Source organism: Amycolatopsis sp. lyj-346 (assembly GCF_046548975.1).
Classification (GTDB): domain Bacteria; phylum Actinomycetota; class Actinomycetes; order Mycobacteriales; family Pseudonocardiaceae; genus Amycolatopsis.
Genome location: NZ_JAJPWT010000013.1, coordinates 168,485 through 225,981 on the forward strand (window position 1 = coordinate 168,485; position 57,497 = coordinate 225,981).

51 protein-coding genes and 2 pseudogenes (1 of these 53 cut by a window edge) are annotated in these 57,497 nt (G+C 70.2%); 26 read left to right on the forward strand and 27 right to left on the reverse strand.

The window, feature by feature from the left end; all coding sequences use genetic code 11:
* The 4 genes from ACLJQE_RS32305 to ACLJQE_RS32320 all read right to left on the reverse strand — a co-directional run.
* On the reverse strand, positions 1-36 hold the 5' end (the start) of the coding sequence (locus ACLJQE_RS32305; RefSeq protein ID WP_410643309.1) for an ATP-binding protein. The gene continues 402 nt to the left of window position 1, outside the view; the window shows 36 of its 438 coding nt (coding positions 1-36); it begins with the start codon at positions 34-36; the stop codon falls past the left edge of the window.
* A 93-nt stretch (positions 37-129) separates the two neighbouring features.
* Positions 130-1,068 carry an anti-sigma factor RsbA family regulatory protein gene (locus tag ACLJQE_RS32310; protein WP_410643310.1) on the reverse strand — a complete coding sequence of 313 codons (939 nt, stop codon included), beginning with the start codon at positions 1,066-1,068 and terminating at the stop codon, positions 130-132.
* A complete protein-coding gene (locus ACLJQE_RS32315; RefSeq protein ID WP_410643311.1) occupies positions 1,065-1,400 on the reverse strand; it encodes an STAS domain-containing protein in 336 nt (111 codons plus the stop codon). The genes ACLJQE_RS32310 and ACLJQE_RS32315 overlap by 4 nt, the downstream gene beginning before the upstream one ends.
* A gap of 118 nt (positions 1,401-1,518) precedes the next feature.
* Positions 1,519-2,205, reverse strand: a complete 687-nt coding sequence (locus tag ACLJQE_RS32320) for an alpha/beta fold hydrolase (RefSeq protein ID WP_410643312.1) — start codon at positions 2,203-2,205, stop codon at positions 1,519-1,521.
* Positions 2,206-2,302: 97 nt separating this feature from the next.
* Between ACLJQE_RS32320 and ACLJQE_RS32325 the strand changes: the two genes are divergently transcribed.
* A complete protein-coding gene (locus ACLJQE_RS32325) occupies positions 2,303-3,268 on the forward strand; it encodes a helix-turn-helix transcriptional regulator (protein WP_410643313.1) in 966 nt (321 codons plus the stop codon).
* Between the two features lie 196 nt (positions 3,269-3,464).
* Here the strand turns inward: ACLJQE_RS32325 and ACLJQE_RS32330 are convergent, their stop codons facing one another.
* Both ACLJQE_RS32330 and ACLJQE_RS32335 read right to left on the reverse strand, forming a co-directional pair.
* Positions 3,465-3,653, reverse strand: coding sequence for a hypothetical protein (locus tag ACLJQE_RS32330; RefSeq protein WP_410643314.1), 189 nt, complete (start codon positions 3,651-3,653; stop codon positions 3,465-3,467).
* Positions 3,650-4,411, reverse strand: coding sequence for a TetR/AcrR family transcriptional regulator (locus ACLJQE_RS32335; RefSeq protein ID WP_410643315.1), 762 nt, complete (start codon positions 4,409-4,411; stop codon positions 3,650-3,652). Before ACLJQE_RS32335 ends, ACLJQE_RS32330 begins: the two co-directional genes overlap by 4 nt.
* Before the next feature lie 109 nt (positions 4,412-4,520).
* On the opposite strand from ACLJQE_RS32335, the gene ACLJQE_RS32340 reads away from it, so the two are divergent.
* Together ACLJQE_RS32340 and ACLJQE_RS32345 are read left to right on the forward strand one after the other, a co-directional pair.
* Positions 4,521-5,486 carry an ATP-binding cassette domain-containing protein gene (locus tag ACLJQE_RS32340; RefSeq protein WP_410643316.1) on the forward strand — a complete coding sequence of 322 codons (966 nt, stop codon included), beginning with the start codon at positions 4,521-4,523 and terminating at the stop codon, positions 5,484-5,486.
* Complete coding sequence (locus ACLJQE_RS32345) at positions 5,479-6,261, forward strand: ABC transporter permease (protein ID WP_410643317.1); 783 nt, start codon at positions 5,479-5,481, stop codon at positions 6,259-6,261. Before ACLJQE_RS32340 ends, ACLJQE_RS32345 begins: the two co-directional genes overlap by 8 nt.
* Positions 6,262-7,141: 880 nt before the next feature.
* Here the strand turns inward: ACLJQE_RS32345 and ACLJQE_RS32350 are convergent.
* Positions 7,142-7,369 (reverse strand): isoamylase, encoded by a 228-nt coding sequence (locus ACLJQE_RS32350; RefSeq protein ID WP_410643318.1) that lies wholly within the window; start codon positions 7,367-7,369, stop codon positions 7,142-7,144.
* 322 nt (positions 7,370-7,691) lie between these two features.
* On the opposite strand from ACLJQE_RS32350, the gene ACLJQE_RS32355 reads away from it, so the two are divergent.
* From ACLJQE_RS32355 to ACLJQE_RS32365, 3 genes are all read left to right on the forward strand, one after another.
* On the forward strand, positions 7,692-8,513 hold the full coding sequence (locus tag ACLJQE_RS32355; RefSeq protein ID WP_410643319.1) for a SigB/SigF/SigG family RNA polymerase sigma factor: 822 nt from the start codon (positions 7,692-7,694) through the stop codon (positions 8,511-8,513).
* Positions 8,514-8,693: 180 nt separating this feature from the next.
* Positions 8,694-10,022 carry a PepSY-associated TM helix domain-containing protein gene (locus tag ACLJQE_RS32360; RefSeq protein ID WP_410643320.1) on the forward strand — a complete coding sequence of 443 codons (1,329 nt, stop codon included), beginning with the start codon at positions 8,694-8,696 and terminating at the stop codon, positions 10,020-10,022.
* Positions 10,019-10,627 (forward strand): DUF5134 domain-containing protein, encoded by a 609-nt coding sequence (locus ACLJQE_RS32365; protein WP_410643321.1) that lies wholly within the window; start codon positions 10,019-10,021, stop codon positions 10,625-10,627. Before ACLJQE_RS32360 ends, ACLJQE_RS32365 begins: the two co-directional genes overlap by 4 nt.
* A 2-nt stretch (positions 10,628-10,629) precedes the next feature.
* Here the strand turns inward: ACLJQE_RS32365 and ACLJQE_RS32370 are convergent, their stop codons facing one another.
* From ACLJQE_RS32370 to ACLJQE_RS32380, 3 genes are all read right to left on the reverse strand, one after another.
* Entirely contained in the window at positions 10,630-10,848 is a 219-nt protein-coding gene (locus ACLJQE_RS32370) for a hypothetical protein (protein WP_410643322.1), read from the reverse strand.
* A 475-nt stretch (positions 10,849-11,323) separates the two neighbouring features.
* Positions 11,324-12,058, reverse strand: a complete 735-nt coding sequence (locus ACLJQE_RS32375) for a zf-HC2 domain-containing protein (protein WP_410643323.1) — start codon at positions 12,056-12,058, stop codon at positions 11,324-11,326.
* A 160-nt stretch (positions 12,059-12,218) separates the two neighbouring features.
* Positions 12,219-12,815, reverse strand: coding sequence for a sigma-70 family RNA polymerase sigma factor (locus tag ACLJQE_RS32380; protein WP_410643324.1), 597 nt, complete (start codon positions 12,813-12,815; stop codon positions 12,219-12,221).
* Between the two features lie 124 nt (positions 12,816-12,939).
* Here ACLJQE_RS32380 and ACLJQE_RS32385 point away from each other — a divergent pair, with 124 nt between their 5' ends.
* Genes ACLJQE_RS32385 through ACLJQE_RS32395 form a run of 3 tightly spaced genes read left to right on the forward strand, consistent with a single transcriptional unit; the run spans position 12,940 to position 15,572 of the window.
* Complete coding sequence (locus tag ACLJQE_RS32385) at positions 12,940-13,146, forward strand: heavy-metal-associated domain-containing protein (RefSeq protein ID WP_410643325.1); 207 nt, start codon at positions 12,940-12,942, stop codon at positions 13,144-13,146.
* Between the two features lie 15 nt (positions 13,147-13,161).
* Positions 13,162-13,314 carry a hypothetical protein gene (locus ACLJQE_RS32390; RefSeq protein WP_410643383.1) on the forward strand — a complete coding sequence of 51 codons (153 nt, stop codon included), beginning with the start codon at positions 13,162-13,164 and terminating at the stop codon, positions 13,312-13,314.
* Between the two features lie 20 nt (positions 13,315-13,334).
* Positions 13,335-15,572 (forward strand): heavy metal translocating P-type ATPase, encoded by a 2,238-nt coding sequence (locus ACLJQE_RS32395; RefSeq protein WP_410643382.1) that lies wholly within the window; start codon positions 13,335-13,337, stop codon positions 15,570-15,572.
* Between the two features lie 230 nt (positions 15,573-15,802).
* Here ACLJQE_RS32395 and ACLJQE_RS32400 read toward each other — a convergent pair whose 3' ends face one another.
* Entirely contained in the window at positions 15,803-15,970 is a 168-nt protein-coding gene (locus tag ACLJQE_RS32400; protein ID WP_410643326.1) for a VOC family protein, read from the reverse strand.
* Positions 15,971-16,201: 231 nt separating this feature from the next.
* On the opposite strand from ACLJQE_RS32400, the gene ACLJQE_RS32405 reads away from it, so the two are divergent.
* From ACLJQE_RS32405 to ACLJQE_RS32420, 4 genes are read left to right on the forward strand one after another with little or no spacing between them, the layout of a single operon-like run.
* Complete coding sequence (locus ACLJQE_RS32405) at positions 16,202-17,380, forward strand: acetyl-CoA carboxylase biotin carboxylase subunit family protein (RefSeq protein ID WP_410643327.1); 1,179 nt, start codon at positions 16,202-16,204, stop codon at positions 17,378-17,380.
* Entirely contained in the window at positions 17,377-18,540 is a 1,164-nt protein-coding gene (locus ACLJQE_RS32410; protein WP_410643328.1) for an MFS transporter, read from the forward strand. Before ACLJQE_RS32405 ends, ACLJQE_RS32410 begins: the two co-directional genes overlap by 4 nt.
* Entirely contained in the window at positions 18,533-19,705 is a 1,173-nt protein-coding gene (locus ACLJQE_RS32415) for an ATP-grasp domain-containing protein (RefSeq protein ID WP_410643329.1), read from the forward strand. The genes ACLJQE_RS32410 and ACLJQE_RS32415 overlap by 8 nt, the downstream gene beginning before the upstream one ends.
* Positions 19,706-19,731: 26 nt before the next feature.
* Entirely contained in the window at positions 19,732-20,739 is a 1,008-nt protein-coding gene (locus ACLJQE_RS32420; RefSeq protein ID WP_410643330.1) for a RimK family alpha-L-glutamate ligase, read from the forward strand.
* 42 nt (positions 20,740-20,781) lie between these two features.
* Here ACLJQE_RS32420 and ACLJQE_RS32425 read toward each other — a convergent pair whose 3' ends face one another.
* Both ACLJQE_RS32425 and ACLJQE_RS32430 read right to left on the reverse strand, forming a co-directional pair.
* Positions 20,782-21,825, reverse strand: coding sequence for a pyridoxal-phosphate dependent enzyme (locus tag ACLJQE_RS32425; protein ID WP_410643331.1), 1,044 nt, complete (start codon positions 21,823-21,825; stop codon positions 20,782-20,784).
* A gap of 318 nt (positions 21,826-22,143) precedes the next feature.
* Positions 22,144-23,661: a non-reducing end alpha-L-arabinofuranosidase family hydrolase gene (locus tag ACLJQE_RS32430; RefSeq protein WP_410643332.1), complete on the reverse strand. Its 1,518-nt coding sequence runs from the start codon at positions 23,659-23,661 to the stop codon at positions 22,144-22,146.
* 598 nt (positions 23,662-24,259) lie between these two features.
* Between ACLJQE_RS32430 and ACLJQE_RS32435 the strand changes: the two genes are divergently transcribed.
* The 7 genes from ACLJQE_RS32435 to ACLJQE_RS32465 all read left to right on the forward strand — a co-directional run bounded on the left by ACLJQE_RS32435 (position 24,260) and on the right by ACLJQE_RS32465 (position 31,291).
* Positions 24,260-24,637, forward strand: coding sequence for a hypothetical protein (locus tag ACLJQE_RS32435; protein ID WP_410643333.1), 378 nt, complete (start codon positions 24,260-24,262; stop codon positions 24,635-24,637).
* On the forward strand, positions 24,619-24,780 hold the full coding sequence (locus ACLJQE_RS32440) for a hypothetical protein (RefSeq protein WP_410643334.1): 162 nt from the start codon (positions 24,619-24,621) through the stop codon (positions 24,778-24,780). Before ACLJQE_RS32435 ends, ACLJQE_RS32440 begins: the two co-directional genes overlap by 19 nt.
* A gap of 309 nt (positions 24,781-25,089) precedes the next feature.
* Entirely contained in the window at positions 25,090-27,360 is a 2,271-nt protein-coding gene (locus ACLJQE_RS32445) for a YcaO-like family protein (protein ID WP_410643335.1), read from the forward strand.
* 10 nt (positions 27,361-27,370) lie between these two features.
* The gene (locus tag ACLJQE_RS32450) at positions 27,371-28,588 is read left to right on the forward strand and encodes an MFS transporter (RefSeq protein WP_410643336.1); all 1,218 of its coding nucleotides are present in this window, start codon (positions 27,371-27,373) and stop codon (positions 28,586-28,588) included.
* Positions 28,585-29,760: an insulinase family protein gene (locus ACLJQE_RS32455; protein WP_410643337.1), complete on the forward strand. Its 1,176-nt coding sequence runs from the start codon at positions 28,585-28,587 to the stop codon at positions 29,758-29,760. The genes ACLJQE_RS32450 and ACLJQE_RS32455 overlap by 4 nt, the downstream gene beginning before the upstream one ends.
* Positions 29,757-30,803, forward strand: coding sequence for an insulinase family protein (locus ACLJQE_RS32460; RefSeq protein WP_410643338.1), 1,047 nt, complete (start codon positions 29,757-29,759; stop codon positions 30,801-30,803). Before ACLJQE_RS32455 ends, ACLJQE_RS32460 begins: the two co-directional genes overlap by 4 nt.
* Positions 30,804-30,814: 11 nt before the next feature.
* Positions 30,815-31,291: a GNAT family N-acetyltransferase gene (locus ACLJQE_RS32465; protein ID WP_410643339.1), complete on the forward strand. Its 477-nt coding sequence runs from the start codon at positions 30,815-30,817 to the stop codon at positions 31,289-31,291.
* An 86-nt stretch (positions 31,292-31,377) separates the two neighbouring features.
* Here the strand turns inward: ACLJQE_RS32465 and ACLJQE_RS32470 are convergent, their stop codons facing one another.
* The 3 genes and pseudogenes from ACLJQE_RS32470 to ACLJQE_RS32480 form a co-directional block, all read right to left on the reverse strand.
* A complete protein-coding gene (locus ACLJQE_RS32470) occupies positions 31,378-31,764 on the reverse strand; it encodes an HPF/RaiA family ribosome-associated protein (RefSeq protein WP_410643340.1) in 387 nt (128 codons plus the stop codon).
* A gap of 157 nt (positions 31,765-31,921) precedes the next feature.
* Positions 31,922-32,296: pseudogene (locus ACLJQE_RS32475) on the reverse strand (hypothetical protein); the annotation flags it as partial.
* A pseudogene (locus ACLJQE_RS32480) lies at positions 32,259-32,732 on the reverse strand (helix-turn-helix domain-containing protein); the annotation flags it as partial. The pseudogenes ACLJQE_RS32475 and ACLJQE_RS32480, both read right to left, overlap by 38 nt.
* A gap of 416 nt (positions 32,733-33,148) precedes the next feature.
* Between ACLJQE_RS32480 and ACLJQE_RS32485 the strand changes: the two are divergent.
* Positions 33,149-33,334, forward strand: a complete 186-nt coding sequence (locus ACLJQE_RS32485) for a hypothetical protein (protein ID WP_410643341.1) — start codon at positions 33,149-33,151, stop codon at positions 33,332-33,334.
* Between the two features lie 682 nt (positions 33,335-34,016).
* On the opposite strand, the gene ACLJQE_RS32490 is transcribed toward ACLJQE_RS32485, so the two are convergent.
* The 9 genes from ACLJQE_RS32490 to ACLJQE_RS32530 form a co-directional block, all read right to left on the reverse strand.
* Entirely contained in the window at positions 34,017-34,247 is a 231-nt protein-coding gene (locus ACLJQE_RS32490; RefSeq protein WP_410643342.1) for a histone-like nucleoid-structuring protein Lsr2, read from the reverse strand.
* Between the two features lie 45 nt (positions 34,248-34,292).
* A complete protein-coding gene (gene hisC, locus ACLJQE_RS32495) occupies positions 34,293-35,420 on the reverse strand; it encodes a histidinol-phosphate transaminase (RefSeq protein ID WP_410643343.1) in 1,128 nt (375 codons plus the stop codon).
* Between the two features lie 69 nt (positions 35,421-35,489).
* Positions 35,490-37,298: an ABC transporter ATP-binding protein gene (locus tag ACLJQE_RS32500; RefSeq protein ID WP_410643344.1), complete on the reverse strand. Its 1,809-nt coding sequence runs from the start codon at positions 37,296-37,298 to the stop codon at positions 35,490-35,492.
* Complete coding sequence (locus tag ACLJQE_RS32505; protein WP_410643345.1) at positions 37,295-39,199, reverse strand: ABC transporter ATP-binding protein; 1,905 nt, start codon at positions 39,197-39,199, stop codon at positions 37,295-37,297. Before ACLJQE_RS32505 ends, ACLJQE_RS32500 begins: the two co-directional genes overlap by 4 nt.
* Positions 39,199-42,678, reverse strand: coding sequence for an AMP-binding protein (locus ACLJQE_RS32510; protein WP_410643346.1), 3,480 nt, complete (start codon positions 42,676-42,678; stop codon positions 39,199-39,201). Before ACLJQE_RS32510 ends, ACLJQE_RS32505 begins: the two co-directional genes overlap by 1 nt.
* Before the next feature lie 54 nt (positions 42,679-42,732).
* Entirely contained in the window at positions 42,733-44,421 is a 1,689-nt protein-coding gene (locus ACLJQE_RS32515; protein ID WP_410643347.1) for a SidA/IucD/PvdA family monooxygenase, read from the reverse strand.
* Positions 44,405-46,060: a class I tRNA ligase family protein gene (locus tag ACLJQE_RS32520; RefSeq protein ID WP_410643348.1), complete on the reverse strand. Its 1,656-nt coding sequence runs from the start codon at positions 46,058-46,060 to the stop codon at positions 44,405-44,407. Before ACLJQE_RS32520 ends, ACLJQE_RS32515 begins: the two co-directional genes overlap by 17 nt.
* A complete protein-coding gene (locus tag ACLJQE_RS32525; RefSeq protein WP_410643349.1) occupies positions 46,057-47,034 on the reverse strand; it encodes a hypothetical protein in 978 nt (325 codons plus the stop codon). The genes ACLJQE_RS32520 and ACLJQE_RS32525 overlap by 4 nt, the downstream gene beginning before the upstream one ends.
* 53 nt (positions 47,035-47,087) lie before the next feature.
* Complete coding sequence (locus ACLJQE_RS32530; RefSeq protein WP_410643350.1) at positions 47,088-48,152, reverse strand: NAD(P)/FAD-dependent oxidoreductase; 1,065 nt, start codon at positions 48,150-48,152, stop codon at positions 47,088-47,090.
* 513 nt (positions 48,153-48,665) lie between these two features.
* Here ACLJQE_RS32530 and cysC point away from each other — a divergent pair.
* The 4 genes from cysC to ACLJQE_RS32550 all read left to right on the forward strand — a co-directional run bounded on the left by cysC (position 48,666) and on the right by ACLJQE_RS32550 (position 54,374).
* Complete coding sequence (gene cysC, locus ACLJQE_RS32535; protein WP_410643351.1) at positions 48,666-49,253, forward strand: adenylyl-sulfate kinase; 588 nt, start codon at positions 48,666-48,668, stop codon at positions 49,251-49,253.
* 914 nt (positions 49,254-50,167) lie between these two features.
* Positions 50,168-51,937 carry a non-ribosomal peptide synthetase gene (locus ACLJQE_RS32540; RefSeq protein ID WP_410643352.1) on the forward strand — a complete coding sequence of 590 codons (1,770 nt, stop codon included), beginning with the start codon at positions 50,168-50,170 and terminating at the stop codon, positions 51,935-51,937.
* Positions 51,934-53,670, forward strand: a complete 1,737-nt coding sequence (locus ACLJQE_RS32545) for an NAD(P)/FAD-dependent oxidoreductase (protein WP_410643353.1) — start codon at positions 51,934-51,936, stop codon at positions 53,668-53,670. The genes ACLJQE_RS32540 and ACLJQE_RS32545 overlap by 4 nt, the downstream gene beginning before the upstream one ends.
* 44 nt (positions 53,671-53,714) lie before the next feature.
* On the forward strand, positions 53,715-54,374 hold the full coding sequence (locus ACLJQE_RS32550) for a phenylalanine--tRNA ligase beta subunit-related protein (RefSeq protein WP_410643354.1): 660 nt from the start codon (positions 53,715-53,717) through the stop codon (positions 54,372-54,374).
* A gap of 5 nt (positions 54,375-54,379) precedes the next feature.
* Here ACLJQE_RS32550 and ACLJQE_RS32555 read toward each other — a convergent pair whose 3' ends face one another.
* The gene (locus tag ACLJQE_RS32555; RefSeq protein WP_410643355.1) at positions 54,380-55,312 is read right to left on the reverse strand and encodes a DMT family transporter; all 933 of its coding nucleotides are present in this window, start codon (positions 55,310-55,312) and stop codon (positions 54,380-54,382) included.
* 119 nt (positions 55,313-55,431) lie between these two features.
* Between ACLJQE_RS32555 and ACLJQE_RS32560 the strand changes: the two genes are divergently transcribed.
* The gene (locus ACLJQE_RS32560; protein WP_410643356.1) at positions 55,432-56,157 is read left to right on the forward strand and encodes a thioesterase II family protein; all 726 of its coding nucleotides are present in this window, start codon (positions 55,432-55,434) and stop codon (positions 56,155-56,157) included.
* 47 nt (positions 56,158-56,204) lie between these two features.
* On the opposite strand, the gene ACLJQE_RS32565 is transcribed toward ACLJQE_RS32560, so the two are convergent.
* Positions 56,205-57,440, reverse strand: a complete 1,236-nt coding sequence (locus ACLJQE_RS32565; RefSeq protein ID WP_410643357.1) for a cation:proton antiporter — start codon at positions 57,438-57,440, stop codon at positions 56,205-56,207.
* Positions 57,441-57,497: the final 57 nt, after the last annotated feature.

Sequence of the window (57,497 nt, forward strand, 5' to 3'; positions counted from 1 at the left end):
CCAGGGCGCGGCACCGCCGACGTGGTCACCGCGCACCGGGCGGGTTCTCCGTGACCGTGCTCATCGATCCGGCGCATCCCGCGAGCCACCGCACGAGCGGCTCGCCCGCCGTGGCGCCTTTGCCGGCGGTCATTGCCGGAAGTGGACGCGGATGGTGGTCTCGCCGGTGCCGGTGTGGAGGCGGACCAGATCGGCCATGTGGTTGACCAGCAGCAAGCCGCGGTTGCGGTGTTCCTCCGGTGCGATCGGGTGCCGGCCGGCCAGCGGGTCGGTCAAGGTGCCGCGGTCGCGGACCTGGCACACGAGGTGCCCGTCGGCTGTCCAGATCCGCAGCGTGCCGGTGCCGCCGCCGTGGTCGATGCTGTTGGTGACCAGCTCGGTGACGACCAGCTCCACGTCGGCGGCCTGGTCCGGTGACAAGCCTGCCTGGTGGGCGTGGGTGCGGGCGAGGTGCCGGGCCTGGGCGAGATTGGTGGCGTCGACGACGAGGTCGGTGGCGTCGGCGGGTTCGGGCAGCGGCTGGTTGTAGCCGGCGATGATCGCTTCGGGGTCGTACGCGGTGCTGGAGTGCCGGCCGGTGTCGTCGATGAGCAGCGGGTGGGTGACTTCGGCGTCGGCCAGTACGGCCGGTGTCAGGTTCTGGGTGTCGTACGGGCAGAGGATGGTGACGTCCCGGCCGGTGAAGGCCAGGTTGATCAGGGCTTCGTGCTGGACGCAGGCGGGGTATTCGTGGGCGCTGCGGCTCGGCCAGATGGGTTCGCCGATGATGCGGACGTGCCGGTCGGGGTGGGTGTCGGCGAAGGCGCGCAGCACGCCGGGGATGATCCGGCCCGGGTTGCGTCCGGCGATGCCCATGTCCATCAGGGTGACCTGGTCGGCGTCGGCGCCGAGTTCGGCGCGCAGCAGGGCGAGGTTGGCTTCGGGGACCGACACGGCGACCGGTTCGCCCGCGGCGAGTCCGGACCGGATGAACGGGACGGTGCCGGCGAGGTACTCGTCGGCGTCCCGGTAGAAGAGGGCCGGATGGACGAACGGCTCGTGACCGCGTGTCTCGACGGGCGTGCTCATGACAGTTCCAGTTCTTCGATCACGATGTTCATCGGCTCTGCCGGGTACAGCAGGGTCAGCATCCGGCGCAGGATCGCCGGTGGGCGGCTGAGGGTGAGCGGTGCCGGGCCGGGCCGGTGACGTGCGGCCTCGACCAGCATGGCCGTGCCACGGGCATCGATGAACGCCAGCCGGGACAACTCCAGCAGGGCGGGCGCCGCGTTGGCCGTCGCCGACTCCAGAGCACGCTGCCAGATGTCGCGGGTGCTCAGGTCGACGTCGCCGATGACCTGCACCCCACGCCGTCCTGGGAGCTGGAGCAGCTGCAACTGGCTGCGATGGGAATCAGTCACGCCCGCAGTTTACGGCGGGGTGGCCGGCAACAGCAGCCGAACGTGAGATGCGGTGCCTTCCTTCCCGCCGCGGTCGCGCTTGCGGCGCGGTAGGCGGGCGTGCCGGTCGAACGTGCGGTCAGGCCGGACCAGCCGCCGCCGCGAGCAGCCGGGCGAGCTCGGCCGGCCTGGTGTGGGTGGGCCAGTGGCCGGAGTCGATGTCGACGAGGTCGAGGTGCTCGACCTGCGCGAGTTCGGGGAGGTCGCCGGCGCTGATCCACTCCTTGACCTGCGCGGGGGTGAACTCGGGGCACACGACCACGACCGGCACGTCGAAGCGTCGGTTGTCGGTCAGCCGCACGGTGCCGGTGGCCACGCCCTGCGGAACGGGGATCGCGGCGGCGGCGAAGGCGCGCCTGGCCTGCTCGTCGAGGTCGACCGAGTCGGGCCCTTCGAACGGGTCCCAGCCGGGGAACGGCATGACGCCGTCCCGCAGCTCGAAGAAGTCGGCGTAAGGCCTCCCGTCGGCAGCCGGGAAGCCGCCGATGAGGACCACCTTGGAGATCTTGTCCGGCCGCGCGTCCGCGGCCAGCCAGGCCAGGGTGGCCGCGGCCGAGTGCCCGACCACCACGGGCCTGCCGGAGGCTGCGTCCACGGCGGCGAGCACGGCCGCCACCTGGTCGTCGAGGGTGGCGGAGGTGGACCCGTCACCCTGGCCGGGCAGGTTCAGCGGCACGGGGCGATGGCCGCGCGATCGGAGCGCGGCCGCTACGCCGGCCCAGGCGGATCCGTCGAGCCACAGCCCGGCGATGAGCAGGATGTCCATGATCAGCTCTCTTTCTCCCGTGCGGTGGGGTATCACGCTAGAACCAATTCCGGACAATCTGCTTCCGGCTCGTGGTGCGATCGCCTAGCCTGCCCGGGTGCCGAGTGATCTCAGCCCCACCGCCCGGGCACTGCGCGCCCTGGAGATCCTCCAGGCGCGCCCCGGTGCGACGGCCGGCCAGCTCGCCGAAAAACTGGGTGTCACGGAGCGCGCCGCCCGCCGCTACGTCGGGATCCTCCGGGAGGCAGGCATCCAGGTGGAGTCGGCCCGGGGCCCGCACGGCGGGTACCGGCTCCGGCGCGGAACGAGGCTGCCGCCGATCGTGTTCACCCAGGCCGAGGCGTTGGGCCTGGTCATGGCGGTGCTCGACGGCCAGCCGGCCGCCACCGAGGCCGACGACCCGGTCGGCGCTGCCCTCGGCAAGGTCGTCCAGGCGCTGCCCGAGAACGTCGGCCGGCAGGCAGCCGTCCTGCGCGAGCACGCCAAGGCCGCACCCGACCGGCACTCGGCCCGCCCGGATCCCGCCACCACCAGCGCACTCGTCGCCGCCGTCGCGGCCAGGCGCCGGGTGCTGATCACCTACCGCAGCGAGACCGGCAACGAGTGGGAGGCCGAGGTGGACCCGTGGGCGGTCGTGGTTCGCCACGGGCGCTGGTACTTGCTGTGCCATTCCCATCGCTCGAACGCGATCCGCACCTACCGGGTCGACCGGGTTCGCGCGGCCGGGCAGACCGCGCACGAGTTCGAGCCGCCCGAGGACCTCGACCCGGTCGCGGCGCTGGAGGAGAACCTGGGCACGGGATGGGCGTTCCCCACCCGCGTCGTGTTCGACGCCCCGCTGACCGAGGTGGCGCCCTGGATCCGGCCGCCCATGGGACGGCTTCAACCGTCGGAGGACGGATGCGTGCTCGTCGGCAGCACCAGCAATCCGGCGATGTACGCGCAGGAGTGGTTGGCGACCGTGCCGTTCGCCTTCCGTGTCCAGGGCGGAGACGAGCTGCGTGCGGCGGTCGCGGCGGTCGCGACGCGCTTCGCCGCAGCGTTGGTGCCGCAGGACGGATAGCGGCACGGCAGGATGCGGACAGGCGCCGTCGCGGCCGGGACCGGCTGCCACCCATGGTGCATGCGCTGCAAACTCCCCGCCCTCGCCGTGGTTTTCCTGTGCGTGACCGGGTGTGGCAGTGCCTCGGTGGCCCAGGCGCCGCCCGCGACCACTACCGCGGTCTCGCCCACGCCCACGCTCACGCCGACAACGACGGCTACGCCCACGCCACCGCACCGGCCCGGCCGGCCAACCTGAGACGGGCTTTCGTGGTCTGGATGGTGATCGGCGTGCTGACGGCTCCGGCGATCATCGGCATCATCATCGTGCCGACGGCCTTCAACCTCCGCAAGGGCTTCCCCGGCTCCTTCGCGCCGGGGCTCCGATCGCCGTCATCCGTGGTCACGCCTGGCGATCGACGAGTGTTTCGATGCCGTCGAGGACCCGCTCGAGCCCGAACCGGAAGTCGTAGTCGAGGCCGTCGAACTCCTCGTCGTCGTCGAACGTGCCCGCGTCGACCACCGCGTGCAACGCGGGGAATTCCGCGCGCGTGGTCAGCTTCTTGATCAACTCGCCGTACTGCGGCATGACGCGCGCCGTCGTCGGGTCTCCCGACTCGAACGCCGCCGTGATGTCGCTGCTGAGCATGGCGAAGCTGCGGGTGAAGCTGGTGACGAGCAGGACGGCCGACAGCTTGTCCTGCTCCGCCAGTCCGGTGCCGCCGAGCGTCTGCAGCCCCCACTCGACGAACCGCAGCTGGTTGGGCATGATCGGCGCGCCGGTGATCGGGATGCGCAGAACCCACGGGAACCGGCGGTAGGCGGCGAGCTCGATCTCGGCCCACCGCTCGAGCCGCGCGCGCCAGGTGCCTTCGGTGGGCTGGGCGATGTCGAGCCGGCCGAACGCGCCGTCGATCATGAGTGCGAGCAGCTCGTCCTTGGCGGCGACGTAGCGGTAGAGCGACATGGCCGAGGCGCCGAGCTCTCTCGCGACCCGGCCCATGGAGACCCCGCCGATGCCCTCGGCGTCGGCGACGTCGATCGCCGCCTCGACGATCTGTTCGAGCGACAACCCGCGCTTGGGGCCCTTGGCCGGCCGGTCGCGCACGCCCCAGACCATCTCGAAGCTCGCCGGGAGCCCGGTCTCCGTGTCTTCGCCGCTCATCATCCCGACCTCGTCTCAGGGACATCCCTGATTCACTGTTTACGTCTTACGCAGTAGAGTTTATCTTGTACGCAATAAGCCCGCCGTCCGCGAACTCCCAGGGGGAACCATGCCCGGCGAACCAGCGATCGAGGCTACCGGCCTCACGAAGTCCTACGGATCGGTGCCGGTGCTCACCGGTATCGACCTGCGCGTGCCGCCGGGCAGCGTGTTCTCGCTCCTCGGCCCGAACGGCGCCGGCAAGACCACGACCGTGCGCATCCTGACCACTTTGACCAGCCCCGACGCCGGCTCGGCCCGGGTCGCGGGCCACGATGTCGTGCGTGACCGCGGGCTGGTGCGCCGCAGCATCAGTCTCACCGGCCAGGACACCGCGCTCGACGAGCTGCAGACCGGTGCGGAGAACCTGGTGATGATGGGCAGGTTGGGCGGCCTTTCCCGGCGTTCGGCCACCCTCCGGGCCGCCGAACTGCTGGAGCGGTTCGACCTCGGCGAGGCGGGTGCGCGCCGCATCGGCACCTACTCCGGTGGTATGCGCAGGCGCCTCGACCTGGCCGCGAGCCTGATCGTGCGGCCGGCGGTGCTCTTCCTCGACGAGCCGACCACCGGCCTCGACCCGCGCAGCCGGGCGGCGATGTGGACGGTGATCACCGACCTCGCCCGCTCCGGCGTGACGGTCTTCCTCACGACGCAGTACCTGGAGGAGGCCGACAAACTGGCCGACCGGATCGCGCTCGTCGACGGCGGCCGGATCGTCGCGGAGGGCACCACGACACAGCTCAAGCAACAGGTGTCGGGCCACCGGCTCGACCTGACGCTCACCGACCGGGCCGCGTTCGACGCGCTCGCTGCCCACCTGCGCGACCGGGCGGTGCTGCGCGACCCCGCCCGGCTCTCGCTGTCGGTCGCCACCGACGGCACCGCCGGCCACATCCGCGCGCTGCTCGACACGCTCGATCCGGCTCGTACCGCGGTGACGCGGTTCGCCGTGCACTCCGCGACCCTCGACGACGTGTTCCTGGCGTTGACCGGGCACGCGACCACCACCCACGACAAGGAGCGAGCCGGTGTCTGATACTTCCTTCGCCGCTCGTCCCGCGTCGCCGCTGGGCGACCTCGGCGTGATGGTCCGCCGCGCGACCACGTTGACGATCCGCAACGGTGACGCGCTGATCACGTCGCTCGCCCTGCCGATCATGCTGATGCTGCTGTTCGTCTACCTGTTCGGTGGCGCGATCCAGACCGGCACCGCGTACGTGACGTATGTCGTGCCCGGCGTGATCATGCTGTGCGCGTCGTTCGGAGCCTCGCTCACCGCGGTGGCCGTCACGAACGACATGACCAACGGGATCATGGACCGGTTCCGGTCGATGGACGTGCGTGGCGCGTCCGTGCTCGGCGGGCACGTCGCCGCGAGCACCGTGCGCAACCTGGTGTCGACCGTGCTGGTGCTCGGGGTCGCGTTCCTGATCGGCTTCCGGCCATCGGCGTCCTTCGTGGACTGGCTGGCGGCCGCCGGTCTGCTGGTGGCCGCGATCCTGGCGTTGTCGTGGGCGTCCGCGGCGGTCGGCCTGCTGGCGAAGACCCCGGAGGCGGCGAGCGGGTTCACGTTCTTCGTGATGTTCCTGCCGTACCCGAGCAGCGCGTTCGTGCCGGTGGAAACGATGCCGGCGTGGATCCACGGGTTCGCGGACAACCAGCCGTTCACGCCGCTGATCGAGGCACTGCGCGGCTTCCTGCTCGGCACCCCGGTCGGCACCAGCGCATGGGTCGCGCTTGCGTGGTGCGCCGGCCTCCTCGCGCTGTCGGTCGCGGCGACGGGCCGCCTGTTCAAACGCCGGACGGCATGAGGCGAAGCTGCCGGGGCAGGGGCCGCCGGGTGGGCGGCAGGAACCGGACAGGCCCCGCTGCTACCGGGGGAACGGCTGCTACCAATGGTGCATGCGCCGAAACCGCACCGCTCTCGCCGTGCTTTCCCTTGTCCTGACCGGGTGCGGCGACGGGACGCAGCGACTACGCCGCCTGTGCCGACGGAACGTGCGAAGTACTCGTGAGCGGCCCGGTGGACATTCCGCTGACCGGCCAAGGCGGCCTGCGCCGGATCTCCATCTCGGCAGTGACCGCGGAGGGGATCGGCTTCGCCACCGACGGCGGCGGCACCGGCAACCTGACACCCGGTTGTGTCACGACCCTCTACGAAAACGGCAGCGGGTCCCGCTGCAGCAGTGGTGAACCGGAGAAGCCCGGCCGGTGGACGGGGTGCTCGCCGTGCAGGTCGCCGATCTGCGGGCCGGCACCGCAGTCCTCCGGCTCGTGTCGGGGAAGGCCGGCCCGCCGCCCGCCAACAGAGCCAGCAGCTGGAAGCCCGGAATGAACGCTACAAAAAACAAGAGAAAGAATTCCTCGCCGAGGGCAAGGACCTCTTCGGGAACACGATCCCGGCTGGAATCAGTGCCCGTAACCTCCGGCAGAACTCCCGGTACTCGCCGTTCACCCCTGATGGGCGGTTGACCAAATCAGCTGTCAGGGACGCGTTCCCCGTCCGGGAAGGCAACGTGCTCGGCACTCCTCACCTGCGGGAGGTGTTCGCGCGGTCGGGTGGGATTTCGCCGTGGGACAAGTACTCGACGCGGACTACGACCAGGACTACAAGGTCGTCATGAACCGGAGGATCCAGGATTAGCGGGCCCCGGCTCCTCGCCACAGCACTGCTCGACCTGGCGCCGGCGTCTACGCCGGTGTGTCGTTGACGCGGTCGAGCGCGTCCGGGTTGTCGGGGTCGTCGAACCAGTGGCCGTTCTCGCCGAGGTAGCGGAACCGGACGGCGACTCCGGCGGCGACCTCGACGGTGGCGGAGCGGCGTCCGGTCGTGCGGGGATGGAGGTGATGCCGGCCGGGAGTCCAGTTGTTGAACGAGCCCACCACGCTGACCCGGCCGGGCGGTTCGTCGGCAGGCAAGCTGAAGATGATGCGTTTCGCGCCGTTTCCGTCACGGCCCTGGCAAATCTTGATCACTCGGCGGTAGCCTCTCGGTGTGTCCATGGGAGACCGGGCGCTCGGCGCTGAGCGCGTCCATGATGCCATTCACGCGTCCCGAATCGCGCCCTTGTCGACGCGGTGATCACCCGATTGATAATCCGTGGTACCAGCGGTCACCGACCCCTCGGCGAGTCCGCTGTCGATCTCGGTAAACGTGTTCTCGGCACCCTCCGGAGCCGTAATCCTCGGCGCGAGACCAGCCGATCGTGTGGTTTCGGCAGAAGTTGGGTACCAACGCCGCATGGCTGTCAGAGCGCCCGACCGAAACCCGTCCGCCGAGACGTCTGCTGTCCCGTCCCCGCACCGGTCGAACGACTACGCCCACTGCCTCCCGCTGTTCGCCGAACAGAGCCGGCTGGCCGATGAGGACTTCCGGCGCAGTGAACTCCGACGGCAGCTGATCACCGAGCACCTGCCGCTGGCCGAAAACATCGCGCGGCGCTTCAGCGGCCGCGGCGAGCCCTTCGACGACCTGCTGCAGATCGCGCGGACCGGCCTGATCCACGCCGTGGACCGCTACGATCCCGAGCGGGGTGCCGACTTCCTCTCGTTCGCCGTGCCGACCATCATGGGCGAAGTTCGCCGCTACTTCCGCGACACCGGCTGGTCGATGCGGGTGCCCCGCGCCTTGAAGGAGCTGAAGCTGAAGCTCGGGCAGGCCGGCGACACCCTGGCCCACGATCTCGGGCGCGCGCCCACTCCGAGCGAACTCGCCACCCACCTGGACATGGACGTCGAACTCGTCCGCGAGGGGCTGCTCGCCGCACAGGCCTACCGCGCGACCTCGATCGACGCCCCCGCCCGCGGCGCCGAAGGCACGGCCACGATCGCCGACCGGCTCGTCGTCGACGACTCCGGGTTCGCCAGTTTCGACAACCGCATCGCGCTGCAGGCCGCGATGGCCAAGGTGCCGCCCCGCGAGCGGGCCATCATCAAGATGCGGTTCTTCGACGACCTCTCCCAAAGCCAGATCGCCGAACGGATCGGGGTGTCCCAGATGCAGATTTCCCGGCTGCTGGCCAGGACCCTCGAACAGCTCCGCGGGCACATCACCGCCGAGTGATCCGATCCGCTGATCGGCGGAAGATCACGTTCGCCGGCACTCCGTCACGTGGAGCCGGGCATGGCGCCGTACCGGAAGGCGACCGCGGGTCGCGCCGGGTGAGCTGCGTCACCGCAGTTGCCGGGAACTGGAGGTGGCCGGTGCCCGACTGTTGCTGGCGAGGCAGGCGAAAGGAGCTCGATGTCCGTCGACCAGAGCGAAGAGCACCCGGCCGAGGCGCCGGCGCAGCCCCGGGTCACCTGGGCCGCGGTGCGCCCGTTGTTGGTACGCCTGCATTTCTACGCCGGGGTGTTCGTCGGCCCCTTCCTCCTCGTCGCCGCCGTGACCGGGCTGGCCTACGTCTGGACCCCGCAGCTCGAGCAGGCGGCCCACGACCGCGAACTGCACGTCCCGGCCGCGCCGGGCTTCGTCTCGCTGGACCAGCAGACCGCGATCGCGAAGGCCGCGGTCCCGGACGGAACCGTCACGGGCGTCCGCCCGGGGCCGGCGCCGACCGACACGACCCAGGTCATCTTCGACCGGCCCGGCCTCGAACCCAGCTACCACCACACCGTGTTCGTCGATCCGCACACCGGCGAGATCCGCGGACAGCTGGAGACCTACGGCTCGAGCCAGGCGATGCCGGTGCGCGGGTGGATCGACACCCTGCACGGCAACCTGCAGCTCGGCGATTTCGGCCGCTTGTACAGCGAACTCGCGGCGAGCTGGTTGTGGGTGGTCGTGCTGGCCGGGATCGCGCTGTGGATCGGCGGCCGGAAGCGGCAAGCGTCGCGCAGTGCGCGTGGCCGGCTGCTGTCGTGGCATCGCACGACCGGCCTGGTGATCGCGGCGGGACTGCTGTTCCTGTCCGCGACCGGGCTCACGTGGTCCGAGCACGCGGGCGCGAGCGTCGGTGAGCTGCGGGCGGAGCTGGACTGGACGACGCCGTCGGTGTCGTCCGCGTTGCCGGCCGCGGCACCTCAGGGCGACGTCGGGCTCGACGCGGTCCGGGCGGCGACGTTGCAGGCCGGTCTGCCGGGCCCGGTGGAGATCCGCCCGCCCGCCGAGCCCGGCAAGGCCTACGTGGTGGCGCAGGTCGGCCGGAGCTGGCCGACGAAGGCGGACTCGATGGCCGTCGACCCGGCCACGGCGCAGATCACCGACACGCTCCGGTTCGCCGACTACTCCCTGGCGGCGAAGCTGAGCCGGTGGGGCATCGACGCGCACATGGGCCTGTTGTTCGGCCTCGCCAACCAGATCGTGCTCACCGCGCTGGCGGTCGCGCTGGTGTGCGTGATCGTCTGGGGCTACCGGATGTGGTGGCTGCGCCGGCCGACCCGCGGCGAAGGCCGTGTCGGACGGCCACCCGCGCGTGGAGCGTGGCGGCGGGTTCCCGGCCGGGTGCTCGCTCCGGTCCTGGTGGTCACGGCCGTGGTGGGCTACTACCTGCCGGTGTTCGGGTTGTCTCTGCTGGCCTTCCTGGTCGTGGACCTGATCGTCGGCGTCCGTCGGCAGGAGGTCCAGGCGTGATCGAGGCGACCGGGTTGCGCTGGATCCTCACGGCCGTGTTCGCGGCGGCCGGCGCGTTCTGCCTCTACCGCTGTGTCCGGCGGGGACCGGTGACCAGCCGGATCGCCGACGTGCTGCACGCGGTGATGTGCGCGGCGATGGCCGCCATGGCCTGGCCGGCGACGATGAGCGTCGCCCGGGTGCCGCAGCTGGTGCTGTTCGGACTCGCCGCGGGGTGGTTCGCCGTCGTCGCGGTGCGGGGTGGCGCGGTGCACGACGGGCACGAGGGCCGGTGGCAGTCCGGCTACCACGCCGTGATGATGGCCGCGATGGCGTGGATGGTGTTCGCCATGCCCCGAGCCATGGTGGGCGGCTCGGGGACGACGGACGTGTCCGGGCACCACGGCGGTTCCGCGGCCATGACGTCGACGGCCGGCAGCGCGCCGGTCGACGTGCTGATCGTCGCACTGGTGCTCGCGGCGGTGTTCTGCCTGGCCGGGATCGCGTTCCTGGCCAGGGCGATCGACGGCGCGCGCGTCGCCCGGCCGTCCGTGCGGACGACCGGGTGGGGTGCCGACGGCCTGATGGGCCTCGGCACCACCCTGATGCTGCTGGCGATGCTGTGAGCTCAGGCCGTCGTGAGGAGCTGGTCGAGCACGCCGGTCTTGATGTCGGCGACCAGGACTTCCAGCTGCTCGACGCTCATTTCGATCTTCTGACCGAAGTCGTCGGTGATGACGATCCGGCGCTCCGCCGGAGCGTCCTCGGCCACGTACAGCTCGGGACAGCCGCAGTTGCACTGCCCGCAGAACGTCGCGACGTGACGCAAGGAGGGGTTCGCGGTCATGGTTGTTCTCCTCGGCTCGTGAGGGCACTTCGGTCACTGCCACCGGCCCAGTAGTCGGACGCGGGTCCGGGCTGGTTCCCGCGTCCCTCGAAATGGTGACGGCGGCCCGCGTGCAGGGCCGGGGGACGGGCGTGCGTGTTCTCGGCCGCGGTCACGCGCTGTCGCTGCGGTTCCCGTCCTGGGAGCTGCTGTGTCTCGTGCTGGCGACACCGGTCGTGTTCTGGGCGGCGGCGCCGTTCCACCGGACGGCGTGGCGCAACCTGCGGCACGGATCGTCCAGTATGGACAGTCTGGTTTCGCTCGGGGTGTTCGCCGGCTACGGCTGGTCGGCGTGCCGCTCATCGCGGGTGCAGCGATGTCGCTGTCCTCCGTGCTGGTCGTCTCCAACAGCCTGCGACTGCGCGGCTTCGCCAGTATCGATCCCGCCGTCGGCGAGGAAGCCGATCCCGGGCGCTGACCCGGTTGCCGTGGTGGATCAGGCTGCGCGGCGGCTCGCCGGGAGGTGCGGGAACCGGCGCCGCCGGCCGCGTTCGCCTCGGACCGGGGCCGGGCCGGGCAGCTGGACGTCGTCGTGGGTGGTGGTTTCTCCGCGTGCGCCCGTACTCGGCACGGGTGTCCGGCGGTGCCGGCGCCGGACGGCGTACAGCAGCCCGACCCCGGCCACGACCAGCCCGTGCGAGAGCACCCGGGCCACGGTCACCCGGCCGTCGGCGAGGTCGATGCCCGACGTCACGCCGAGGACCACGACGAAGCCGGTCAGCGCCGGCAGCAGCCCGGCGGCGGTCGCGGGCCGCACCGCCGCCCACAGCAGGCCGAGCCCGACCGCGAGGTTCCAGGCCGCGCTCTCGTTGCCCAGGTGCACGGCCACGGTCACCATGCCGCCGTGCCCGGCGTGGCCCAAGCCGGTGCCCAGCAGCTCGGCGAGCCCGAGCCCGCACTGGACGAGCGCGACCAGCGCGAGGGCGATCCGCAGTCCCCGGCGCTGCCCCGACGGCGGTGCCGGGACCTCGGTGAGGATGCGCTCGGTCAGGTCCGGCACCGCGGGTGCTTCGCGCACCATCATCAGGCGCCGGAGCCGAACCACGTGGTCCTGCCAGGCCTGGCAGTCCGGGCAGCCGGTCAGGTGCCGATCGACGACCGGATCCGGCAGCGGACCCGTTTCACCGTCGATCCTCGCCGAGAGCGCTTCACGGAAGTCGGAGCAGTTCACCCCTACATAGTCGCGCGGTTGCCGGGCCGGGTTCCCGGCGGTGTGGGTTACGGTGCCGTCTGCCCGGCCGGCACCGTGCGCTCACGCGTCGCCGCGCCCGCGATCAGCGCGGCAACGCGATCCGAAATGGTCCACACCGGACATCGACGGGGCCGGATGGTCAGCCGACGGCCGGATACCCGGGCCGGGCACCGGCCATCGCCGTCAGGAGGTCCTCCCGCGCGCGGGAGACCCGGGAGCGGATCGTGCCGACCGGACAGCCGCAGACCTGCGCGGCATCCACATAGGACAGTCCGAGCGTCTGGGTGAGCACGAACGCGTCGCGCCGGTCCGGTTCGAGGGCGCGGACCAGCTGGTCGAGGACGACCTGCTCGTCGATCCGCTCCGCACCGGCGGGCTCGGCCCGTTCGGCCGCGGCTTCCCAGTCGGTCACCGAGGCCCGTCGCGGGCGGACCTGCAGGGCACGGATGTGGTCGGCGACCGTGCGCCGGGCGATCGACAGCAACCAGGTCCGGGCCGACGAGTCGCCCTTGAACTTCGGCAGGCTGCGCAGCGCCCGCAGGTAGGTCTCCTGGCTCAGGTCGTCCGCGGACTGCGGGTCGCTGAGCCCGGCGACGAACCGCCAGACGTGGGGCTGGGTGGCACGGAGGAACCGCTCGAGGGCAGCGCGATCACCGCGGCCGGCGAGCAGCGCCCATCGGGTGATCTCGGCATCGTCCGCGCGTTCGGGGCTCACACTCGCTACTACGTCGCTCACGCCGATCCGGTTGAAAACGATCTTGGAAAGCCGGCGGGAACCAGCCGGGCCGCGCAGCCGACCTTGTCACCGCAAGGCCACTGCTTCGGCACGACACGGCCCCAGGCCGGGAAGGTGGACGACGATGACCCAGACGACCTACGCGGTGACCGGGATGACCTGCGGGCACTGCGCCAGTTCGGTCCGCGAGGAGCTCGGCGAGCTGCCCGGCGTCCGCCAGGTCGAGGTCGACCTCGGCACCGGCAACGTCCTGGTCACCAGCGAGACCGCCCTCGAATTCGGCCGGGTCGAGCAGGCGATCCGGGTCGCCGGCTACCAGCTCGTCCGATGACCACCGGAGGTCGTCATGCCGGCTCCACGCAGGGTCACCGCGTTCGCGGCGGTGCTGGGACTGGTGTTCGGCCTGGCGTGGCTGGTCGGCAGCTTCGCCGGCCCGACCCCGTCACCGCCCCGATCCGGGCCGTCGATCCCGGCCGGCTCGACGGCCGGGATGCGGTAGCCGCGCCGGCCGGTCCGGGGATCGAGCTGGCGATCGGCGGCATGACCTGCGGGTCGTGCGCGGCCCGCATCGAGCGCAAGCTCAACCGGCTCGACGGGGTCGAGGCCAGCGTCAACTACGCGACGGAGAAGGCGCTGGTGCACGTGCCGGCGACGATGACCGTCGACGACGTCATCGGCGCCATCGAGGCGGCCGGCTACACCGCCGCGCCACCCGCCCCGCTCGAGCCCGAAGAAAGCGTTTCCGCGTCGCCGCCGGCCGATGCCCTGCGCCGCCGCCTGCAGCTGTCGGCGCTGCTCGGGGCACCGGTGATCCTGCTGGCGATGGTGCCGGTGCTGCAGTTCCCCGCCTGGCAGTGGGTCTCCCTCGCCCTGGCCACCCCGGTGGTGGCTTGGGGTGCGTGGCCGCTGCACCGCGCTGCCTGGACCAACCTCCGCCACGCCACCGCAACCATGGACACCCTGGTTTCGATGGGCGTGGCCGCGGCCTACCTCTGGTCGCTCTACGCCCTGTTCCTCGGCGGGGCCGGCGTCATCGGCGTCCGGCACGAATTCGAGCTCACCCTCTACGCCGACCACGACGTCGACGGCATCTACTTCGAGGTCGCCACCGGCGTCACGCTCTTCATCCTGGCCGGCCGGTACTTCGAGTCCCGGTCCCGCCGCCGCGCCGGCGCGGCGTTGCGGGCACTGCTCGACCTCGGCGCCAAGTCCGTCGCCGTCCTGCGCGACGGCCGCGAAGAGCGCGTCCCGATCGAGCGGCTGCGGGTCGGCGAGGAGTTCGTGGTCCGGCCGGGCGAGAAGATCGCCACCGACGGCGTGGTCGTCGACGGCACTTCCGCGGTCGACCTCAGCCTGGTCACCGGGGAAGCCGTCCCGGTCGAGGTCGCCGCCGGCGCCGAGGTCGTCGGCGCGACCGTCAGCATGAGCGGACGGCTCGTCGTGCGGGCGGCCCGCGTCGGCGCCGAGACGCGGCTCGCCCGCATCGCCGCCATGGTCGAACGCGCCCAGAGCGGCAAGGCCGACGTCCAGCGGCTCGCCGACCGGGTGTCCGCCGTGTTCGTGCCCATCGTGATCGGCCTTTCGCTGGCGACCCTGCTGTTCTGGCTCGTCACCGGGGCCGGGACCGGGGTGGCGTTCACCGCCGCGGTGGCCGTGCTGATCATCGCCTGCCCGTGCGCGCTCGGCCTGGCCACGCCCACCGCCCTGCTCGTCGGCACCGGCCGCGGCGCCCAGCTCGGCGTGCTGGTCAAGGGACCGGAGATGCTCGAGTCGACGCGGCGCGTCGACACCGTCGTGCTCGACAAGACCGGCACCGTGACCACCGGGAAAATGACCCTCGCCGGGGTCAAGACCGTCGACGGCGTCCCGGCCGGCCTGGCGCTGCAGCTGGCGGGCGCTCTGGAGAGTGCGTCCGAACACCCGATCGCCGCCGCGGTCACCGACGCGGCGGTCCGCCGGTTCGGCGAAGTCGGGCAGGTCCGCGAATTCCGGGCCGTCGCCGGGTACGGCGTGCTCGGCCGGGTCGACGGCCACCGCGTCGTCGTCGGCCGCCCCGAACTCCTGCACCGGCTCTCGGTCGCGGTCCCGCCGACCCTCCTCAAGGTCAAGCAGCAGGCCGAACGGGCCGGCAACACCGCGGTGCTCCTCGCCTGGGACGGGTACGCCCACGCCGTCCTCGTGGTCGCCGACACCGTCAAGCCGACCTCGGCACCCGCCGTGTTCCAGCTGCGCCGGCTCGGTCTCACCCCGGTTCTGCTCACCGGGGACAACGAAGCCGTCGCCCAGGCGATCGCGCGGGAAGCCGGGATCACCGAGGTGATCGCCGGCGTCTCACCGGAACAGAAGGTCGAGGTGATCGCCGATCTGAAGGCGCAAGGCCGGGTGGTCGCGATGATCGGGGACGGCGTCAACGATGCCGCCGCCCTCGCCACCGCCGATCTCGGCCTGGCCATCGGCACCGGCACCGACGCGGCCATCGAAGCCGCGGACCTCACCCTGGTCCGCGGGGACCTGATGGCCGCCGTCGACGCGATCCGGCTCTCCCGCCGGACCTTGTCGACGATCAAGGCCAACCTGTTCTGGGCGCTGGCCTACAACGTGGCCGCGTTGCCGCTGGCGGCCGCCGGCCTGCTCAACCCGATGATCGCGGGCGCCGCCATGGCCGCGTCCAGCTGCCTCGTCGTCTCCAACAGCCTGCGGCTGACCCGCTTCCGCGGCACCACCGCACAACCGCTCCAGCTCGAACCACGCCCGTGACACCGGCGGCGGGCGCGGCTGTTCGCCGCCGCAAGCCACGGTCAGTGCCATTTCAGCTGCTGCACAGGCAAGTGACCGTCCTGCGGGCCGGCCGCCACGCTGACCGAAGGTCGATCGGGCGCCGACAGCACGCCTCCGACCGTTGCCACGCGTGCAGCGGATGTCGCTGCGGCACGGGTGAGCTGGACCGGTGGCTGACGCTCCGGTCTATTCGCGGCTCATCCAGGTGGCTATGTCGACTTCGTTGCCTTCGGCGTCGGCGAGGGTCGGGGGCGTTCCGGTCGCTCACGAGGCGCCCCGCCGGCGGCGATGGCCGCCGCGACCCGTGCCTCGGCCTGGTCGTGCGGTACGGCGATGTCGACGTGGATCCGGTTGCGTTGCGGACGCGGAGCATCCATCTGCGGTGCTCGTCGCGCTGTGTTGGCCGACGAGCCGCTCAAGGAACGCAGCGACCGGTTTGAGCCGTGCGACCAGCCGGATCCACCCGATCGGCGCAACTAGCCGATCTTCGGGATTCGTGCATGTCTTCTCGTGCCCTGATGCCGCCTCCTGGGAGATGAGTCAGGTGCTGCCCCCTTCCTAGCATCCCTGTGACGGCAGCGGGTACTAGCGGCGAGAGGCAGGTTGCGGTGGTCAACGTCGCGGTCATCAACTACGGGCAGCTCAACGACTACGCGGCCATGCTGCCCGAGCACGTCAGCGGCCTCTACGTCTTCAGCCACAACCCCCTCGACGCCACCGCCGGGTTCGCGCACTACGAACACGTGCCCGACTGCGAGTTCGTCCCCTACGCCGAACTCCGGCTGCGGGAACTCGCCCGCGATCACCTCTTCGACTACGTCGTCACGGACAACGAGTACGACCTCGAACGCGTGGCCCGGCTTCGCGCCCACCTCGGGGTGCCCGGGCAAACCCCGGACAGTGCACTGTCCTTTCGCGACAAGGTCGTCATGAAGGAAGTGGCGGGCAAGCGGGTCCGCACGCCACGCTTCGCCGGGCTCGGCACCTTTGCCGACCTGCTCGACTTCGTCGACGATGTCGGCTATCCGGTTGTGGTCAAGCCGCGGAAGCAGGGGGGCTCCCGGGACATCACCGTGCTGCGGGACGCCGGCGAGCTGACCACGTTCAGCCGCCGCCACTGGCGGGACGATCTGATGGCCGAGGAGTTCGTCGACGGGGAGGTCCACCACGTCGACGCCGTGCTCGCCGATGGCTTCCGGTTCGTCTCCTGCTCGCGGTACCTGCGCAGCTGCCTGAGCGTTTTTTCCGGGCAGAACAACGGATCGCTGCAGCTGCACCCGGAGGATCCGGTCGCGGTCGAGCTGACCGCCTTCCTCGACGAGTGCCTCGCCGCCTTCGACACGCCCGCCGTGTCCGCCTACCACCTCGAGGTCTTCCGCACCGCGCGCGGGGAGCTGCTGCTGTGCGAGATCGCGTCGCGGGTGGGAGGGGCCCGGATCCCCGCGCTCACCCGCGCCACCTACGGCCTCGACCTGCTGCCCACCTGGCTGCGGCTGTCCACCGGGTTGCCGGTGGCCGACCCGCCCCGGGGGGCACCCGACCGGCTGCACGGCGCCGTCGCGATCGTCCCCCCGGGCCGCGCGGTGCGCGCCCCCGGACGGCCGCCCTTCGCCTGGGTCACCGAGTACGAGGTCAACACCGCCCTCGCCGCCGGGGCCGTCGCGCAGAACAGCACCTCCCACCTCTGCTGGGCCATGGTCGAAGGCCGGGACACCGCCGAGGTCGAGGCCCGGCTGTGGGAAACCGAGGCGTGGCTGACGGCGAACCTCGTGGCGGACACGCCGTGACAGCGTGGCGCGAAACGTCCCCGGACGGGCGGGCCCTGCTGGTCACGGTGCTGCTGACCGGGCTCACCACGTTCATGTTCCTGCCGCTGCTGGTGGTCGAGCTCACCGGCCGCGGCGTGGCGGCGGCCGAGGCCGGGTTCCTCGTCGGCCTGCTCGCCTTCTCCAGTCAGGCCTTCTCGCTGCTCACCGGGTTCCTGGTCGACCGGCTGGGCACGCGGGCCGTGCTGGCTGCCGGGTTCGCGCTGCGCATCGCCGGGTACGTCCTGCTCGGTCTCGGCGGCGCCGGCCTGGTCGCCGGCGTGGTGGCCGTCGGGGTCGGCGGCTCGCTGCTCGGCCTGGCCATCAAGACCCGGCTGGTCGCCGAAGAGGGCCCCGGGCCGCGGCCGATGCTGGCGCTGCGCTCGACATTCGTCAACATCGGCGTCGTCGCCGGGCCCGCGCTCGGTGCGGCCGTCTACCCGCTCGGGTTCCGGTACATCCTGGGTGCCTGCGTCCTGTCCCACCTCGCGCTCGGTATCCGGCTGCTCGCCCGCGCGGGACGCCCGGCCGCGAGGCCCCGCCCGGCCGTCGCGGCCGCCGAGCCGCCGGAAGACCGGTGGGGCCGGGCGCACTGGCTCACGCTGCTCGCGCTCGGCGTGGCCTACTGGGCGATCTACAGCCAGCTCAACGTCGTCGTGCCGATCGCGGCACTGGCCATGACCGGCAGCACGGCGGCGATCGCGGTCGTCTTCACGGTCAACGGCGTCCTCGTCGTGCTCTGCCAGTACGCGCTGCTGCGCCACGTCTTCGCCCGCGCCGCGAACCGCACCCTGCTCGCCCTCGGCTTCCTCTTCTTCGCCTGCGCCTACGCGGTCTTGCTGGCCCAGGCGGGGTGGCTCTCCTTGCTGGTCTTCGCGCTTCCGGTCACCGTCGCCGAAATGCTCATCGGGCCCAGTCTCGACGAGCAGGCCATCCGCGCGAGCTCGGTGCGCCGCACCGGGATCGCCCTCGGCGCGATGAGCGCGGCCGGGGCCGTCGGCAGCCTCGCCGGCGCCAGCCTCGGCGGCGTTCTTGTGCAGTTGCTCAGCGGCGACGGCGTCTGGCTCGTGCTGATCAGCGTGTCCGTCGCCGCGGCCGCCACCAGCCTCCTCCTGCCGAAGGCGCGGGTCCGACATGCCTGAAACGGTCGTCCTGCTCAACCCCCGTGACCTGGTCGTCGACGCCGCGCGCCGGCTCGGGCTGGCGGTGGTCGTCGTCCTCGCCCCCGGCGGAGCCGACCCCGGTCCCGTGCCGGGCCTGCTCCTGCGCAGCCCGTGGACCACCGATCCCGGCGGGCTGGTGGCCCGCCTGCGTGAACTGGACCTGCCCGGGCCGGTCGCCTGCTTCGGGTTCGGCGAGGCCGGCTGCTCGGCGGCGGCCGTGGTCAACGAGCGGATGGGCTGGCCGGGCGCCCGGCCGGGCACGCTGGAGACGTTCCGGGACAAGGCGAAGCTGCGCGCCGCGGTCGGCGACCGGGCCGGTGTCCCGGTCGCGCACGGGGTCGGCGACACCCTAGCCGAGCTCGGCCGGGCGATCACGCACATCGGGTTCCCCTGCATCGTCAAGCCGGCCGACGGCACCGGCAGCGCGGGCGTGACCCGGCTGGACGGCCCGGCCGACGCCGCCGCGTGGCTCGCCGGACCGGAGCTCGACCGCCCGCACCTGGTCGAGGAGTTTCTGCGGGGCACCGAATACAGCGTCGAGGCGATGAGCTCGCCCCGGGGCCACCGGATCCTCGCCGTCACCGAGAAGGCGACGACCGGTGCCCCGCACTTCGTCGAGACGGGCCACACCCTGCCGGTGGACCTCGGTGCCGGGCCGGCCGCGGCCGTCGCGGACCTCGTCGCCGCGACGCTCGACGCCGCGGGGTACCACTACGGCGTCTCGCACACCGAGGTGATGCTGACCGACGCCGGTCCCCGGCTGATCGAGTCGCACGGCCGCCCGGGCGGCGACCGGATCAGCGACATGCTCCGCCTCGCGCTGGGGGAGGACGTCTTCGAGCAGACGATGGCGATCGTCTTCGACCGGCCGATGACGACCGACGGCCCGGCCCGGCGCCGGGTCGCCGGGATCCGCTACATCACGTTCCCCGGCGACACGCCGGTGCCCGAAGTCGACGTCGCGGCGGTCGCGGCGCTGCCCGGGATCGTGGAAGCCCACCTGTCGGCCACGCCCGGCGCCCGGCCGCCGGCGGTTCGCCAGTCGCGGGACCGGCACGGGTTCGTGATCGCCGCCGGCGACACCCGCGAAGAACTCGAAACCCACCTCGCTCGCGCTGTCGCGGCGTTCACCCGCGGGTCGTGAAACCCGCCACCCGAAAGGACCGGCTCGTGCCCTACAAGATCCTCGTCCTGGTCTCCGAAGTCGCGAAGTTCCGGCTGGACAACCACTCCATCATCCCGAGCGCGTTGCACCGCGAGGGGCACGACGTCCACATCGGCGACATCGACACCCTGTCGATCCACGATTCGGTCGTCGTCTGCGACCGGGTCCGGCTGACCGAGGAGTACCTGACCGGGCACGACTTCCCGGCGCTGTCGGAAAGCTACGCCTCGGCCGAGGACTTCGACCTCGTGTGGGTGCTCGCCGGCACCAATCCCGAAGTGCAGGCGGACAGCTTCCAGCTGCTGTGGGTGCTGAACCAGCGGGTGCCGTTCGTCAACGAGGCCGCCGCGCTGTTCTACCTCAACTCCAAGACGACGCTCGGATCCGTCGTGCCGCGGGAAAACCTGCCCGCGTCCTACGTCTCGAACGACTTCGACTTCCTGACCGGGCTGGTCGAGTCGGACGCCGGGCGCACCTGGGTGCTCAAGCCCACCAACGAGGGCTGCGGCGCCGACGTCTACTTCCTGTCGAAGACCGAGCGCAACCGGGCCGCGCTGCTGCAGTCGGCCACCGGCAACGCCGTGCCGCGGTACGAGATGTACAGCCGCGAGATCATCGGGTTGGCCAAGCGGTACGCCGCGGTGCAGGAGTACATCCCCAACGTGCGGGAGAACGAGAAGCGCGTGATCATCGCGGGCGACGTCCCGGTGTGCGGCTTCCGCCGGTTCCACTTCGAGCACGACGACCGCGCCAACGTCACCCTCGGCACCAAGTTCGAGGGCCTGACCCTGACGCCGGAGGAGGACGGCTTCGTGCGCCGGCTCGGCAAGCGGCTGATGGAGCACGGCGTCTTCTACTCGGGCATCGACTTGGCCTACCCGTACGTGATGGAGTTCAACCTGGTGAATCCGGGCGGGCTGAACTACTCGTTCCGCGCCACCGGCGTCGACCAGTCCTCGGAGGCGGTCACCACGGTGCTCAACGCGCTGCGCGCGCAGGGCCGCCTGCCCTGACGGCCAGGCGCCGCCCGGCACCGTTGCCGGGCGGCCGCCCGGTCACGCGGCCCGGGGTACCTGGCGCCATTCGGGCAGGTCGTCCTGGACCTGGAACGGCCGCCGGGCCCAGTCCATCGTGGCCCACGGACCGGCGAGTTCGGCGAGCGAGCCGACCCGCACCGGCCGGTAACCGGGGTCGGGGGCGTCCGCGGCCTCCACCGGGTAGACGAGTTCGACGTACCGGTGGCCGGGGTCGGCGGCGAGGAAGACCACCGGTCCGCCGCCCGGCTCGGTCTCGCGCACGTACCGCGCCACCTGCCACCCGGCGCCGCCGGACAGCCCGGCGAAGACGCCGGTGGTGGCCAGCAGGTGCCGGCAGCCGGCCGCCGCGACGTCGAAGTCCAGCCAGTGCACGGTGTCGTAGATCCGGTAGTCGATGTTCGCGAACCGGATCCCGCTGCCGATGCCGGCGATGATGAACGAGTCCATCGGCGCCGACTCCGCCCCGAACGACCGGCTGCCGAACGGCTGGATCCCGGCGACCCGCACGTCCGGGGAGGCTTCCCGCAGGTAGCGGCCCATTCCGCTGGTGGACGCCCCGGTGCCGACCCCGCCGACCAGGGTCAGCCCGTCGACGCCCAGCTCCTCGACGACGGTGCGGGCGATCCCGCGGTAGCCGAGGTAGTGGACGTCGTCGTGGTACTGCTGCATCCAGTAGGCGTCCGGGTTCGCCTCCAGGTACTTGTGCACCAGCCGGACGCGGATCTCCTGATCGTGCTTGAGGCTCGCCGACGAGGGCACCTGCTGGAAGGTGGCCCCGAGGTAGGTCAGCTGGGTCCGGATGCCGGCGTCGACCGAAATCGACGCGAAGATGTGGCACTTGAGCCCGAATTCGCGGCAGACCAGCGCCAGCGCGTGCCCGTAGATGCCGCTGGAGCTGTCGACGAGCGTCTGACCGGGGCGGACGACCCCGCGGTCCAGCAGGTCCTGGACGGCCGCGCGGACCGATGTCACCTTCATGACCTCGAACCGCAGGACGTAGATTCCTTCGCCGAGATCGATGAGGTCGGGATCGGCGAGCTTCTCCGAAAAAGACCGGTACACGTGCAGCCCTTCCGTTGACGGCTCCGGACGGCGGTGCCGGACCCGGTGTCTGAGTGCGCGGGCCCCACCGTAGGACGGAAAAGGCGCGAGTCTCCCATTCCGTGACAGAATCGTCAATGCAGGAGAAAGCCTTTCTTCTGCACAATCGAAGTTGTTCTCCGGGATTGCGGGAAGTGCATCGCTCACCCCGGGTCGTGAAAACCACATGGGCGCCGGGTGACGAGGTGCACGTGATCGTCCGGGTGAAGGTCAGGCGGTGCCCCCACCCCGGCGAGGGGTGAGGGCGCCGATCCGGCTGGGTGAACCTGCGTCAGGCGGTCAGCGCTGCAGTGTCAGCACGCCCGGCCGCCAGGGCAGGTGGTTGTAGTCGGTGCCGTCGGAGCTGGGGTTCCTTCCCTGGTAGAGGAGCTGCAGGTGGCAGGGGTCGATGGTCTTGGTCTGGTCGGGGTTGGTGCGGACCAGGTCGCCGTGGCTGATGTCGTTGGTCCAGGTGGCGCCGCTGTTGGCCTTGCCGGCGAAGGGGTTGCTCTCGGTGGCGGCCTGCGGGGTCCACGTACCGCCGAGGCTGGTGGCGGTGAACGAGCGGAAGAAGCGGCCGTTCGCGCCCATCGCCTCGACGATCATGAGGTACTGGTTCTGGTCCTTGACCTTGTAGACCTCAACGGCTTCGAAGAGGTTGGCCGTCGTGTCGCTCATGATCGTCGTGTAGCCGGAGCCGAAACTGCCCGGGAAGTTCCCGATCGGCATGCTCGCGCGGTAGATCTTGCCGTTGTCCCCGGCGAAGAACAGGTACATGTTCGTGCCATCACCGATGAGGGTCTGGTCCAGGGGGGCTCCGCCGGGGATGGTGCCGGTGAACAGCTCCTGCGGCGCGGACCAGCCGTTGGGGTTGGTGGGGTCGCTCGAGGTGCGGTAGGAGAACGTCGGCCCGCCCCATTGGTAGGCGAGCACCCAGATGTTCTTCGGGGCGAAGTAGAACAGCGTCGGCGCGACGGTGCCGATGTTCATCGCGGTCTGGCCGGCCGAGGCCATGTCGGACCAGTTCGTGAAGGGAGCGAACGCCATCGAGCCGTACGACCCGGACGTGTCGGTCGTCGACCCGTAGACGAGGTGCTTGCCGTTGTGGACGACGCTGCTGAAGTCCTTGAGCGCGAGCCACCCCGACTTCGGTTCGGCCAGCGGGCCCGTCGAGGACCAGCGGTACGTCGACGGAAGGGAGCACGAACCGGTGTCACCCAGCCGGACGAGCTGCCACTGCTGGTTGGCGCCCTGCCAGTCGCCGTACTGGACGACCGCCGCGCCGTCCGCGGTCGACGCGCCCGTCACCTCTACCGCTTTGCCGCTGTTGCGGTTGAGCAGCCTGACGTAGCCGCCGTCGGAGTCGGTGAGGCTGAATTGCTGGTTGGTTCCGTTCAGGTCCGTCCACTGCTGGACTTTCCCGCCGTCGGCGGTCGACCAGTTGTCGACGTCGAGGACCTTGCCGGAGTTCTTCGACTTCAGCCGGTAGTAGCCGTTGCCAGAGTCCACGAACTGCCATTGCTGGTTGGCGCCGTCGTGGCGGGACCACTGGTGGATCACCGCTCCGTCGGCGGTGGAAACGCCGGAAACGTCCAGTGCCTTGCCGCTGTTGCGGTTGACCAGCACGTACCACGCATTCGTGTCGACGGTCGCCGCCGACGCCGCACTGGGATTGAGCGCGATCGCCGTGGCGGCCGCGAGGACGGTCGTGAGCAGGGCGATCAGTGCGCGCCCCCCGCGGCTGCGCCGGAAGCGACCCGTGCGGTGGGGTGCCGCTCGGAGTGGCACGCCCGGTGGGGCTTGGTCCGTGGAACTCATGTGCTTCTCCTTCGTCGTCAGCGCCGCCCGAGGTCCGATACGCGGAACAGGGAGGCCGGATCCCCGGAGCTCCCGGTTCAGGCGGCGTGCTTGTGCCCGTACCCGGTGCGGACTGAATGACTGTTAGCGTTAACATTCTTGTTCGCAGAAATCTCAGCGTCAAACAGGGCGTTGAAAATGGAAAATACCGCCGCTTGACGCAGGCTGCCGGATCGCTCGCGAACTTTCGGGAGGCAACTGCCACAGGCGATCGAGGAGAATTGCGCTCGACGCCGATCGTGCATTTGCGTGACCTCCACGACGCCATACTGACGCTCAGACATTCAGGCTGTTCACCTGGAGTTTCGAGTCAATGTAACCAGTCCTGCCGTCGCAGTCAACGGGGATCGCCGGGTTCGCGCCCAGGATCAACTGCCGATGGATCGCTCGGCCAAACGTTCCGGCCTGTGACGTTGTCGAATAGCATTCGACACTCGTCCTTCGGAACTATGTGCCGACCTCACGGCGATGGGAATTCACGTCTGAATGCGGGCACGGCGGGCCCGCCCAGGTGCACGGCACGAGCCGGGCCGCCACCCGGAAGTCGGTTGCGGACCAGGTGGATCGCGCGACGCGGTCGCGGACCGGGATCCGGGAATGGCTGAGCACCCTGGAGCCGCTCCCGCCGGGGCTCGCGTTCGCGGCGTTCGACACCCGGATCGACAAGCCGCGCGTCTTCACCGGCGCCGCCTCGCTCGGCGCGGTCAAACGGCTGGGCCGGCTCGTCCCGGGGGATGTCGTGGAGCTGGCCGCGGGGGACCGCGTCCCGGCCGACGCCCGGCTCACGGAAGTCCGCTCGGCGGAGATCGACGAGTCGGCGCCGACCGGTGAATCGGTGCCGGTGCGCAAATCCACCGACGCCGTCGCCGAGGCGGCCGTGGCCGCCGACCGGACCGGTTGGGCGGCATCCAGCACCTGGTGGCCGCCGCGGAGGTGATCGCCACGCCGCTGACCCGCAAGCCGGCCCGGTTTTCGCGGCAGCTGAGCGTCTTCGACAACCTGAACAACGGGGCCGCAATCCGGAAGACGTCGTGGGTCCTGCCGGTCGGCACCATGGGAACACGCACGGCGAAGGTATGAGGAACGCATAGGAACGGCAGTGAGTCGCACACGATGGTGGGCCACGCCGAAGCAGCCTCGCCGCCGGGCGCGGTCCGGTAACCGATCGAGGAAAGGAAGTACGCACATGCTGGAGATTTTCGAGTCTTTCGAGAACGAGAACGAGCTCGCCATCCTGGCGAACAACAACGTCGCCCCGGAAATCGAGTTCAGCTGGGACGAGGACTGATCGCTCGATGATCGGATTGGCCCTCGGGGTGCGTCCTTAGCACACCCCGGGGGCCAACCGGCACGTCCAGGGTATCGCGCGCAGCGTGTGGAGGAAAGCAGATGTCACCCGAGTGGATCGCCGGGCACGTACGCGTCGTCGCCGAGGGCCCGGACAGCTGCCTGCTGGTGCCGCCGAGCCGGACCGTTCTTCGCGTCCGCGTCGCGGCCGAGCGGATGCGGGACTGGCTCGCGCTCCTGGACGGCACCCGCACCCGGGAAGAGCTGCTGGCCGCGGCACCCTGCCCCGGTGAGTTCGCCGAGGTCTGGGCCGGGCTGACCCGCGACGGCTGCGTCCAGCCGGTCGCCGACACCCGCGACCGGTCCTGGTACCGGCTCCTCCCGCAGGCCCTGCGCACGCAGCGGCTGCGCGACTACCAGTTCCTCTGGCTCGGTCCGGACGGCCCGGTGACGGCGCTGGCCGAGGCCTGGCAGGCCGCGGGCCTGCGCACTCAAGCCCGCGCGTGTACCCAGGACGGCCTGCTGGCCGCCGCCGAACGGGCGCTCGGCGAATGCGGGCCGCGCCTGGTCGTCTGCCCGGTGTTCAGCCACGCGCCGTCGAAAACCGTGATCGCGCTGGACGACGAACTCGAGCGGCTCGAGGCGCTGCGGCTGGTCGTCCGGCTGCTCGACCACAAGGTCTTCGCCGGGCCGGTGGTCAAACCCGGCGTCGGCGCGACGATGTCGGACGTCTACCGCCGCCGTGAAGCCGCCGCGGCGTCCCCGGCGTTGTTCCAGGCCGAGCACCGGGATCCGCCACCGCCCGAGCCGGACGCGCTGCGCCCCGCGGAACTGCGCTGGGCCGCCGCGACGCTGGCCGCCCAGGCCGAGCGCTGGCTCGCCGGGGCCGCGCGCGCCGAGATCCAGTCGGCCGAGCTGGTGCTGGACTGCGCGCACCTGAGCGTCGAGCACCACGGCATCCTGGCCCTGCCCGACCAGGGCGAACGTCGTCGCGCGGCCCGCCGCACCGACGCGTGGCACCTGCGCGATCCCGAGGCCGGGGTGATCCGGTCGGTCAAGGTGCAGCCGACGCCGGCGCACTTCCCGCGGTCGCTGCACATCGCGGTGGCCCGCGCGGCCGACATGCGCCGGGTGATGGACTTCCCCAACGACCTGACCGCGTTCGGTTCCAGCTGGGAAAGCGCCGCGGCCGCCGAAGGCCCGGCGATCGGCGAGCTGATCGAGCGGTACTGCGCGAACTGGGTGTCGCCGCGGACGCCGATGATCTCGGCGAGCTACACCGAACTGACGCGCCGCGGGCTGGCCGCGGTGGCGCCGGACAGCCTCGTCGGGTACTCCGCGGACCAGCACGCGGAGCGCGGCTTCCCCTTCGCGCCACTGGACGACGACACGACCGTGGCGTGGGTCCCGGGCCGGGGACTGGTGAGCGGCGCCGAGCGGTGGGTCCCGGCGTGCTGGGTGTACGTGGCGTGGAACTCCTTCCGCCCGGACGGCGAACAGCGGCACCTCTACCCGAACCTCTCCGGCATCGCGGGCGGCCGGACCTGGGCGGAAGCCGTCGCGAACGGCCTGTGCGAGACGATCGAGCGCGACGCGTCCATGGTCTGGTGGGCGAACACGCCGCTGCTTCCGCAGGTCCCGCTCGCGGACTTCGCGCCGGAACTCGCGGCCGAGCTCGGCGACCGGTTCCGGGCGGCGATCATCCCGATCTCCGGCCGGTACGGTCTGGCCACCGCTGCCGCCTGCGTGCGGGACGTGCGGTCGGACTTCCTGGCCATCGGCTTCGCGACCCGGCCCGGCTTCGCCGAAGCGGGCCGGAAAGCGCTGGCCGAGGGCATCGGTCTGCAGTGGACCGGGCTGACGATGGCCGGGGCCCGGCCGGGCAGCGCGCAGGCGAACGTTCTTTCCTCGCAACGGAACCTCAAGCCGTTCCGCGCGGACTCGCGGTACCTGGACTCGTACCGGGCCGACTTCCGCGACGTCAAGGACCTGGCCTGCCAGCTGCAGATCTACCTGGACCCGCGGGCGGCCGCGCACGTCTCGCCGTGGACGTTCGACGTCCCCGCCGGTCCCCGCCCGGCCGAACCGGCGGGGGCACCGGAGTCCGCGGACGCCCTGATCGGGCGGGTCGCCGTCGAACTGCGGGCGGAGTTCGGCGAAGAACCGATCGCCGTCGACCTCACCACACCGGACATCGCCGAGGCCGGGTTCTCGGCGGTGCGCGTGCTCAGCCCCGGCCTGGTGCCGAACTTCCCGGCGGCCTTCCCCCAGTGGGGCCGCGGCCGGGTGAGCCGCGCCGCCGTCACGCTCGGCTGGCGTGAGACGCCGTTGCCGGAGCCGGAGCTGAACCGCTTTCCGCTGGCCCACTACTGAAGGAGGCCGGATGTTCGCCCGCTGGACGCAGCTCGACCTCACCCGGATCCCGCGGGGCCGGTCCGTGCTCGCCTCGGTCACCATCGACTCGGTCGCCAGCGGCGCCCTGGTGCCGTTCGTGCCGCTGTACTTCGTCTTCCGGGCCGGGCTTTCCCAGCCCACGGTCGGCGTGCTGATGACGCTGGCCGCGGTCCTCGCCCTGCCGGCCGGCACCCTGGCGAGCCGGTTCGTCGGGCGGTTCGGCTCGTCACGCTGCCTCGTGGTCATCAACTACGCGCGGGCGGCCGCCGCGGTCGGGGCCCTGTTCGCGACCAGCCGGGTGCTCGCCCTGCTCGTCCTGCTGCTGTCGACGGCGGGGGACAACGCCTTCTGGGCCGGCAATTCGACCTTCGTCGCCGACATCACCGGGGACCAGCGGCGCCGGTGGTACGCGCTGGAAGGCAGCATCCGCAACGCCGCCATGGGGTTCGGTGCCCTGGTCGGCGGAATTTCCGTCGGGTTCGCCGGCAACGGCGGACTGACCGTGTTCATGGCGCTGAACGCCGTGTCGTTCGTGGTCGCGGCCGTGTTGCTGCGCGGGGTGCGCACCACGCCGCGGGTCACCGACACCGAGCGCCCGGCCCGCGCGTTGGCCGTCTACGCGGACGTGAAGTTCAGTGTCTTCCTGATCGCCTCGGTGCTGCTGGTGGTGCCGCTGCTGGCGATGCCGTCCGTGCTCACGCTGTCCCTGGTCCAAAGAGGACAATGGGGGGCGGGGCTCGCCGGGGCGCTGATCGCGCTCAACGTCGTCATCCTCGTGCTGCTGCTGCCGGTGGTGTCGCGGAAGGTGGAGCGGTACCAGCACCGGACGGTCATGGTCGCGGCGGCGCTGTCGATCGCGGCCGGTGCCGCCGTGCTCGGCGTCGGATTCCTGCTGCCGTCCGGGGGGACGGCGGTGTGCGCGGTGTTCGGCATGGTCGGGCTGACCGCCGGCGAACTGCTGAGCACGTCGGTGATGAACGACTTCGTGGCCCGGATCGCGCCGGCCGCCCGGCTGGCCCAGTACATGGCGGCCTACCAGCTCGGCTGGGCCGCCGCCGGGCTGCTCTGGCCGGTGGTGATGCTGTCGCTGACCGCACGGGGCGGGACGGTGGTGTGGCTGGTGACGGCGGCGTGCGGGGCGCTGGCCGCCGGGGCGTGCACCATGGTCCGCCCGGCGCCCGTCCTCGTGGCGGCCGCGGTCCGATGATCCTCGTCGAGCGGCAGCCGGGCCGCGCCCTCCAGACGGTCTGCCTCACCTTCGGCCGTGGTCAGCGCGACGAGCCGCTGCCGGGCCTGGCCCACCTGGTGGAGCACGTGTTCCACTGCCGGGGGGAGGCCGGGTCGGGCCGGTTCTTCTCCTCGCTGCGCACGGCCGGGGCGATCTGCAACGCCTACACCGGGGCGGACTACGTCCAGTTCTGGGTGAGCGTGCCCCCGGCCGGGCTCGGCCGCTGGGCGCGGATCGCGCGGCGGCAGCTCGCCGATCCGGTGCACGCGCCGGCCGCGGTGCGGCGCGAACTCGACGTGATCGCGCAGGAGGTGGCGATCAAGGTGCTGCGGCACCCGCAGCGCGGGTTCAGCGTGCAGTACAACCGGGCGGCGCTGTTCGACGACGAGGCCAACGCGCACTGCGGCTTCGTCGACAACCCGGCGCTCCGGGACCTGACGCCCGGTGACCTGGACGGGGCGTTCCGGTTCTTCCTCGACCCGGCGGTCGCCCAGGTCGCGAGCGTCGGGCCGCTCGAGCCGGCCGAGGTGGGGGAGCGGCTTTCGCCGTTGCTCGACGTGCTCGATGGGAGTGCCGTGCCCGACGCGCCGCGGCCGCACGAGCTGAGCGGGCCGCGGGTGGTCCGGATCGAACGGGCCGAGGACTCGCCGCACGCCCGCGCGGTGTGCTTCCCGGTGGTCCGCACCGGGCGGTGGCTGACCGACCTCGCCGTGGCCCAGGTCGTCGCCGCCCTGCTGGGGCAGGGTGGCGGGCGGTCGCTGGCCGGCCGCCGCGCGCCCGCGGGGACGAGCGTGACGGCGCGGGCCGGGATCAGCGGCGACCCGAACGAGGACCGGTCGCCGACATGCCTGACCGTCGAGGCGACGGGGGAGACGGAGTGGCTGCCGGACGCGCTGGCCCAGGCGCTCGGGGTGCTGGCCGGCGGGCTCGATCCGGCGGTGGTGGCGGATGCCGCGCGGTGGGTGCGCACCGGGGCGCTCAAGCGGTTCGACCGGCCGGTGCCCCGCACGCGCGCGGCCACCTGGCTGCGGATGTTCGCCGGCGCTTCCGTCGGGCACTACCTCGATGCGTTGTCCGAAGTGGACAGTGAAGGTGTGGCGAAAGCCGCGGTGGAACTGGCCGCGCACGGTGGGCGGGAGATCGTGCTGTGACCGCCGTCCTGGACGGCCTGCCCGTGCGGATCGCGGCCGGCGGGACGGCGCGGACGCCCGCCGACGTGTACCGGTCCGGGATCGCGTCCGGGCTGGCGCACGTGCGGTGGACGCTGGCCGCGACCGGCGCGTCCGCGAAGGTCGCCGAGGCGTGGAAGCGGGCGGTCGTCGCGCGTCCGGAGTGGCGGGGCATCGCGGCGAGCACCGGCGCCGGGGTGGGCACGAAGGTGCTCGCCGGGGCCCCGGCGTTGTCGTTCACCGTGACCGAAGACCGGCTCGGCGAGCTGCTCGGTTTTCTCGACGGCACGGCCCTGACCTGGGCGGATCTGGATGTCGCCGACGTCGGACGCGCGCCGGACCCGCGCCTCGCCGCTCGCCGGCTCGCCGCGGGCGAAGACCCGGTCGTCCGGACGGACGGGCCGCTCAAGACGCACCTCACCGTCCTTGCCGACCTCGACGGAACTCCCGAGCCCGGCCCGATCCGCGAACCGCCGGCGAACCCCGCGGAGCCGGGCCGCGGCGGCGGAACGCACCGGGCCGGAAGCGGACGGCAGACCTGGTGCGCCGTGTGCTGGGACCTGCCGCCGGTGGACGCCGCACAGGCCGCGGCGGCGGAGTTGTTCCTGTTCGGCGTGGCCGGAGCACCGTTCGCGCCGCTGTACCAGGTGCTTCGGGACGACCTCGGGATCAGCTACGGCCTGCGCACCAGCGTCCAGCGCCGTCCGGGCGCGGCGCGGGCGTGGCTCGAACTGGGGTTCCCCACCGCGCGCGAGGCCGAGGTGCGCGCGGCGACCGAGCGGGTGCTCGGGCACCCCGACGTCCGGCGGTGGATGGAGAACGCGCGGAACGTGCTGCTGTCGTCGGTGCTCGCCGCGCTCGATTTCGGGAGCGGGCAGGCGGATGCGCTGGCGTTCGGGCACGTCGTCGGTGATCCGGCATACTCGTGGAAGGTCGCGGGGCACCTGGCCGACCGGCGGCCGGACCGCGTCCCGGGCACGCTGCGCACGCTCGGGACCGCGAACATCGGCAGCTATCAGGCGTGAGGAGAAGAACCGTGCGAATCCGAGCGGCCGTCGAGGACGACCTCACCGCCATCGCCGAAGTCGGGCACCGCACCTGGCCGCCCACCTACGAACCGTTGGCGGGCAAGGAATACGTCGCCGACGGGCTCGCGCGGTGGTGGTCCGGCGAGCTCCTCCGCCAGGCGCTGGAGCGCACGTTCGTCGCGGAGGACGCCACCGGCGAGATCGTCGGCATGACCAGCTTCGGGCCGGTCGAGGACGTGCTGGTCGTGTGGAAGCTCTACGTCGTCCCGGAAGCGCAGGGGTCCGGCGCCGGAACCGCGTTGCTGCGCAAGGTGATCGACACCGCGGACGAACAGCACCGGGCGGTGCGGCTCGCGTACATCGCGGGGAACGACCGGGCGGCGAAGTTCTACGCCCACCACGGATTCTCGTTCCTGAGGCTGGAGAGCCACGCGAACGGCGGCCCGGATTCGGTGTGGCTGGAACGTGCCGTATCCGGCCGGTGACGGCGGTCACGCATTTCGAAGGGCACGGTTCGGCCGTCAAGAACGCGCAGGGCGAGATCGAAGGAAGGGTGTTTACACGGCCTCGGTCAGGCGCGTGGTTCGTCCTCGAGCGCGCCGACCTCTCCGGGGTCTTCCGGCGCGGGCATGTGCCGGATGCTGTCGCTGCCCTTGTGGTCGTGAGCGCGGTCGTACCGGGAATCCAGCACCCGCCCCAGCTTGTGCGCCGCTCCGGTGTACGCGTCGTCCACGGTCGTCGCGTGGTGCGTGACGGCGACCGGTTGTTTCCCGCCGGGCCGCGCCTCGATCACGCACTTCTTGTCGTCCGGCTTGCCGCCGTCCTCGCTGAGGTGCACCTCCACCCGGGTCAACCAGCCGCCGAACCGGGAGAGGCTGTTCTCCAGGTCGGTCGTCACGTAGGTGGCCAGGCCTTCGCCACCGTGGATGTTGTGGTCCGTGTTGACCTGGATCTGCACGAGCGACCTCCAAAGCGGAACGGCGATGATCTCCGTCAGTACCCACCGGGGCGGCGGGCTCAAACCCGCACCTGGCAGAGGGGCCGCGACTGCCGCAGGAGCTCCGTACCTGATCGGTGTTCATCGGGTTGAGCAGTTCCTGCCCGTCGCGGAAGAACTCGAACAGCGTCGGGTGATCCATCATCTGCGGAGTGAAGTCGGCGCGGATTCCGAGAACGACGACCACGCCCGGGCCGATGATTTTTGTGAGTTCGTCGATCCAGACGTCACGGTCCGCCGGATCGACCACGGTGAACAGCTCCTCGGCCTGCTCGACGACCACCAGCGACGGTCGCCCACCCCGGTCCTCGATGTGGACAGGCCCATGGCTTGGAGTGGTCACCAGCACCTGCCAAACGCCCTCGAGGGCGGGCAGCAGCCCGGCGCGAAGCAGTGACGACTTGCCTACGCCGGAGGTGCCGACCAGCACTACCGCGCCCCCCCACAGCCGCTCGTGCCTCGACCTGGGCGGCCAACCGGGCGATGGCTTCATCGCGGCCGAAGAACCACTCGGTGTCGTCCCGTTCAAACCGGGCCAGGCCGCGATAGGGCGACGGGGAGGTCGTTCTGCCGGTGCAGCGCGTCACCCGTTCCAGGGCCGCCAGCCACTCGGCCACCTCATCCGGGTCGTCGACGCCACACACGGCCAGGATGTCGGTGAGGATCGAGGCTTCGTTCAGCTGGGGCAGGTGCTTACCGCTGAAGTAGCCGCCCACGGTGCTGTGTGGTTTACCGGTCTTACGGGCGATCTGCCGCACGGTCAGTCCTGTCTTCTTCAGGGCCACCAATGCCTGCGTGAACTCCTCCCTGGTGCACAGATCGCCGAGATCCACCTCGCCTCGCTCGCTCACGATCCCCTCCTCGCCTGGGGTGGCGGCCTCCGCTGGGTGCTTCCCGGAGCAGCCCCGCCGAGTGCGGCGGGCAAACACGGCCGGCCTCTACTGCATTCTGGAGGTGACGACTGGCCGCCAGCATCACTCGAATGGTGGCAACGCCTACGCCGATAGCGCTCCGGGCGACGAAACCGCTGGTGTACGGCCTGTACGAGGCTTGTCCGGAGTTGTCCGACCCTCGCCCAACGGCTTCCGCAACCCCCGCTCAGCCCGGTCTGCTTGGGGACCCGACGCGGCCCGTCGATCACGACGAGACGCAATGGACAAGGAGGACCGGATGACACAACAAGCCACTACCACGGCCAACCACGGAAAGGAGCGCAGAGGGAGGGTGTGGAGACTGCTGCGCAACGCGGTGGCCGCGGTCGCTATCGCTGCCGCGCTCGCCACCGGCACCGCTGTGGCGACGCCCGGCACGGCCGAGGCCGCGGTCGCCAGCTGCGGCGACGCCCTTGCAGTTGCGAGCTGCGTACTACGCCCTGGCCTACGGGCACATCTGGATCGCCCGGCAGTACGCCAACTGGGGCTGGTGCTCCGGATTCCGCCTGAGCATCTACCCATGGGAGAGCCAAGGCTACTTCGGCTACGCCTGCAACTGGGACAAGCACGCCGGCTCCATACGAACGATGCTCCACTGAACGCGCCTACCTCCGCTCCTCCCCACCAACGAACCTCAAGATCATCTTGGCGACTTCGTGCCGCATGTAGAACCAGGCCGTGTCGCCGCTACGACGCCGTTCGAAGGGAGCTTTCCGCCGAGCAATTTCTGAGCGGACCCCAAGAAGCCGGACAGCTGTTGCGCGGTCGCGCCGATTAGCGTCTCGACCCCCGACTGCACGCGTTCCCATCTCACCAGCTGGCCGCCACTTGGAGTGTCCAGAGGGTGGCGGTGAAGGTTGGGCCCCAGCTGGTGGTGGTGTCGAGGTCGCAGTGGGCGCGGAGGCCGTGGTGCCGAGGGGGAGTCCGCGGTCGATGCCGAGGCCGATGAGTTCGACGGGGGTGCAGGGTGTGCCGGGGGTGTCGGGGTTTGGCGGTGGGTGCGGTAGCCGTAGCTCTCGTCGGCATGGTCGGCACGTCGATCTGTTCGATGATGGGGTCGGCACCGGATTCAGGCCGTAGGGCGTCAGGAAGCCGTCGGTCTCACGGTACCGACAAGGCTGTCGTTCGCCCCGAAAAGGTCTTGTCCGACGTCACCCGAAATCACCCAACGGCCCAGAAAGCGATCTCTTGACCAGCGGGTTCGGAGTTCGAGTCCCTGATGGCGCACCCCCACTGCCCAGGTTGAAGATCTCTTCGACCTGGGTTCTGTGTTATCTGGAATCATTGCTTCAGTTTCATCACCGGGATGGGATCTCGTCTCCCGGATCCGCCGGATCGAGGTGGGGCCGACCGGGCGCTGCCACATTCCGGCAAGGAACCCGTGGTCCCGAAGACAACTGAGGAGAGACGCCCTCGGCCGGAAACCGGGTAGCCGTTGGTGCCGGCCCAGGCGCGAATTTGCCGGCTGTGTTCACGGCCGGTCGAGGTGGCCGTGGTCGACTGTCCCACCACGACGCGGACCTTGCGTCCGCCGACCCGGTGGCGAATACCTCAAGATCAGGTATCGGACGACATCCCGCGATGACGGATGGGCACCGGACTGGGCCCTGAGGAGGCGTACAGCTTCACGGCCTGGAGGAGCTCGTCGTTCTCGCTCGGCGTGCCGATCGATACCCGGACGGCGCCATCGATCAGGCTGCTCCGGTCTCGCAGCTTGATACCCTGCTCTGCCATGGCGGCACACAGACGCCGCGGGTCCTCGGTACGCAGCAGGAGGAAATTGGCGTCCGAGGGGAAAACTTCGATCACCGCTGGTGACTGCGACAAGGCCTCGCGTACGCGATCCCGCTCGGCCACGATGCGGGCGATGTTCCGGTGTCCGTAGGCGATGCCGGCCGGCGAGATCGCCGCACCGATGGCGCGGATGGCCGTGACGGTGAGCGGGTACGGGGGCATGATGCGGCGCAGCACCCCGATCAGCTCGGGGTGGCCCAGCGTGATGCCGCAGCGCTCACCGGCGAGGCTGTACTCCTTCGACAGCGAACGAACGACGACGAGGTTGGGCTGGCCGGCGATCTCTCGAGCCAGGGACGGCTGACCCGAGTAGTCGACGTACAGCTCGTCCACCACCACCATCGCCCGTCCTCGTAGCTCTGCCGCGAGACGCAGGACAGACGCCCGTTCCATCACGTTGCTCGTCGGGTTGTTGGGCGAGCAGACGAAGACGAGCTTGATCCCCGGGTCGGCGTCGCAGGCGGCCAGCACGGCATCGACATCGAGCTGGAACGAGCCGGGGTTGAGGGGCACCCGACACACCCGGGCGCCCTGGATCTCGGCAGCGGTCTCGTACATGACGAAAGTCGGCGGCGTGATGAGGATGGCGTCCCTGCCTGCCGCGCAGAACCCACGGACCAGCAGGTCGATGGATTCGTCAGCCCCCCGAGACAGGAAGATCTGCTCGATCGGAAGTCGGTGGATGTCGGCGAACCGGCCCAGGAGCGACGCCGGTTGTGGGTCCGGGTACCGGTTCAGGCCCTCCTGCTCGGGGCCGCCGGGAAAGGGCGGATAAGGGTTCTCGTTGGCGTCAAGGCAGATCCGGGCGGACTGGTCGCCCTCGACACGCGCCGACGTGTAGGGCCGCATCGCGTAGATCTCCGGCCGCACGAGCGCGACGATGTCCTCCACGATCCATCCCCTCCGCCGCGGCCCGGTCCCCGGCAATGCACGGCACAGTACCGGAGGGGGCGCGGGGAATCAGCGGTGCGCGTCATCGGGCGCCTTCCAGGCGTACGCCTTCGCCTGGATGCCGAACAGCTCCGCGTACAGCCCGCCGTGTGCGATCAGCTCGGTGTGGCTGCCGGCCTCGGCCACGCGGCCCTCTGAGAGCACCACGATGAGATCGGCCATCCGGACCGTGGAAAAACGGTGCGAAACGAAGACGGTGACCGCGCCCGACTCCTCGCCGACCCGGCGTGCGTTCTCCGCATACCGCTCGAAGAGCACGTGCTCCGCCTGCGGGTCGAGCGCCGAGGCCGGCTCATCGAGGATGAGCAGTAGCGGCCCGGTTCGCATCATGGCCCGGCTCACCGCGAGCTTCTGCCACTGACCGCCGGACAACTCCACACCCCGGGTCCAGGACTTGCCCAGCTGAGTGGCGAGTCCTTCATCCAATCGGGCCACGACATCCTCGGCGCGGGCGCGCTCGATCGCCGCACGGACCGCGGTCGCGTCGTCCCGGCGCGGCAGGTCACCGACACCGACCACCTGCCCGGCGGGCAGTTCGAACCGGACGAAGTCCTGGAACGTCGTGGCCAGCCCGGCCCGCCAGTCCGCGGCCGGGAATGTCCTGACGTCGACACCGTCCAGCAGGATCCGCCCCGTCGTGGGCCGGTAGAAGCCACAGAGCAGGTTGATGAGGGTGGACTTGCCCGCGCCGTTCTCCCCGACGATCGCCACCGTTGACCCGGCCCGCAGATGCAGGTCGACACCGTGGAGCACCGGTTGCGTGGTACCGGGATAGGCGAACGACACGCCTTCCAGTTCGACGCCGGAGCGGATCCGATCGGGCACCGCCGCCGTGGCCGCCTCGGCCTGCCCCGCGGTGACCGTCTGCCGCAGCCACCGCAGGCGCGTCATGCCCTGGGCCATCCGCTGCAGCTTGCGGAACAGCTCCAGCGCCGCGGTGACCTGCTGATTCACCTGGACCGCCAGGACGATGACCAGGACCACGTCGCCTACGCCCGCGTGCCCGGCGACCGCCTCGCGCAGGACCAGCAGGACCGCACCGACATACGCGACGCCGAAGACGAGCTGCCCACCCGCCTCGACCAGGGCGGCCCGCCGCTCGGCCCGCCACAACACGGCCTCGACCTCGTGCCAAAGCGTCGTGTGCCGGCGCCGAAGTTCGCCCTGCAGGCGGAACAGGCGCACCTCCTTGGCCGGTCGCGCGCCGGTAGCCAACCCGAAGAGGTGGCTCGCCTGGCGGGTCGTGGCCGCCGACTCCTCCTTGGCACGGTTGACGGTCCGCTGGGCTCGCTGGCTCGCCAGCACCGGCGGCAGCGCGGCCAGCGGCAGCAGGAGCAGCCACGGATCGAGGAAGACCAGCAGCAGAGCGGTGATGACGACCGAAGTCACCAGGGACACCAGCGACATCAGGCCCAGCATGCCGTCGTGAAACTCCGCCATGCCCTTCTTCAACAGCTCCAGCTTGTCGGCGTACTCGGCGTTCTCGTACTGCTCGATGCCAGGTGCGGTGTTGGCCAGTTCGATCAGCTCCGTCTCGAGCGAGATCGCCGCCATCTCGGTGGCCTCCGCGTACGGCACGTACGCGAAATGCTGCAGGATGAGAGCGCCGATGAGACCGCAGATGATGAAGGCGGCAGCGGCGGTGACGCCGGAGATATCCCCGGCGAGCGTCTTGTTCACGCCGTGCTTGAGGGCGAGCGCCAGCAGCGGCCACGATGCGCCACCGAGTGCCATCAGCAGGATGGACACGGCCATCTTGCGGCGGCTGACCCGCCACACGATCGCCAGCATGCTGCGGATGCTCGTCAACGCCGTCATGCCGGCACCTCTGCGTCGCTGTCGGCATCTTCGTCGGTGAAGCGCCGAGCCTGCAGGTCGAACAGATGCGCGTAGGTGCCGCCCGCGGCCATCAGCGCCGCGTGTGAGCCGTCCTCGATGATCTGCCCGCCGGACAGCACGATGATCCGATCGGCGCGCCGCACGGTCGCGAACCGATGCGAAATGAGCAGCGTGGTGACTCCGCGGGTCAACCCGGCGAACTCGTCGAAGAACGCGGCCTCGGTGCGTACGTCCAGCGCTGCCGTCGGCTCGTCCAGGACGAGAACCCGCGCACCGGCGGCCACCGCGTACAGCGCCCGGGCGATGGCCAGCCGCTGCCACTGCCCTCCCGAGAGCTGCCCGCCATCGGTGTGCCGGCGGCTCAGCCGCGTGTCCAGGCCATTCGGCAGCCGTTGGAGCACGTCGAGCACACCGGCCGCCATCGCGGCCTGTCGCAGCGCATCCGAGGTGGGCGGCTCTTCGACCGCGCCGAAGGCGATGTTGTCCCCGGCCGTCAGCTCGTACCGGTTGAAGTCCTGGAAGATCACGGCGAGCTGGCGACGCCACTGGTCGATCGGTAGATCGCGGATGTCTCCGCCGTCCACGAGTACCGCGCCGCCGGCCGGGTCGTACAGCCGGGCCAGCAGCTTGACCAGGGTGGTCTTGCCGGCACCGTTGAGTCCGACGATCGCCGTGCACTCGCCGGCCCGCAATGTGAGGTCCAGTCCTTCGAAGACCGGCGATGTCCCGCCGGGATAGGCGAACGACACCCCGGCGAAACTGATGTCCCGCGCCGGCAGGCCCCTGATGTCCGGCAGTGCCGCCGAAGCATCCCCGTGCGCCGGCGACTCGGCCGCCTCCAGGTCGCGCACCTGCCGCTCGAAGACGTCCATCGCCCGCGCCGCCAGCATGCCGAACTGGGTGGCCGTGTCCGCTTCATGGTAGAACTCGCCCAGCAGTACGGCCGACACCATGGCCTGCAGGGTGAGCGCCAGCGCGAACAGGGACAGCTCGCCGGCCGCCGCGGTACGCAGGACAGCCGCCAGCACGGCGAAGCCGATCACCAGGCCCGCGACCGTGAACCAGACGAAGTTGCCGACGCTGACCCGGCGGCGCTCGCGCCAAACCGGGCGCAATGCCTCGACCGCGGCCGACCGGTAACGCTCCTTGACCCAGTCCGCCAAGCCGAACACCCGCAGTTCCTTGGCGCTCTCCGCGCCTATCCCCAGAACCCGGAAATACTCGGCCTCACGGCGATAGCGCGTCCGATGAGGCCAAAGCCTCGTGTATATCCGGACACCACCACGCTGACCGAAGCGGAACGCCATCGTGACCAAACCGGTGGAGGCTGCAGCCCACCACGCGTACGTCACGCCGATGACACCGAGGAACCCGAGCAGCCGCGAATAGCGCAACACCAGGGCCAGCGTTCCGACGGCAGCGTCGCCGGGCGTGCGGTTGCCCTTCTCCAGCCCCTCGGCCGCCTGCTCGAGCTGGGACAGCGAAGCCTGGTCCTCCAGCGGGGTGATCGAGGCGGTCCGCAGGGACGCCGCCATCAACCGGTCGTGAAAGCGCCCGTCCACCCGGTGCTTCAGCCGTTGCCCGAGCGACACCGAGAGCGGGGTCAACAGCTGCTGCAGCAGGAAGGCCGCGCCGGCCACGACAAAGGCGATCACCAGTTCACGCCAGGCCGTCGAGCCGAGACCGCCGGCCACCGCACCGGGTGCCCGGCCGATCACCGCGCTGGTGGCCACGACGAATCCGACCGGCAGCAACCCGACGCCGACATTGAGTACTGTCAACATCGCGGTCGATCGGACCGGAACGCCGCGCAGCTGCGCGAGGAGAAACAGTCGTGGTTCCACGGCCTCGGCCCAATACCGCGTCATGCGCGCCCGCATCAGCGGCTTCCCTCCGGCAATGAGCCCAGCAGCGCCTCGGCCACGTCGGCGGCGCACAGATCCTCACGCAAGGCGCGTGACAGCAACGGAGCCAAGGCCGCCAGGAAACGACGGACGCGTTCACCCGGCAGAACCGCCGTATCCGCCAGCAGGAACACTTCGCAGTGCGGTCCACGCTGCGCCAGGCCGAGGCAGAACGTCATGTCGCTGTAGGTCAGACCCCGTACTAGGAACGGCTCGCCGGTGGTGCCGCCGGTGGCACCCGGCTCCCACTCGCGGCCCAGCCGGGCGTCGTTGAAGTACCACGACAGATCGGGCCGGTCGGCACCAGTGGCCTCGTCCCGCAGTGCCGCCAGCGCGACCGGGTCGCAGCGGCCGTTGAAGTAGGCCTCCGTCGCGTTCCGGTACGTCGCTCTGATCAACTCGGACAGCGGCCTGCCGTCGCCGCCGTGGTGCACGACGAGTGCGTCCTGCACGGCGGAACCCGCGTTCAGGCGCTCGCGTGGGGTGAAGCGGTTGCCCGAAATCAGCAACAGCCCGACAGTGTCCTGCTGTTGCAGTGCCGTGGTCCCGATCGCCGCCAGCGTCAGCATCACGGTGGACGTCGAGGTGCGGGTCCGGCGAGCGAGCTCGGCCGCGTGGACCGCCACTTCGGACGACCACAGTGCCCAGCGCTGCCACGGCGGATCCGCCCGCGGTACCTGCGGCGTCGCGGTCATCGGCGGCAGCTCGGCGAGTCGCTCCCGCCAGTACGCGAGTGCTTGCCCGCTGCGGCGCTGTCCGCCTGGAGACCGTTGCTCGGCCACCTCGTCGACGGGCTGCAGCGGGTCCGGAAGCACGACGGAGTCACCACGGATCCAGCAGGCCAGGCTCTCGGTGAGCCGCTCTACGCTCCACCCGTCGAAGGCCAGGTGGGAGACGACGACGGCGATCGAGCGGATGCGGGCCTCGGCGCTGATCAGGCAGACGCGCACCGGCCAGTGGACGGCGTGGTCGAACGGTTCCGCGGCGAGCTGCGCGGCGCGCTCCCGCGCCCTTCCGTCGACCTCGCCGAGCTCCGCGTCGAGCACCTCGACATGGAGCATTCCGCTCGCCGCGACCCGCTGCAGCGGTTCGTCCCCGGCCGCGACGAACCTGGTCCGAACCGGCTCGTAGGTTTCGGCGAGACGACGGATCGCGGCCAAGCAGGTGCCGAGGTCGGCGCCGGGTACACCGAGGTCGACGAACCGGGTGATGTTGAGACCCGCGAATGCCGCCCCGTACTGCAGCATCGGCCGCCACATGTGCATCTGTCCCCAGGTCAGCGGAGCCGACCGGCCCGCACCGTCGAACGGCACCGCGACCCGGCGGACCCGGCCGGTCCCATCGGGGACGAAGAGCTCCTCCGCCGCCGGGATGTCCTCCTCGACGTCCGGCTCGGAGGTCCCGGCGGTGAGGGACGCCGGCTCGGTCGTCGTGTCCGACCGGCGTGCGAGTGCGGCCAGGGCCTGCGGTGTACCGTGCTCGAAGAACTCGCCGATGGAGACGTCGATTCCGGCGTCCTGCACCAGTGACATCGCCTGGACCACGCTCATGGAGTCGCCGCCGAGGTCGCGGAAGTCGTCGTCCGCGCCCACTCGCTCGAGGTGTAAAACGTCGGCGAAGATGTCGCAGACGGCCTTCTCGCCCGGTGTGGCCGGCTCCCGGAACACGCCCGCCGTGTCCGGCCGGATGCCACGGCTCCCGGCCAGCCGGGCGTAGTCGATCTTACCGTTCGGGGTGAGGGGGAACTCCCGGGTCACCACGTAATGCGAGGGCACCCACGGCTCCGGCAGCTCCGCCAGCAGACGCTCGCGGACGACCCCGACCGACGGCTGCGAGCCCGGCACAGCCCGCAGCAGGGCAGTCAGCCGTGGCACCTCCTGGCTGTCGGGGATCACCGACACAACGGCCTCGGCCACTCCCGGGCAGCGCAGGACCGCCTCCTCCACCGTGGGCAGGGCGATGCGGTGCCCACGGATCTTCACCTGCCGGTCGGAGCGTCCGAGCACCTCGACCACGCCGTCCGGCGTCATCCGGGCCAGATCACCGGTGTACAGGAGACGTTCGCCGGGCCGGCCCCACGGATGCGGCCGCCAGCGCCGGGCGGTGAGCGCCGGGTTGCCGTGGTAGCCGCGGCCCACGACCGCACCGGCCAAACACAGCTCGCCGACCTCGCCGTAGGGCAGCCGGCGGCCATCCGCGCCGACCACATGGACCTCCGCGTTGTGGATGGGACGACCCACCGGCAGGCGCTCACCGAGCGGCTCGTCGCCCCGGATCCAGTACCAGGTGGCCCCGCAGGTCTCACTCATGCCGTAGTGGTTGGCGTAGCGGGAACCGGGGCTCTCGGCCATCCATCCGGTCAGCGCCGGTGTACGCACCAACGGCTCGCTGCCGATCATGTAAAGCCGAGCCAGGCCCGCCACGTCGCCGATGGCTGTCAGCGCGCGTACGTGCGAAGGCGTGAGCTTCAAGAACCCGCACCCTCGCCGGCGCGCCTGGTCGCGCAGCTCATCGAAGGCGACCGGCTCCGGCGCGACGTCCAGCTCCCACCCGGCAACCAGAGCGGTGAACAGAGTCATCACCGAGCCGACGAAGTACAACGGCGCGTGCAGCAGCGCGCGCTCGCCCGGCTCCAGCGCGAACTCCTCGGCGCACCAACGGACGTAATTCACCAGCTGGCGGTGGGTCCCCAAGACTCCCTTCGGTGGTCCGCTCGTGCCGGACGTGTACGCCACATAGGCAAGGTTTTCCCCAGCCACGGCCGGAAGGCCGGGCGTCTCGTTCTCCTCGTCGTCGCCCATCATCGTGACGACGCCCTCGTAGCCGGCGAGCGTCGCCCGGCCGGCGTCGTCCGTGAGCACCGGCGGGTCGCCCGCGTCGCGCAGTATCGTGCGCAACCGCGACACCGGGTCGGTGGTGGGCAGCGGAAGGTAGGGCGAGCCGGACCTGAGCACGCCGACGATCGCCACGACGGCGTCGCCGGATCTGGGCAGCAGGACAGCGATCGGCCGCTCCGGACCGGCGCCGAGGGCAACCAGTCGGGATGCGAGCCGTCGGGTCCTGCCTGCCAGCTGGGCCCGGGTCACGGTCGTACCGGCAAACCGGACGGCGATCTCGTCGGGAAAGCACTCGTTGCGACGATCGATCAAGTCCGAGATGCCGACGTCCGGGACCGGCACGGCGTGGCCGCGGGCTCCGGACTCCTCCGGTACGACGCCGGGCGGACCTTCCTCGTGCAGGTGCCACGGCCGCGAGCCCGGTTCCCGCACCGACCGCGGACGCATGTCCGTCCAGCTACGCCCGATGTGATCGAGGCACTCGTCCTCGCTACCGGTCGTGCCCATCGGCGTCCACCCGGCGGGCGGCGGCGTTTCCACCGGCCAGACGGAAAACTCCTGCTCGTCGTTACGCACCACGACGAACTTTCCGGTCGCCGGCCGGTCAACGTCCTGCATCAGGATTTCCTTCGAGTTGTCGGGTCGTCTCGCTGCGCGCCGGGACAGTGGAGGTCACCACCAGACGGAGAAGAACCGCAGCGGCTCGTCGCCGGTGTTCTCCACCTGATGCGGCACCTTGCTCGGCATGAAGACCATGTCGCCCGCAGCCACCTCCGTCCGGACCTGCTCGGAGATGAGCCGTCCGCGGCCCGAGCGGACCATCCAGATCTCCTCCACCTCGTGGACGTCGAGGTCGCTCACCGCTCCGGGCGGCACCTCCCAGCGCGAGGAGCTGAACGGCACCTTTCGCACTTCGCTGCCCGGCAGCATCGCCATCTCGACGGACATGCCACCGGGAGAACGCTCGGCGTCAGCGAAACCGACCGGCACCGGATGGTCGCCGTCCGGCTCGATCCGCGACGGGGTCGCCACGACCTCCGGCAGTGTGACGGCAGCCGGCGCCGGACCGAACCGGGAGGTGGACTGCTCCCGCTCGGTGTTGTAGACCTGCCGTCCATGGATCGAGTTGATGATGCGGGCGCTGCGCCATGCCGCGAGACTGAGATTGGGATCGGCGATCCCGTGACTGTGCTCGGCCGCGTTCTGCACGTAGATCGACAGCCCTTCCGGACCGGACCAGTCCAGCCGGTAGTCCCGGCCGATCCGCAGCTGGTCGCCGTCCCGGGACGGCTGCGGGTCGAGCTCGGCCAGATAGGCCGGCATCCCGCCCCGATACCCCGTGCAGAACACGACCACGTCCGCCGGCACCTCGAAATGGCCCGTGCCGTCCAGCTCCTTGACCAGCGCGACGAATCGGTCGCCGTCCGGGCGCAGCGCCTCGACGTGACAAGCGGGGCGCAGGTGATGCCGCACCTTGCCCGGGCGGGTCAGGTCGAGGTAGTAGAGCCTGCGGTAGATGTCGCGCAGCGTCGACTCGGAGATGCCGTCACTCGCCAGCCGGTGTTTCTTCAGCAGCGATTCCCGGCTCTCGCGTGGCAGCGCGTAGAAATGGTCGACGTAACCGGGGAAGAACCATTCGTTGGTGAACGGCGAGTCGTCGAGCGGCTGGAACCCGCTGCGCTTGGACAGCCAGGTCAGCGACGTGGGCAAGCCGTCGGCTCCGGCGAGAAGATAGTCGACCACCTCGGCGCCGCTCTGCCCGCCGCCGACGACCAGCACGTCCTTGCCGCCGATGTCCAGGGTGCCGGACAGGAGCCGGCTGCTGTGTAGCACCCGCCGGCCGGACAGTCTTGCCGCGACCGGCGGCAGATAGGGCTGCTTGCCGGTGCCGAGCACGAGGGTCGACGCGTACGCCGACAACTCCTCGCCGCCGGATTTCCGCACGGTCACCCGGAATCGGTCGCCCGCCAGCTCGACGCGCTCGACGGCGTGTCCCCATCGAACTCCGGGCAGACTTTCGGCGGACCACCGGTAGTACTTCTCGAACTCCTCGCGATAGGCGCCGGTGCCGGCGCAGGCGATCAGGAATCGGTGCAGCCTGCCCTGCTCGGTCAGGTAGTTGAGAAAGGTGAAGCGGTTCGTCGGATCGACCGGGGTCACCAGATCCTTCAGGAAGGACGCCTGGAGCTGCCCCTCCGGCACCATCATCCCGGCGTGCCACTGGAAAAAGGGTGCCGCCTCCACGAAGCACACCCGCTTGCCGTCCAGCGGCTCGTGCAGCGCGCCGAAGCTCAGGTTCGCCGGCCCAAGGCCGATACCGAGGACATCGGTATCGATGACCTCGTCAGTCGGTCGCGCCACGAGTTACCATCTCCTCCGTCTGGTAGCCATCGGCTTGCAGCGCCTTGCCCACGTGGTCCAGCGCGACGACGGCCGACCGGTCCATCGGCAGTGCGTCGCGATCCGCCCACGGGACCTCGTGCACGTGGCCCGGACGATCCAGCGCCGTCCAGATCCGCTGCGCCGTGGCCGGCGCGATCGGGCTGAGACAGAGTGCGAAGACGGCTGCGGCCTCGAGCTCCAGCCCCACCGCCTCGGCGAGCCCGTCCGCACCGGCGCGGGACGTGTCGTGCGCGGCGCCGTACTCCGCTGCCTCGCGGACCACCAAGTCGAGCAGGTCGACAGCGCGGCGGGTGGAGAACTCCGCAGCGCCGAGTGCCTGATCCACCTCGTCGGCGAGACGGTGGATCCGCGATCGGAATCGGCGCTGGCCGGCGGTGAGCCCGGCCCGCCGTGGCGGGACTCCGGCCGTCGTCGCGGCGCGGCGGGTCAGCTCGTCCCACCACTGTGTCCACCGCGGCAGCAGGAGCTGCCGGATGTGCAGGTCGAAACGGGGCCAGGTGAAGTTCGCCTCCGACACCGCGGGCCCCTCGGCGGCGAGGTACAGCCGCAGCAGGTCCGCGGGCACCTCGTCGAGCACCTCTGACAGCCAGATGGCATGCCGGCGGCTGGTGGAGAACTTCAGCCCGTCGAGCTGGTAGAACTCGTTGGTGACGAACGCCGCCGGCGGCGTGACGGCGGCATCGAAGGCGGTCATCAGCGCCGGGAAGAAGGCGGCGTAGAAGAACGCGTTGTCGAACCCGGAGAACTGGACGACGTGGCCGGAGCGGCGCCAGACATCCGGGCCGGCCGCCAGATATCCGGCGGCCATCTCGGCCCACACGTAGATCCGCTGCTCGGCGAACCCGGGAACGGCCGCGCGGATGCCCCAGTCACCCGGATAGGTCACCGCGAGCTCCGGCAGTCCGGTGCGGGCCGCGTCCTGGCACAGCCGGACCACGTGCGGGCTCATCGCTGTCTCGGCCCAGTACGCGGTAAGCATGTCCCGGTGCGGCTCGAGGGGGAACACCAGCTGGCGGACCGACCGGATCTCGCCTCGTGCGGCGCACACGGTGCAGGCCGGATCGGTGAGATCCGCGCACTGGTTGGGCCGGCCGCAACCCTCGCAGCCGTTGCCTCCGGTAGCGACCCCGCAGTGCGGGCACCCCCCGGAGACGTACGCCTCGTAGCACCACCGCTCGCACCCGGCGCAGAACGGCAAAGCCCGCTCGCGCGCGACGATCTGCCCGCGCTCGTGCAGCACGCGGACGAACTCCTGGACGAACGTCGTGTACTCGGCCGACGCCCTCGGCCGCACCATCACGTCGATCGATATGCCGGAGCGGTCCAGCGCCGCCTCTATGCGCGCCCCGAAGTGGTCGGCGATCTGGTCCGCGGTGCGTCCCTCGCGGATGCCCTGCAGGGCCGTATATGTCTGATGGTCGTCAAGACCGCACAGATAGCGGGCCGACCCGTCCTTGCGCCGTTGGTGGCGGGCGAAGATGTCGGCGGCCAGGTACGGCCCGGACAGGTGGCCGAGGTGTAGGTCGCCGTTCGGGGTCGGTGGCGGGGCGATCGCGAGCCATGACGCGGACGCCGTCATCTCCGCTGCCTCGTTCACAACGACTCCGGGAAGATCTTCTGCCGCCACTCGGGGCTCACCTCGAGTTCCCGGCAGAAGCCGTCGATCGAGGCGCGGTAGCTCGCGACGACCGCCGCGGCCTCGGCAACGGAGAGCTCGTCGTCGCGGAGCTGGCTGATCCGGCGCGGCTGATAGCTGTATTCGCTGCCCTGTCCGTGGATGCCCGGGACGACGTACTCGGCCGGCTCGGCCGGAAAATGAATCTTGGCATCGGCGGAGTTGAGGTCGCCCGAGGTGCCCCAGCCGGTCAGCATGCGCTCGTCGAACAGCTCGCCGACGCCGATGCGATCGAACATCCAGCGGACGGTCTCGGCGGGAGCGCGGCTCGCCTCATACGGGAAATGGGTGGTGGCCACCCCCTCGCGCCGGGCGAAGGCCCGCATGCGGTCGTAGTTCATGGTGCTGAGCAGGAAGTTCTCGATGACGCGGATGCGGCCGATCTTCTCGTGCCACTTGCCCATCCACGAGTCCAGCGAAGCCCGCGGTTCACGGTCGAGGACCAGCAGGTGCAGCCGATCCGCCGGCCACCCTGCCGCCATCAGGCATTGAATCGGGTTGAAAAGCGCTTCGTAGGGGATGTACGGCCCGGCCATCTCCTTGGCGAAGAGGATTCGTTCCTGCGGGCCGAATCGCCACGGCGTTCCTTCCCCGCCGACCAGCCGGAATCGCGCGATCGTCTTGACCGGCTGGTAGTAGGCGGCGGCACCGGCGATGCCGAAGAGGTTCGTCATGGCGGTCGAGCCGACCCGGCAGCGACCCCAGCCGACGACCAGCAGCGGGAAGTCGCTCACGTGCTCGAACCCGGCGCGCAGGACGCCGGACACCGCATCGGACAGCTCACGGATCGTAGTCTCCGCACGCTGGTAGCGACCGTCGGGCGGGAGTGTGATGTCGGCGAGGCCGGGAGCGTCCGCCGCGGCGGCCTCGCGAATTGACTCGAAAAGCGCGTTCAAGGACTGTCCTTCCAGACTGGTACCCGGCTCCGGCCGGCGAGAAATCGTCGATGTCATGCAGCGGTGAGACAGCCGACCACCCGCGTGGCGATTCCGGGCGCAAGGCGCACGCCCGAGCCGGAACCAGCGCCGGCGAACAGCAGGGTGCTGTCCGGGTCGAGTGCCAGCACGGCCGGAAGGCGCTGCGGCTGGTAGACGTCGGTCCCCGCCCGGCCGCCACCGCACGTCGCGGCGAACGCGGGGCCGATGCGACGGGCCAGCGCGGCTCGCCCCACCGCCTGATCGGCTGGAGCGGGGACCGGATCGCCGCTGCCCGGAGGCTGGCTCCAACGGTCGAGGTAGAAGCTCGCGATTGTGTAGCCCAGCCGTGGTTCGGGTAACAGGAAGACGTCGTCGTCCAGGAAGTAGACCGCCCGGTCGTCCGCCTTCGGAGCGTTGTAGGCGTGCATGGCCGCCACCCGCTTGCGCCTGCCCGGCGCGTCGAGCGCCGACGGCGCGGGAAGGTCCAGTACCGGCAGCATCCACGGCCCGACCGAGAGGATCACGCGGGCGGCGGCGGTCGTCCCGGCATCGTGTTCGACGACCCACCCTTGTTCCCGGCGACGAACGACCTGGGCCGAGGCGGCGACGAAGCGCACGTTCGGCGACGCCGTGGCGAGCTGGCCGGCGAGCTCGCCGGCGCGTACCCGGAACGCTCCGTCGAGCCGGATGATCTCCTGGCCGGCGAGATCGCATTCGGGATAGCGGTGCGCGAACCAGTCCAGGTCGTCGGCGGTCGGCTCGTGTGCTGCCCCGCCGGTCATCATGGCGAGGAGGTCGTTGCGCGCGGTGGTGCGTAGCACGACCAGGAACCGCAGGTCGCGGATCGTGTCGTCGGCGACCCACGATCGGTAGGCCGAGAAGGCGGGCAGGCCGTCGCGGACGAGAGAGCGTATTTCGGTCGTGGCACCGAACGGCACATAGAGGCCGGCCGAGGAGGCCGTCGTTCCCGAACCGATCCCGCGGGGATCGAGCAGGTGTATGTCCCATCCGGGATGGCGGCCGGCGGCCTGATGGGCCACGCTCGCGCCGATGATGCCACCACCGATGACAAGGCAGTCTATCACGGTTTTCGGCAATGGACGGCGCACATGAATTGACAGCGCGTCACAGAGGACGCGCCGGTGAGAGCGTTCACGAAACTTTCCCCCTCGTGGCCGAATAACGCCGAAACTTGTTCTTGAGTCGCTGTTATCGAAACGCCAGCAATAACATGATCGAATCCATACCAGCACCCACGCCGACGCGAGCGACTTGCTTCCCCGTCGTCCAGCATGGACGCGGACCAAACACCTTGTCAACCAGCTCGGCCAAGAAGACGCACATTCTCCGATTAATCCGCACGGCCGCCGAAAGTTACTTCGACCGCACATCGTTTGGATTGCACGATTTCCGCATCGACACCGCCTGGACTCTACGATCCACCTCCCGGATCGGGGATATTCCGCCGGATCGACGGGGTGTCCAGTCCGCCCCGGGTCCAATGAGGACAGAGGCTTCCCTGCTCTGCGACGCTCCGGCAACATCGCTATTCGACGCTCCTCGTGGGTAAGCTGCCTCCGGAATCGACTTGGGGGAAGGCGGTTGTGGTCATGTTCGACGACACGGTACGTGGTTCGGCAGCAGCGGCCGGGGTGCCGGCCCCTTCGGGCATGACAGTGTGGCTGACCGGTCTGCCGAGTGCGGGAAAGTCGACCATCGCTCGCGGCGTGGCCGAGCGGTTGCGGGCGCGCGGACGCCGGGTCGAAGTCCTCGACGGCGACGAGCTCCGCCGGGGTCTCACCCGGGACTTGGGGTTCAGCAGAGCCGATCGCACGGAGAACGTGCGGCGGATCGGATTCGTCGCAAGGTTGTTGTCCCGCAACGGCGTGACCGTGCTGGTGCCGGTGATCGCACCGTACGCCACCAGTCGGCTCGATGTCCGGTCCCACCACGCCGAAGATGGCATCGCCTTCGCCGAAGTGTATGTCGCGACTCCTCTCGGTGTGTGCGCCGACCGTGACGTCAAAGGCTTGTACGCCGAACAACGAGCCGGGCGCTTGACCGGGCTGACCGGCATCGACGACCCGTACGAGCCGCCGGTCAGTCCGGAACTGGCACTACCGGCACACACTCAGTCGGTTGCCGAGTCGGTCGAAGCACTGCACGCCTTCGTAACGGCCCGGCTAGCCGCAGCATGAGCACTGTTATCGTTGCGCCGTATGGACTTTCGATCGTGACGCGCGTCGCCTCCCCACAGGGGTTGCCAAGGTCGAGCCGATCGTCGTAAGCTGCTGAGAGCGCTCCCAGACACTGGTACGAGTGTCGCGACGCGCGCGGTATCGGATGGCCCACTGGGGAGGGGGCGCCACACTGATTGAGCACGACAAGTCACACCACGAAGGCCGAACGGGCAACGATCCACTTCTCACCGTGACTGCCTGATTCCTTCACGCGCACTGGCGAAACTGTCGAATGCACATTCACGCGAGGCAGCATCAGCCGTCGTAGAACGAGCGGCTTCGTGTCGTCCACCGAGCTTCCGGGCACTGCTGCGCCCGACGCCACGGTTGGCAGTGCGGAGATGTGCCGTGTCCGCCTGGCCGTGCCGACCGACCGGGAGTGCACCGCGACGCCCGAGCGCGACCTCGTGGCCGAACTGACGCCCCCGCCGGGACTCGGACAGCCACTTCCGGACCTGGCACGGGAGAAAGGCCTCCCCATTCCCTCGCGGAACTGCTGCCCCTGGGCCAAACCCACGCGTGCGGCTGTGACTGTCGAGGACGGGCTGGCACCCCTCCCGCGGGACGGCACATTCACCGACGCCGCCCGATCGTTCCGATACGAGCGCATATCCCAGGTGATCGTCGACGAAACCTGCGAACCCCCGAGCACCCGCCGGCCGACGGTGCCACCACTCGGGTTCCCATTTCTGTCACCCTTTTGAAATACTGGCCGACACGCGACCTGTGGCTTTTCCGCCCTTTCGAGAAGAACTACACATCTGTCATTCTTCGGTCCGCCATGATCAGCAGCTCCGACCTTGCCACCCGCAAGCGCCTCGGGTACAGTCGAGAACGGGACGGTATTGCCTGACAGGCAACCAGGGGGATTGATGTCACCGGACATTGCGACCGGAACTCTGCACGCTCTCTTCGAAGCCCGCGTCCGTGACACGCCGGACGCGATTGCATTGCACTATCTGGACCGACGGATCAAATACGGTGACCTGAATCGTCGTGCCAACCGGCTGGCCCACTATTTACGGCTCAAGTGCCGCGTCGGACCGGACGACCGAGTCGCGATTCTCGTCCGCGACCCGCCCAGCGTGGTCGTCGCGATTATCGCGACCCTCAAGGCGGGCGGCGGCTATGTTCCCCTTGATCCCGACAACCCCCCGCAGGTCACCCAGCAGATCCTCGACGACGCGCGGCCCACGACGCTGCTGCTGGAATCGTCCTGCGCCGCGGGTGCCGCGCTGTTCGCCGGGGAACTGTTCGTCATGGACGTCCAGGACGCCGACCTCGACACCCCCGGCACCGACCCGGAGCCCGCCGCACGGGACGCGGACCTCGCCTACGTCATCTACACCTCCGGCACCACGGGCAGACCCAAAGGTGTCGCGGTGGAACATCGGGCCATTCTCAACACGATTCGCTGGCGCACCGCCTACTACAGGTTCTCCGGGAGCGACTTGACCTTGGCGATTCCCCGGCCATCCTTCGACAGCGCCGTGGAAGACCTCTTCTGCGCACTGTCCGCCGGGGCTGGGCTGCTGTTGCCGGAACGGGAGCGTGTCACCGATCGCCGGTATCTGGGTGAGCTGATCGAAAAACAGGCGGTCACCCACTTCCTGATCACCCCCGCGCTGCACAAGCGACTGCTCGGGGGAATCGGTGACGACACCGCGCTGCGTTCCGTGACGATCGCCGGTGAAGCGTTCTCGCAGGATCTCGTCGATTATCATTACCGGCGATTGCCCGGGGTCGCGTTGTACAACGAGTACGGCCCGTCCGAAAACGCCGTCTGCTCGACCGTTCATTCACTTCGCGCCGGAGAAGCGGCGGTGCTGCTCGGCAAACCGATCGACAACACCTTCGCGTTCGTGCGGAAGGAAGATGGTTCTGTCGCCCGGATTGGCGAAATCGGTGAACTGTATCTCGGCGGCGCCGGGCTCGCCCGCGGCTACGTGGGTGATCCGGCGCTGACCGCGGCCCGGTTTCTCACTGCGCCTGATCCGGACGGTGTGCCGCGCCGGGTTTATCGTTCGGGTGATCTCGTGCGTGTCCACGCGGACGGCGGCCTGCAGTTCGTAGGCCGCACCGACCGCCAGGTGAAGATCCGGGGCAAGCGAGTCGAGCTCGACCACGTCGCGCAGGCGCTGGCCCGCGACCCGTCCGTCGACGACGTCCATGTGCTGCTGCGGAGCGACCCGCCGCAGCTGCTCGCGTTCGTGACCGGATCCGTGCCGGATGTTGCACGGCTGCGGGAAAACGCGAGGGAAACCTTGCCGTCCCACATGGTCCCGCATGCCGTTGTCGAGGTGGCCGAGATTCCCTTGACCGGCAACGGCAAAGTGGACGAACAGGCCCTGAACGCGGCTTACGAGCGGCTCTCCGGCGGATCGGAGCCGGTCACGATGTCCGCTGCCGAACGGTCCCTGCTCAAGATCTGGCACGACCTGCTCCCGCGCGCGGCGATCGGTCTCGACGAAGACTTCTTCGTCCTCGGTGGCGACTCGCTCACCGTCATGGACCTGGTGGCCGAGGTCGAGGACGCGCTCGGCGTCCGGATGGACAACGCCGATGCCTACACACACCGCACGATCCGAACCTTCGCCCGGCTCGCCGAGTGCCGGAGGGCAGCAACCTTGGAGACGCGATGACCAGCGGAGTGACGCTTTTCCCCGACGTGGACCACGACGTGGTGATCGCCGGTGGCGGGCTGGCCGGGCTGTGCCTGGCCAAACAGCTGAAGGACGCCATCCCCGGCCTGTCCGTGCTCGTCTGCGAACGGACCACACGCCCCTTGCCGAAAGCGGCGTTCAAGGTCGGCGAGTCGACCGTCGAGATCGGTGCCTACTACCTGTCGCACGTCGTGGGCCTGCACGATCACCTGGAAGGCGACCACCTCGAAAAGCTCGGGCTCCGGTACTTCTACGGCGGCAAGGACAAAGTCGCCGACGAGGCCGAGTTCGGCGTGCGGCGCTTCCTCCCGGCGAAGTCCTACCAGCTCGACCGCGGCGCCCTCGAACAGCACCTGCGGGCAGTGGCGGCCGAGGAGGGGGCCACGGTGCTCGAGGGCGTCCGGGTCCTCGACATCGGGCTCGGCGGTGAGGATGGGCACGTCGTGAGCTACCAGGCCGAAGACGGCGGCGAAGCCCGCGAGGTCCGGTGCCGGTGGGTGGTCGACGCCACCGGGCGGCGGCGGATCATCCAGCGCCGGCTCGACCTGACGAAGCGGTTTCCCCGAGCGCACAACGCGGTGTGGTTCCGGCTCGACGGCCGCCTCGACATCGATACGAGCGTCGCCCCGGACGAGACGGTGTGGCACGAACGCGTGAACGACCCCCGCTGGAACTCGACCAACCACTTCATGTTCGAAGGCGGCTGGGTCTGGGTCATCCCGCTGGCGCCGAACCAGACCAGCGTCGGCATCGTCACCGCCGCCCACCTGCACGAAATCACCACCATGAACCGGCTCGAGAAGGCGATGGACTTCGTTTCGGCGCGGGTTCCCGAGCTGGACGCGGCGATGCGTGCCATGCCAGTGCTCGATTTCCACGTGCTGAAGGACTACAGCCACTCTTCGGCGCAGGTCTTCTCGGAGCGCCGCTGGGCGTGCGTCGGCGAAGCCGGGGTTTTCGCGGACCCGTACTACTCGGTCGGCTCGAACCTCATCGCCTACGCCAACGGTTTCGTCACCAAGATGATCTCCGATGACTTGGCGGGCGAGTTCGGCGCGGAGTTCGTCCGGCACGCCAACCGGTGGTTCCTTTCGCTGAGCGAGGGACTCACCAACAACATCCAGGTCTCCTACCCATTCCACCACAACCCGGTGCTTATGGCGCTGAAAACGGTGTGGGACTACTACGTAGGCTGGTCGTTTTCCGATCCGCAGTACTACGAGCAGACCTTCCTGAGCATCCCCGCCAGCTCTGTGATCAGCGGCCTCGGCGGGCGGGCGGTCGCCACTCAGGCCGTGATCATGCAGCTGCTGCTCGACTGGTCGGGCCGCTATCGCGGCACGTACTCCTTCGACTACATCGACTACTACCGTGACGTGCCCACGCTCGCGCGGCTGTTCGAGCAGAACCTCCCCGAAAGCGCACCGCGCCCGTTCACGTCCGTGCTGGGGAGCATCCGTACCGGGCTCGACCGCATCGAAGAACTCGCGCTGGTCATCTTCTTCCTCGCGGTGGAGGACGTCCTCCCCGAGCACCTCGAGGAACTGCGCTCGCGCGGCTGGCTGAACGTTTCCGCGCTCAGCCTCGATCCGCAGCGCTGGGAAAGCGATGGACTGTACGAACCGAAAACCCAGCCCCGCACCCAGGAACTGCAGCTGCTGGAAAAGGAGATGCGGGGGTTGTTCCGGGTCTCGGCGAAGCTGGAAGTATGATTCACGCCTGTTCCCCGCTGTGCCGAAGATCCGGAGGACCACGCTTGACGGCGATCACCATGACCGAACGGCTGCGGTCGGAGTACCCCGGCTTCACGGTGTGCTGGGCCCGGCTCACCGGCTGCGACAATCGGCCGCCGAACGAGGTCGCGAGCAGTCTCGTCGACCGGTTTCCGGAGGTCGTCCTCGGCAACGCCGACGCCCTGCTTGCGGCCACCGCGCCGATGAACCGGTTCTTCAAAACGCTCGACAACAGGGCGCGTTACCACATCCGGTCGCTCGTCAAGGCGACGATCAACGGGCGGGCCTACCGCGGGATCAATCCCGCGGTGGATCTGCTCTATACCGCCGAACTGGAAACCGGGACGCTGATGTCGATGCACGACGCAGCCCGGCTGCGAGGTGACCTCACCATCGACGTCAACGCGGCGAACCGGACGATCGAAGCGTTCTCCGGCGACGGCGTCGATGTGGCACGCAGCGACATCGTGATCCACGACGAATCCGTCGTGGTGGCCGCGGTGGCGGTGGGAATTTCGCGTGCGGCGTCCGTCGGGACCTCGAGCACGGACATCCTGGTGTTCGCCTACGGCTGTCCGGACGACCCGCCCGGACAGGTTCGCGACGCCGTCGACCTCGCGTGCGAGCGGATGCAGAAAGCCCTCGCGGCGTCAGTGTCCGAGCGCGGCGCGCTCACCGCCTGACGCCGTCACCGATCGGGATCCCCCGCCGTCAAAGTGTCTCGCCCTGGCTCCTCGGCCGCGGACTCCTGATGAGCCAACCCGGTCAGGAGCCCGATCACGACGACCGCGATTCCCACCCACACCAAGGGTTCTGGGACGTGATCGGCGAACACGATGCCGGACAGTGCGGCGGCGACCGGGGAAACCCCGGTGAGGAGCCCGGCCCGGGCGGCGCCGAGGACGGCCACGGCGGAATACCAGCAGACGAAGGTCACCGCCGTCACCATGACCGCGAGGAAGCCGATCGCCGCCCAGTTCGCCGCGGTGAGCCTGCCGATCGCGCCCGCGCCTTCGACCATCGGAGCCGCCAGTGCCAGCATCACCGCGGCCAGCCACACCGAATGCACCGAAACACCCCAGGCTCCCTGACGAGCCAGAACGGGCATCGCCAAAAGCGTGAATCCGGCTTCACACGCCAACGCGATGACAGCCCACACGGTGCCCAGCACGTCGGTCTTGCCGAGACCCACGACGAGCAGGCTGCCCACGGTGACCACCCCGGCCGCCATCACCAGCCTTCGGTGCGGGGATTTCCGTTCCAGCAACGGGCCAAGGATACCGATCACGATGGGAACACAAGCGACCGCGACCGCAATGACGGCCGGTTCGGCGTGCGCGACCCCTTGCACCACAGCGATGTTGAACAATGCGAGACCGATCCCGGCGACACCCAGCAACCAGCACCATTCCGCGCCACGCGGGCTCTGGATCCGGACCCCGAACACCTTCGCCAACCCGAGCACCACCGGAACCGCGGCGGCGTACCGCACGGCCTGGGTGGTGAGCAGCGGCGCCTCGGTGAGGGTCCGGGACACGGCGACACTGCCGCCGACCAGAACCATCGCGACCGCCCCGAGCGCGATCCCCAGTCTCTTCGAACCACCTGTCCTCCGTCGCATTGTTGCGATTCAATCATGGCACTGCTCTAATGAACAAGGGATGCGCGGTATCCAGAATTCCGCACCACAGCGAAGATCGTCGCGAATTGGGCGGTTCGACGGGGAGGGCTTCGCCGGACATGGGTGTTTCGCTGCGCCTGCTCTCGCAGGCCGAATCGGGACGGGACAAACGAACCGACCTCGTCTGTTTCGCGCACGCCGGCGCGGGATCAACGCAATTCGCTTTGTGGCCGCGACAGCTGCCCGATGGTCTGATCCTGAGCGCACACGTCCCTCCGGGCCGCGAAGAACGCGCGAAGGATCCGATGCGCGTCACCGTCGAGGAACTGGTCGCGGAGGTGCTCCCGGAAATCGCCGTGCTGGCTGGTCCGGTCGTTCTGGTCGGGCACAGTTTCGGCGCAATGCTCGCCTACGAGCTGGCGCACGTTCTCGTTTCCGTCGGCCGCCCGCCGGCACGGCTCGTCGTTCTCGCGGCAGCGCCGCCGGGCCGGATCCCGGCGCCCCGCCTCACCGGCGATGACGACCTCGCGGCCCTGTGGGTGCGCCTCGGCGCCGACCCGGCCCCGCTGGCCAGACCGTCGTTTCGGAAGCTCGTCTTCCCACCGCTGCGCGCCGATCTCACCGCACACATCGCCTACCGGCCACCCGAGCGCGAGCCACTGACCTTGCCGCTGACCGTCGTCATCGGCGAGAGCGACCCCACGGTGACACGCGAGGACGCGCTCGCGTGGCAGCCGCTGGCCACTGGTGGCTGCGACATCGTGACCGTCCCGGGCGGGCATTTCTTCCCGCGGGAGTCGGTGGAAGCCACGGTCAGTGCGGTGACGGACGCGCTCAGCCGCTGACAACTCCGGATCGGGCCGCCGCCGGGGGCCCGCACCCTGGCTCTCGGTCACGGCCCGCCCGCGGCGGTGTTCTCCAGCGGTGGCCGGGCGGCTGCGGAGCGCCGTTCCAGAAGGTTCAGCGCCGGTGCCGCCATCACGGTCGTGATCAGGGCCATCAGTACCATGACGGTGAAGACGGTCGAGGTGATGACACCCAGCTGCAAACCTGTCGTCAGGATGACGATCTCGGTGATGCCGCGGGTGTTCATCAGGACGCCGATCTTCAGCGAGTCACCCCAGTCCTCACCGGCGAGACGGGCCGCCACCGCCGAGCCGCCGAGTTTGCCTGCCACGGCGACCCCTGTCACCGCGAGCACGAGGAACAGCCCGGCCATGGTCAGCTGGTCGACGCGGGTCGACAGGCCTACGACCGCGAAGAAGATCGGGAGCAGCAGGGTCGTGACGACCACGCTGATCCGGTCGCTGAGCCATTCCTGCCAAGCGGGCCGGCGCGGCATGACCAGCCCGGCGAGGAAGCTCCCGATGATGGCGTGCACCCCGATCTCCTCCGCGATCCAGGCGCTGAGCAGCGTCACCACGATCACCGCCCACACCGGCGGGTCACCCTGGCTCCGCAACAGGGGGCGGACGACCAGCAGCATCCCGGCGACGAACGCCAGGGTGAGCCCGAGGGTGACCAGCGCGGTCGCCGGTCCGGAAGCGCCGACGACCGCGACCACGATCGCCACCAGGATCCATGCCGTGACGTCGTTGATCGCCGCGCAGACGAGGCTGATCACCCCGGTCCGCTCGCGGGCCCGCCCCGACTCGACGAGCAGCCTCGCCAGCACGGGGAACGCGGTCACGGCCATCGCCGCGCCGAAGAACAGGTAGAACGCGAGCGGTTTCGTCCCGCCGCCGAACTCCGGATAAATGAGAACCGCGAACCCCACGGCGAGCAGGAGCGGCACCACGATGGAGCCCTGCGCCACGATCGCCACCGTGCGGCCGCTGCCACGCAGCGCGCGGACGTCCATCTCCAGCCCGATCAGGAACATGAACAGCACCAGCCCGAACTGGGCGACCGTGCGCAGCCCACCCACCACCCCGTCCGGGAAGAGGTACTGTTCGACCCCGGGCAGCACCAGGCCGAGCACGCTGGGCCCGAGCAGGATGCCCGCCACGATCTCGCCCATCACGCGAGGCTGGCCGATCCGGCCGAACAACCAGCCGACCGCGCGCACACTGATGATGACGATCCCGACCGCGAGCAGCAGCCGGACATTGAGTTCCGCGGCGCTCACGGCCGGCTCCCGTCGCTGCAGCCGTGGCGAAGGTTTCTCCCCCTCGTACGAGGAAGT

What these genes read in the sequence shown, in the direction of transcription:
- ACLJQE_RS32310 (WP_410643310.1), bottom strand. Translation starts at nt 1,068, where the DNA reads ATGAGCACGCCCGTCGAGACACGCGGTCACGAGCCGTTCGTCCATCCG.
- ACLJQE_RS32320 (WP_410643312.1), bottom strand. Translation starts at nt 2,205, where the DNA reads ATGGACATCCTGCTCATCGCCGGGCTGTGGCTCGACGGATCCGCCTGG.
- ACLJQE_RS32335 (WP_410643315.1), bottom strand. Translation starts at nt 4,411, where the DNA reads ATGAGCGGCGAAGACACGGAGACCGGGCTCCCGGCGAGCTTCGAGATG.
- ACLJQE_RS32340 (WP_410643316.1), top strand. Translation starts at nt 4,521, where the DNA reads ATGCCCGGCGAACCAGCGATCGAGGCTACCGGCCTCACGAAGTCCTAC.
- ACLJQE_RS32355 (WP_410643319.1), top strand. Translation starts at nt 7,692, where the DNA reads ATGGCTGTCAGAGCGCCCGACCGAAACCCGTCCGCCGAGACGTCTGCT.
- ACLJQE_RS32360 (WP_410643320.1), top strand. Translation starts at nt 8,694, where the DNA reads ATGTCCGTCGACCAGAGCGAAGAGCACCCGGCCGAGGCGCCGGCGCAG.
- ACLJQE_RS32370 (WP_410643322.1), bottom strand. Translation starts at nt 10,848, where the DNA reads ATGACCGCGAACCCCTCCTTGCGTCACGTCGCGACGTTCTGCGGGCAG.
- ACLJQE_RS32385 (WP_410643325.1), top strand. Translation starts at nt 12,940, where the DNA reads ATGACCCAGACGACCTACGCGGTGACCGGGATGACCTGCGGGCACTGC.
- ACLJQE_RS32390 (WP_410643383.1), top strand. Translation starts at nt 13,162, where the DNA reads ATGCCGGCTCCACGCAGGGTCACCGCGTTCGCGGCGGTGCTGGGACTG.
- ACLJQE_RS32400 (WP_410643326.1), bottom strand. Translation starts at nt 15,970, where the DNA reads ATGGATGCTCCGCGTCCGCAACGCAACCGGATCCACGTCGACATCGCC.
- ACLJQE_RS32415 (WP_410643329.1), top strand. Translation starts at nt 18,533, where the DNA reads ATGCCTGAAACGGTCGTCCTGCTCAACCCCCGTGACCTGGTCGTCGAC.
- ACLJQE_RS32430 (WP_410643332.1), bottom strand. Translation starts at nt 23,661, where the DNA reads ATGAGTTCCACGGACCAAGCCCCACCGGGCGTGCCACTCCGAGCGGCA.
- ACLJQE_RS32445 (WP_410643335.1), top strand. Translation starts at nt 25,090, where the DNA reads ATGTCACCCGAGTGGATCGCCGGGCACGTACGCGTCGTCGCCGAGGGC.
- ACLJQE_RS32450 (WP_410643336.1), top strand. Translation starts at nt 27,371, where the DNA reads ATGTTCGCCCGCTGGACGCAGCTCGACCTCACCCGGATCCCGCGGGGC.
- ACLJQE_RS32455 (WP_410643337.1), top strand. Translation starts at nt 28,585, where the DNA reads ATGATCCTCGTCGAGCGGCAGCCGGGCCGCGCCCTCCAGACGGTCTGC.
- ACLJQE_RS32500 (WP_410643344.1), bottom strand. Translation starts at nt 37,298, where the DNA reads ATGACGGCGTTGACGAGCATCCGCAGCATGCTGGCGATCGTGTGGCGG.
- ACLJQE_RS32505 (WP_410643345.1), bottom strand. Translation starts at nt 39,199, where the DNA reads ATGCGGGCGCGCATGACGCGGTATTGGGCCGAGGCCGTGGAACCACGA.
- ACLJQE_RS32510 (WP_410643346.1), bottom strand. Translation starts at nt 42,678, where the DNA reads ATGCAGGACGTTGACCGGCCGGCGACCGGAAAGTTCGTCGTGGTGCGT.
- cysC (WP_410643351.1), top strand. Translation starts at nt 48,666, where the DNA reads ATGTTCGACGACACGGTACGTGGTTCGGCAGCAGCGGCCGGGGTGCCG.
- ACLJQE_RS32540 (WP_410643352.1), top strand. Translation starts at nt 50,168, where the DNA reads ATGTCACCGGACATTGCGACCGGAACTCTGCACGCTCTCTTCGAAGCC.
- ACLJQE_RS32545 (WP_410643353.1), top strand. Translation starts at nt 51,934, where the DNA reads ATGACCAGCGGAGTGACGCTTTTCCCCGACGTGGACCACGACGTGGTG.
- ACLJQE_RS32555 (WP_410643355.1), bottom strand. Translation starts at nt 55,312, where the DNA reads ATGCGACGGAGGACAGGTGGTTCGAAGAGACTGGGGATCGCGCTCGGG.
- ACLJQE_RS32560 (WP_410643356.1), top strand. Translation starts at nt 55,432, where the DNA reads ATGGGTGTTTCGCTGCGCCTGCTCTCGCAGGCCGAATCGGGACGGGAC.